The following is a 55063-nucleotide window of genomic DNA, read 5'->3' on the forward strand; positions in this document are numbered from 1 at the left end:
CTCACACCTACTTCTTTCCCCCCGCCGCGGCGGGGGGCCCCCCCCGGGGCCCCCCGCCGACGGAGACCCCAGCACAGCAGAGGACCAAACTGCACGAAGGGGAAGCCATGACAGCGACGACCGACGGAAGCACCGGGTCCGCGAAACTCCGCGCGGCCCCGGTCTGCGATCCGACCGAATCGACCAGTGCCGCGGACGACGCGTTCGCCGTCGCGCGGCAGGCCGCGGAACGCTCGGTGGAGCACCTCCTCGGCAGACAGGACGCGCAGGGCTGGTGGAAGGGCGACCTCGCCACCAACGTCACCATGGACGCGGAGGACCTGCTGCTCCGTCAGTTCCTGGGAATCCAGGACCCCGACACCGTCAAGGCCGCGGCCCGCTTCATCCGGGGCGAACAGCTCGGTGACGGCACCTGGAACACCTTCTACGAAGGACCGTCCGACCTCTCCGCCACCATCGAGGCGTACGTGGCCCTGAGGCTGGCCGGGGACCGGCCGGACGACCCCCACATGAGACGCGCGGCGCGCTGGGTCAGGGAACAGGGCGGCATCGCCGAGTCCCGGGTCTTCACCCGCATCTGGCTGGCGCTCTTCGGCTGGTGGAAATGGGACGACCTGCCGGAACTCCCGCCCGAGCTGATGTTCTTCCCGAAGTGGATTCCGCTCAACATCTACGATTTCGGCTGCTGGGCCCGCCAGACCATCGTGCCGCTCACGATCGTGTCCGCGAAGCGGCCCGTACGGCCCGCGCCGTTCACCCTGGACGAACTGCACACCGACCCGGCACGCCCCAACCCGCCCAAGAGCGCTGCCTCCGCCGCCAGTTGGGACGGCCTCTTCCAGCGCCTCGACAGGGCGCTGCACCTCTACCACAAGGTCGCCCCGCGCCGACTGCGGCGCATCGCCATGAACGCCGCCGCCCGGTGGATCGTCGAACGCCAGGAGAACGACGGCTGCTGGGGCGGCATCCAGCCGCCCGCGGTGTACTCCGTCATCGCCCTGCACCTGCTCGGGTACGACCTCGGCCATCCGGTCATGCGGGCGGGGCTCGACTCGCTGGACCGGTTCACCGTGTGGCGGGAGGACGGCGCCCGCATGGTCGAGGCCTGCCAGTCACCTGTCTGGGACACCTGTCTCGCGACCATCGCGCTCGCCGACGCGGGGGTGAGCCCTGACCATCCGGCGCTGGTACGAGCAGCCGACTGGATGCTCGGCGAGGAGATCGTACGGCCCGGCGACTGGTCCGTACGCAAGCCCGGACTGGCCCCGGGCGGCTGGGCGTTCGAATTCCACAACAACAACTACCCGGACATCGACGACACCGCCGAAGTCGTGCTGGCGCTGCGCCGTGTCCGCCACCCCGACCCCGCCAGGGTCGAGGCCGCCATCGAACGCGGCGTGCGCTGGAACCTCGGCATGCAGTCACGGAACGGTGCCTGGGGAGCCTTCGATGCGGACAACACCAGCCCCTTCCCCAACAGGTTGCCCTTCTGCGACTTCGGCGAGGTCATCGACCCGCCGTCCGCGGACGTCACCGGGCATGTGGTGGAGATGCTGGCCGTCGAGGGAATGGCACAGCATCCCCGCACCCGCCGGGGCATCGAGTGGCTGCTCGCCGAACAGGAGGCGTGCGGTGCGTGGTTCGGCCGGTGGGGCGTCAACTACATCTACGGGACGGGCTCCGTGGTGCCCGCACTGATCGCTGCGGGGCTGCCGGCGGCGCACCCCTCGGTGCGGCGGGCCGTCGACTGGCTGAAATCCGTCCAGAACGACGACGGAGGCTGGGGCGAGGACCTGCGCTCCTACCGCGAGGAGAAGTGGATCGGCCACGGCAGCTCCACCGCCTCCCAGACCGCGTGGGCGCTGCTCGCCCTCCTGGCCGCGGGGGAGCGGGAGAGCCGGTCCGTGGAGCGAGGGGTCGCCTGGCTCGCCGGGACCCAGCAGGCCGACGGGTCCTGGGACGAACCGCACTTCACCGGGACCGGCTTTCCCTGGGACTTCTCCATCAACTACCACCTGTACCGGCAGGTCTTCCCCCTCACCGCACTCGGCCGGTACGTGTACGGAGATCCCTTCGCCACCCCTGCCCGAACCGGCAAGGGTGCCTGAGCCGATGGGTGGTGCACAGGAGCCGCCCGGTCCCACCACACCGCTGCTGATCGCGTGCGCTCTCGGCATCGAGCGCCTCGCCCTCCGCACCGGCAGGAGGGGCGACGGGGTCCCCGGCCCCGGCCCGGTGAGCATCATCAGGTCGGGGATGGGCCCCCGGGCGGCGGAGAACGCCGTCCGGGTGGCGCTGGGACAGCAGGGGGCCGGAGGCACGGCGGTCATCGCCTCCGGCTTCTGCGCCGGGCTGGAACCCGGCATGCACCCGGGTGACCTCGTGGTGGCCGAGGAGACCCGGGACTCCGCGGGCACCACGGCCTGCACGGGTACCGGCCTGCTGGTCGACGCCCTGGTCAGAGCGGTGCCCGGCCGCACGGTCCACACCGGCCCGCTGAACGGCTCGGGGCACGTCGTCCGGGGCCCGGAGCGGGCCGGGCTCCGGGCCACGGGTGCCATCGCGGTGGACATGGAGTCCGCTGCCACGCTCCGCACCGCCGTGCGGACGGGGCCACGCCCCGTTGCCGCCGTACGGGTGGTCGTGGACGCTCCAGAGCATGAGCTCGTCCGTATCAGCACGGTCCGCGGTGGAATATCGGCATTCCGTGTTCTCCGTGCCGTCCTGCCGGCTTTCCATGAATGGCACCGATCTTTGCTGCTCCCCAGGAGGTGAGCCCAGATGGCCATGCCGCTCCGTCAGTCCATCAAGGTCGCGACGTATCTCTTCGAACAGAAGCTCCGCAAGCGGGAGAAATTCCCGCTGATCGTCGAGCTGGAGCCCTTGTTCGCCTGCAACCTGGCGTGCGAGGGCTGTGGCAAGATCCAGCACCCGGCCGGAGTGCTCAAGCAGCGCATGCCGGTCGCGCAGGCGGTCGGGGCGGTGCTGGAATCGGGTGCCCCGATGGTCTCCATCGCCGGCGGCGAGCCGCTGATGCACCCTCAGATCGACGAGATCGTGCGCCAGCTGGTGGCCAAGAGGAAGTACGTCTTCCTCTGCACCAACGCCATGCTGATGCGCAAGAAGCTCGACAAGTTCACCCCGTCGCCCTATTTCGCCTTCGCCGTGCACATCGACGGGCTGCGGGAACGGCACGACGAGTCGGTCGCCAAGGAAGGCGTCTTCGACGAAGCGGTGGAGGCGATGAAGGAGGCCAAGCGACGCGGCTTCCGGGTGACGACCAACTCCACCTTCTTCAACACCGACACCCCGCAGACGGTCATCGAGGTGCTGAACTTCCTCAATGACGAGATGAAGGTCGACGAGATGATGATCTCGCCCGCCTACGCCTACGAGAAGGCACCCGACCAGGAGCACTTCCTGGGTGTCGAGCAGACCCGCGAACTCTTCAAGAAGGCCTTCGCGGGAGGCAACCGGAGCCGCTGGAGGCTCAACCACTCCCCGCTCTTCCTGGACTTCCTGGAGGGCAAGGCCGACTTCCCGTGCACGGCCTGGGCGATCCCCAACTACTCGCTCTTCGGCTGGCAGCGGCCCTGCTACCTGATGAGCGACGGGTACGTGCCCACCTACCGGGAACTCATCGAGGACACCGACTGGGACAAGTACGGCCGTGGCAAGGACCCCCGCTGCGCCAACTGCATGGCGCACTGCGGATACGAGCCCACCGCGGTACTCGCCACCATGGGGTCGCTCAAGGAGTCCCTGCGAGCGGCCAGGGAGACCATCGGAGGGAACCGCTGACGCCATGAGCCCTGGTCCGGGAGGCAGGAGGAGGCCGGAGCCCCAGCGGGGTTCCGGCCGCGGCCGTGGGCCGGGTGCAGGACCAGGGTGTGGAGATCACCGGACGCGTCGGTGCGGTGCCGGAGCGCCGCACGCCGGTGGGAGAGCGGACCGTGCCGAAGGAGAACGGGCATGAAGGACGAACAGCCGGGCTTCGACCTGGCGCGGCTCCTCGCGGAACGAGGCGCCGAACGCTACGAGCTGCACACCAGGCACCTCAACCACCAGCTGCCGCGGATGCTCCACACCCTCGGTTTCGACAAGGTCTACGAGCGGGCGGAGGGCGCCCACTTCTGGGACGCCGAGGGCAACGACTACCTCGACATGCTCGCCGGCTTCGGCGTCATGGGGCTCGGCAGGCACCACCCCGTCGTACGACAGGCGCTCCACGACGTCCTCGACGCCTCGCTCGCGGACCTCACCCGCTTCGACTGCCAGCCGCTGCCCGGACTGCTGGCCGAGAAGCTGCTGGCGCACAGCCCGCACCTGGACCGGGTGTTCTTCGGAAACAGCGGTACGGAAGCGGTCGAGACCGCCCTGAAGTTCGCCCGGTACGCCACCGGCAAGCCGCGCGTCCTCTACTGTGACCACGCCTTCCACGGGCTGACGACCGGATCGCTGTCCGTCAACGGGGAGAGGGGCTTCCGGGACGGCTTCGCACCCCTGCTGCCCGACACGGCCATCGCGCTCGGCGACCTCGACGCGCTGCGGCGTGAACTGAGGCGCGGTGACGTGGCCGGGCTGGTCGTGGAGCCGATCCAGGGCAAGGGCGTCCACGCCTCACCGCCGGGCTTCCTGCGCGAGGCGCAGGAGCTGCTGCACCGGCACAAGGCCGTGCTCATCGCGGACGAGGTGCAGACCGGGCTCGGGAGGACAGGTGACTTCTACGCCTACCAGCACGAGGAGGGGGTCGAACCCGATCTGCTCTGCGTGGCCAAGGCCCTCTCCGGAGGCTACGTGCCGGTCGGCGCGACGCTCGGCAAGGACTGGATCTTCAAGCGCGTCTACTCGTCGATGGACCGGGTCCTCGTCCACTCCGCGAGCTTCGGATCCAACGCCCAGGCCATGGCGGCCGGGCTCGCCGTCCTCGCCGTCATGGAGCAGGAGGAGACCGTTGCGAACGCCCGTCGCACGGGGGATCTGCTGCGCGAACGGCTGACCGCGCTCATCGACCGCTACGAGCTGCTGCACGAGGTGCGCGGCCGGGGTCTGATGATCGGCATCGAGTTCGGCCGGCCGACGTCCCTCAAGCTCCGTGGCCGCTGGACGATGCTGCAGGCCGCCCGTAAGGGGCTCTTCGCGCAGATGGTGGTGGTGCCGCTGCTGCAGAAGCACCGGATCCTCACCCAGGTCTCCGGCGACCATCTGGAGGTGATCAAGCTGATCCCGCCTCTGGTCATCGGGGAACCGGAGGTCGATCGCTTCGTGACCGCCTTCACCGCCGTGATGGACGACGCGCACAGCGGGGGCGGGCTGATGTGGGACTTCGGCAGGACCCTGGTGAAACAGGCGGTCGCCAACCGCTGAGGCCGATCGGAATTTGCCCCTGAGGCAAGTTATTTGCCTCAGGGGAAAGATCCTGGCCCAATGGAGGAATGAATCCTCCTGACGGTGGGGTGGCCGACGAAATCCCTGGGATCGCTCCGCGCCTACGCGATCTGCGCCGTAATCGCGGCCTGACCCTGGAGGCGGCGGCCGGCCGGGCCGCGCTCTCCCCGGCCCACCTCTCCCGTCTCGAGACGGGCCGGAGGCAGCCCTCGCTGCCGATGCTGCTGGGGCTCGCCCGTGTCTACGGTACGACCGTCTCGGAGCTCCTGGGTGAGATGCCCCCCGAACGTGACGCGATCGTCCGCGGCGGCCCGCTCGACGGCACGCCGGGCGGCGCGGGGGCGGGCGGCTGGCTCTACCGGCAGGCGGGCGGATCGGGCCGCGCCATGCAGGCCCTGCGCGTCCGCGTCCCGTACGGCACCGAGGGTGATCTCGTACGCGTGCACCCCGGGGAGGAGTGGCTGTACGTCCTCGACGGCCGGCTGCGGGTCGTACTCGGGGAGACCGTGCACGACCTCGATCCGGGTGACAGCGCGCACTTCGACTCGCTGACCCCGCACCGGATCGCGGCCCTCGACACCGGTGGGGCACGCCTGCTCTTCGTCCACACCCTGCTGCAGAGCCCCGCCGCCGAGCTGTGCCTGGGCAGCGGGGTCCACCGGGTCTGATCCCGCCGCCCACCCCCTCACCGCGCACCCCTCCCGAACGTCCCACCGGGCGCCCCTCACCGGGCATCCGCCGCCACCCGGCCCGAGCGGCCGGAAGAGAGGACCGTCATGTCCGATTCGGAGTACTACGACCCGCTCACCCCGCGCACGGCGAAGAGTGCGGACAGCCAGGAGCGGCGGATGCCCCGCGGTGTCGTGATCCGGCTCTTCGCCTACCTCGTGGCCGGACACGTCATCGCGGCCTTCCTCTTTCTCCTCTTCACCGTGGCAGGCGAGGGCTGAGCCCCGGCGTCACACGCCCTCGACGAGGCGCTCCCGCAGTTTCGCGCGGGTCCCGTGGCTGATCTTCAGCCCTTCGAGGAGATAGCGGTCCGTGCTGCCCCATATCTCCTCGATGGTGGTGAACGCCGCGTCGAGGTATCCGGCGTGTGCGCCGAAGAGCGGATCGAGCAGCTCCATCACCTCGTCGGACATCCCCGCCGACGAGGTGTCGCTGCGCCGCACCCTGTACCGGCGGTGCGCGTCGTTCGACTTGAGGTAGTCGGCCTCGATGGCCTCCTTCTCGACGCCGACGGCGAGCAGCGAGATCGCGATCGACAGCCCGGCCCGGTCCTTGCCCGCCGCGCAGTGCATCAGCGCCGGAACGCTGTCCTCGGCCAGCGCGTGCAGGACGCGGCTGTGTTCGGCGGTGCGGTCCCTGATGATCGAGCGGTACGAGGAGACCATGCGCTCCGTTCCCTTGCCGTCGGCCAGGATCGAGCGGAGCTGCTGGATGTTCCCGTCGCGCACCAGCCGCCAGAACTCCGCGCCGTCGGCGGGGTCGGAGAGGGGAATGCTGACGTTCCGGACGCCCGGCAGCTCCACGTCGTACCCGTCGAGCTTGTGGTCGGCGGCGTTGCGGAAGTCGAAGACCGTGTGCAGGCCGAGCCCGGCGAGGAAGGCGGTGTCGGTCTCGGTGGCATGGGCGAGGTGGCCGCTGCGGAAGAGGCGCCCGTACCGGACGGTGCGACCGTCCACGGTCGGAAGCCCGCCGACGTCACGGAAGTTGCGGACACCGGTCAGGCCGGCCTCGGTCGGTTCGGGGCCGGTGGGCGGGACCTCTGGCAGCTGCGTCACAAGGGCTCCTGTGAGTGTCGGGCGTCGGCGCCGCTCGCCGACGGGGGCACGTCCGCGACGATACGACACGGCCGCAACGGGCAACCGTTCATGCTCCTGTTACATCGGTCCGGGTGGCCGGTCGACGCCGAAGGCGTGTCCGTATTGGCGCATTTAGCAGAACATGCCCCGCTTATGGGGGAGATGGGTTGCGGTGGGTGAGCGGGATCATATCCGTGACGGTGCGTGGTGAAGGGGCCGGAGGGTATTCCGGACGCCGTGCGGAAAGCCAAGATCCGTAATCCACGGAGTGTGACGGGAATTCCGCACCGGAAATGAAGCGTGGATTCCGGTTGGCGATCAGTGGCTTGTTCACGGCGTCCCGGCTCGCCTACGGTCACCCTCAATCCGGACGGAACGCCTAATCCTGCCGCCGCCCGGAATCCGCACCGACTCACGTGTGGCAGGAACGGGGGAACCAGGTAGGCCGCCGGCCGGAGGGATCCGTACGGCTAGGGGTAAAGCCGCGCACCGCGCGGCCGGGCATCTCCAGTCCGAACCCGACAGCTCACCTCGTAGGCGCCGGAGAGGAATTCCCCATGCCCGCACAAGGCAAGCACCGTCGTCCGAAGTCCGGCCCGATCGCCCGAGGCGTCCTCGCCGCAGGGACCGGCGGCGCCGTTCTCGCCCTCCCGCTGCTCGGCGCCACCGGCGCCCATGCCGCCGAGCAGGCCGCGCCGGCCGTCACGTCCGCCTCGCAGAGCGCCCCCGCCTCGGCGGCGAAGAGCTCCGCGAAGACCTACTCCGTGGTCTCCGGCGACTACCTGGCGAAGATCGCGGCCGACAAGAAGGTCAAGGGCGGCTGGCAGAAGCTGTACCAGGACAACCGTGACGTCGTCGGCGAGAACCCGAGCCTGATCATTCCGGGCATGAAGCTGACCCTCGGCGCCAAGGCGTCCGGATCCGCCGAGAAGTCCACCGAGGCCGCGCCCTCCAAGGCCGCCCCCTCGGCCCCGAAGGCCGCCGCTCCGGTCGAGAAGCAGGCCGCGGCCGAGGAGACGGCCGCGAAGACCACCGACTCCGGTGCGTCGGAGAGCGACAGCTCCGGCTGGGCGACCCCGGTCGAGAACGCCAACGTCACCACCCAGTACCGCGCGTCCGGTGCCAGCTGGTCCAGCGGCTACCACACGGGCTCCGACTTCCAGGCGGCCTCCGGCACCGGTGTCCGGTCCATCGGCCCGGGCACCGTGGTCTCCGCCGGCTGGAGCGGCTCCTACGGCAACGAGGTCGTCGTCCAGCACAGCGACGGCATGTACTCCCAGTACGCCCACCTGTCCTCGCTCGGGGTCTCGGCCGGCCAGAGCGTCACCGGCGGCCAGCAGCTCGGCCTCTCCGGCTCCACCGGCAACTCCACCGGCCCGCACCTCCACTTCGAGGTCCGGACCGGCCCGAGCTACGGCTCGGACGTCGACCCGATCGCCTACCTGCGGTCGCACGGCGTCTCCATCTGAGACACGCCACCCGGGGACGGGAAGAGGGGCGGTGCGCGCGGCGCACCGCCCCTCTTCCTTATTCCGGCTTTACCAAAAACTGACCGGGTGGTCTTTCTCACCCACCGTCAACCCCATATTACGGTCGCGTAGGTCACATTCGAAGGTGCAGGATAAGCACTTGTGGCAGACGATTCGAGAAAAAATCAACGAGGCATCATCGGGTCGTACGCAGCGATTGGCGACAGCTTCACCGAGGGCGTCGGAGACCCCGGCCCCGACGGGAGGCTCGTCGGCTGGGCGGACCGGTTCGCGGTTCTCCTCGCGGACCAGCTCCCGGTACCCGATGCGGTGGTCGGCCCCGCGGACGACCCGCACGGGAATTTCCGGTACGCCAATCTCGCCGTACGCGGACGCCTCCTCGACCAGATAGTCGAGGAACAGGTCCCCCGCGCCAAGGAGCTGGCACCTGACCTGGTGAGCTTCTGCGCGGGCGGCAACGACATCCTCCGTCCCGGGTCCGACCCGGACGACGTGGCGGAACGCTTCGAGCGCGCGGTGGCCGAGCTGACCCGGTCGGTCGGCACCGTCATGGTCACCACCGGCTTCGACACCCGTGGTATCCCCGTGCTCAAGCACCTGCGGGGCAAGATCGCCATGTACACCGCGCACGTCCGGTCCATCGCCGACCGTTACGACTGCCCGGTGCTGGACCTGTGGTCCCTGCGCTCCGTGCAGGACAGGCGGGCCTGGGACAGCGACCGGCTGCACCTCTCGCCGGAGGGACACACCCGGGTCGCGCTGCGCGCGGCCCAGGTCCTCGGTCTCGGCGTGCCGACCGACCCCGACCAGGTGTGGCCCCCGCAGGCGCAGCGTGGAACGCTCGATCTTCGGCGCGACGACATCCAGTGGGCGCGTGAGTACCTCGTCCCGTGGATCGGCCGCCGGCTGCGTGGGGAGTCCTCCGGGGACCACGTCGAGGCCAAGCGCCCGGACCTGCTGCCGCTCTGACCGGCGCTCCGACCGCCGTCCCGGCCGCCTGGGTAGGTCGCGACCGCCCGCACAGCGTCAGCGGCTGACGAGGGGAAGCGGGCGCCGGGCCGGGCCCGGCGTCACGAGCCCGTCCGGAGTGACCGGCCGTGCGGGACCGGCGGGTATCCGCTCCAGCACGCCGCCCGCGAACACGTCGTACAACGGCAACGTCTCCAGATGCACGTAGCCGATGTGACAGTCGCACACATCGAGCGGGCAGCCGCGCGGGACGAGCGAGCTCCGGTAGCTGCCGTCGTAGAGATTGCCCAGCTCGGCACGGACGAAGTGGCAGCGGCGCACCGTCCCGTCCCCGTCCACCGAGATGACGGACTCGCCCGTCCGGCAGGGAAGCCCGCGTGAGCGGTGCGGGTGCCTGCTGTAGGGGAACAGCGGGTCCAGAGCCGTCCAGCGGTCCGCCTGCTCGTCCGTGTAGGTGTGCCCCTCGGCGGCGTTGACCCAGAGGTACACCTCGGGCGGAAGCGCGGAGCGCAGCCGGCGGGCCTCCTCCAGGTGTTCGTCGAGACCGACGATCCCGACGCTGTGACGCACCCCGAGGGCAGCGAGCTCCCGGCACCGGCCGAGGAACCGCTCGTACGGCGTCTGCCCGGGGTGGTAGGTGCACCACAGGGCGACCTTGTCGCGCTCCGCCTCCGCCAGCCAGCCCGTACGGCTGCTGAGGTTGGTCTGGATGGCGACCCGACGGATGTGCGGCAGCCGCGACAGCTCGACGAGCGCCTTCCGGTACCAGGAACGCACCAGACCCTCGCCCCACGGGGTGAACAGTACGGACAGCCCGTCGTCCGTCTGTGCCGCGGCCCACGCGGTGAAGCGCTCCAGGGCGGCACGGTCGGACCGGAGCGCCTCCCCGCTGTCCCGCCGCTTGGCGAACGGGCAGTAGGGGCAGTCGTAGTCGCACGACGCCAGGGGGCCCCGGTAAAGGATTGTCAGGTCCATGGGTGCCATCCCCTCACTTCGCCTCGTACGCGGCCATCGCGGCCCGCACCGCCGGGGAGAACAGCTCAGGCCCCAGCGCGTCGGAGTGGGCCAGGCCCTCCGGGGACAGACGCAGGAACGCGGGGCCCGCCCCCTCGTCCAGCCAGCCGCGCGCGGAGAAGAGCTCCAGCTCGGCGGGGAAGTCCTCGTACGGATCCGTTCCGAAGCGCTCGCGGTACTCCTCGGGCCGCGCGCCTTCGGCCTGGAGGAGCGACTGCAGGAGGTGGCGCCGACGCGCCTCGTCGTCGTCGACGTACCTGCCGACCTCCGCCCTGGAGAAGTCCGTGGTGGTGGTGAAGCCGTCGATGATGCCCCGGATCTCCCGCATCTCCACCGCATAGTCGAAGGAGTAGTGGAGGGAAGAGGTGTACGAGCGGGCGCCGCAGCCCAGCCCGATCATGCCGTCCGTCTGGCAGGCGTAGTCGTCGGGGCCCGTGCGTGGGGCGTCCGCGCGGCGGAACATGCGCATCGACACCTGCTCGTAGCCCTGGGCCAGCAGGTGGTCGCGGCCGGCGCGGTACAACCGCAGCCGCTGTTCGTCCCAGGAGGTGTCCGCCCCCTCGGGTGCCGCCGCACCGGTGCCCAGCCGCCCGAGACCGGTCAGCGGGCGCACGTACAACGGGTAGAGGTACAGCTCCTCCGGACGCCAGGCCAGGGCGGCGTCCAGCGAGGTGCGCCAGGTCGCCTCGGTCTGGCCCTCGATGCCGTAGATCAGGTCGATGTTGAGGACCGGGATACGGGCGTCGCGAATCCTGCCGAGAGCCGCCTCCACCTCGGAGCGGTGCTGGGGGCGGACCGCGGCCCGGGCCTCGGCATCGACGAAGCTCTGCACACCGATGCTGATCCGGGTGGTGCCCCGGTCGGCCAGCACGCCCAGCCGGTCCGCCGTCGCCGTCGACGGCGAGGTCTCGACCGACAGCGGCACCGCTCTCAGATCCGCCCCCATCCGCTTCTCCGCGATGTCGCAGAGACGCTCAAGCTCACCGGCGGTGAGGAAGGTGGGAGTACCGCCCCCGAACGCCGCGGCGGCGAAACGCACCGGCCCGTCGTCGCCCAGAGCGTCCCGGACGGCGGTGGCCTGCCGGTCGAGCGCGTCGAGATAGCGCGTCGTCAGCTCCTCCGGGGCGCCGATGCGGGTGAACAGATTGCAGAAGCCGCAGCGGACCTCGCAGAACGGTATGTGGAGGTAGAGGGAGAGCGCGTCCTTGCGCTCCGCCGCCCAGAGCTCGCGCAGTGGAGGGCGCCCGGCCGGGTGGCCGTCGAGCGGGCGGTACGCGGTCTTGTGCGGGTAGGCGTAGACATAGCTGCGGTACGGGCTGGTGCTGTGCGTGGTGCCGGTCATCGGCGCGCCCCCGGTTCGAGGAAGAAATGGGCATAGGGCACGGTCCACACGGCTTCGTGACCGATGCGGTGGCCGGTGTAACCGTCGTCGCCGTACGCCGTGCCGTGATCGGAGCAGACGATGGCGAAACACCTGCGGCGACTGCTCGCCGCCGCGAAGAGACGCCCGATGTGCCGGTCCACGTACTCCAGGGCCGCGGCGTGGGTCGCCCTGGAGTCACCCGTGTCGGCGGTGGCGCCGGGCAGATGGAACCAGTTGGGCTGGTGCAGCGCCGACACGTTGACGAAGAGGAACAGCCTCTGGTCCGCCGGGAGTTCCGTGACGACCCGTTCGGCGCGCGAGATCTGGGCCTCGAAGGACGTCGGCGAGGTGACACCGAACTCCGGTTCCCAGTGACTCTCCTGGAACATGCCGGGCAGCACCGAGCCGAGCGGAGGACGACGGTTGAAGAACCCCACTCCGCCGACGCACACCGTGCGATAGCCCACGGAGGCGAGGCCGGAGAGCAGATCAGGGGTCTCGTGGACGAACGTACCGTCAGCGGTCGACTCGCTGCCCGCGAAGCGGGCGGCGAACAGCCTCGGGTGCGGACCGGGTGCGGCGGGCGTCGGCAGGAAACCGGCGAAGATCGCCTGGTGGGAGGCGTAGGTGAAGCTGCCCGGTGCATGCCGCTTCTCCCAGACGCCCCCGGGCAGGTGCCGGACGAGGTTCGGGATGCGCCCGGCTGCGGCCAGCTCCTCGGCCACGTCGAAGCGCAGGGTGTCCAGGGTGACGAGCAGCAGGTCGTGGCTGGCCACGACCGCGTTCATGTCGGGGTTCGGGGCCTGCGCGTCGGGGGAGGGGGGATCAGGGGACATCGATGGCACAGTCGTTCCTCGCATGGTCGTCTCTCTTCCGGCCGGGTCCCGTAGCGTCGCCGCCTCGTCGGCCGTCATACGCGGAAGCCGCCAGTACGGCGGCGATCTGCGCCCCGTAACTGTCCAGGCCTTCCGCACCGCTGCCCGGTAGTCCGGCCAGACGCGGCAGGAGGTCACCGAACGCGTTCACCTCGCCGACGGTGAAGCGCCGCCAGCCCGTCGAGGGCAGCAGATCGACGCCCACGCACAGCGTGTCCGGGAAGCAGGCCGCTGCCCGCTCACACACGGCCAGGGCGGCGCTCCAGCTGCCGCCGGCCGCCTCGACCGCCGCCCGCACCTCGTCCAGATCCCCGCGTGCGCCCCCCAGGTGCAGATTGGTCATGGGGGACCGGCTGGTCCGTACGACGGCGTGGGTCGCCCGCCCGGCGACCACCAGGACCCGGAGGTCGGCGACCCGCCCCCGCTGGGACGCCTTGGGCAGCCACCGCTCGATGTGCAGTCCGTCCGGAGCCAGGGCGTCGACGAGCGCCGCCACCTCGCGCTCCGTCGTGCAGCTGCGCACCCGCAGGGAATTGAACAGCCGGCCCTCCTCGTCCCGCTCCACGGAGGTGACCGCCCGGATCCTCGGGCCGGCCGTTTCCAGGGCCACGACCCCTGAGGCGGAAGACCCGTGAGCGGGTTTCAGGAACACCCTCGGCATACGGTGCTCCGCCATCATCCGGCGTACGTCCGCCCACCCCCGCACGGGCTCCGCGTCATGGCCCGAGGTGGGGGAGTCCGGTACCGGTACCCCGGCGGCGTCCAGCACACCGTGACAGAGCCGCTTGTCGAACAGCACCGCGATGTCCCGGGGGTCGTCCAGCAGCACCGCGTCCGCCGCTGCGGCCGCCCGCGCCACCTCCTGAACGGCGGAGACGAAGCGTGCGTACCACAGGGCCGACCCCTCGACCCTGGTCGGATCGTCGCCGCCGCGCAGCAGCCGGTCCACCTCCGGGTCCTCACCCGGCGAATCGACGCGCACGGTTTCCCCCGGGAAGAAGACCGCCTTCCCCCGCAGCACCTCCAGCCAGGACACCGTGCGCGCGGCGGGCAGCCCGGCGGCGCGCACGGCGTCCTGGAAGAGGCCGACCCTGCGGTTGGCGGGAATCCCGACGACCGCGAGGCGCGGCGGGCCGCTACGCGCCGACGGCATGGTGTCCCTCGCAGCCCTCGGGATGCCGGCCGGGCGCCGGGGCCGGTACGACCTCGGCGGCGATCTCGTCCTGCGTCGCACTGTTCCGCGGACCACGGAAGACGGCGGGGCGAGTGAGACCGGTCATCGCGCCCTCACTCCGCGACCGCGGTGTAACGGCCCTCGGGGCCGAGGCCGTCCCACGGCTCGCAGCGCTCGGAGAGATCGACCGACACACCGTGTGGCTCCAGGGCTTCCGAGACGCGTCGCTCCATCGCTTCCGTCAGGAAGTGGTGGTGCAGGTCGAGCGACGTGAGATGGGTGAGCGGCTGACCGTCGAGCAGGGCGGCCGCACCCTCGTCACCCAGCGTGCCGTTCGACAGATCGAGGCTGCGGAGCTGCGCGACGACCGGCGCCGACCCGATGGCGGAGGCGATCTCGTTCTGCAACTCGCTGTTGCGCAGGCCCAGATGGTGAAGCCGGGGAAAGCGGGTCCCGGTGAGCAGAGGGGCCAGATCCGGGACGACCGCATCGCCCCCGTAGGCGGAGACGCCGAGCCAGAGGTCCAGGCGCTCCAGCGCCGGCAGCTCGCTGTCCAGCACCCCGCGCAACGCCTCCGCGGGCAGTCCACCACTCTCGATGGTGAGCGCGCGCAGGGACTCGTGCTTGACGGGCGGGAATATCAGATCCGTGCCACCGCGCACACCGAGGTAGGTCAGGCTCGGGAACGCGGAGAGCAGAGCGGTGACGTCCGACTGCTCGATCCAGGAGATCTCGGCCTCCTCCGCCGTCAGGTCCCCGATGAAGACTGCCTCGAGCGAGGTCAGCCGGTCGGATGCCGCGACGACGAGCCCGATGGGATAGGCAGAGGTCTCTTCGTACGACTCGCCCCACTGCCCGATGATCAGGGCCTTGACACCGGACGGATCGACGGTTCCGAGGAAGGCGTGGAACTCGTCCTCCCAGGTGGCGTCCTCGCCGTCGGAGTCGTACGGGTCGACGCCGATGCGCCAGGCCACCGTACCGGCCGACGGGTGGGCCTCCCCCTCGGGCTCGCGCTGGAAATCGACGGCCGGAAGGCCGGCCAACTCGTGCAGACGGTCTGCGTCGGACATGGCACCGATCTCCTGATACTTGGGGACGCCTGATGTCCGCAAGGTTTATCAAGCGCCACTGACAACGGTGTGACCGGGGACGGCTTTCCGGCTGACCGGAGGCCGGACGGCCGCCGATGTCAGACCCCTCTCGTAGCGTCTTCCCTGTGACCGGCACGGAGGGTGCCGGGACGGAGGGGAGACGTCTGTGTACCGGCAGGGCGATGTACTGATGGTGGCGCTGGAGGAGTCGGACGTGCCCACACACTTCCGCGACGCGCAGGGTGAACTACGGGACGGGCGAGGGCGGTTGGTTCTGGCGCTCGGCGAGGTCACCGGCCACGCACACGCGGTGCAGGGACCGGGCCGGCTGATCCGGGAGGCGGGCCCGTTCGGCCCGATGCTGCTCCACCTTCCCGAAGGCGGACGCGTGGTCCACGAGGAGCACGCCCCGATAGCGCTGCCGAAGGGCTGGTTCCGCGTCGTGCGTCAGCGCGAGTACGCCCCGGGGGCGGTCCGCGTCGTCGCGGACTGACCCTGCCGCCCAGGGCGGAGTGTGGTGCGGACCGGCGGGCGGTCCGGTGATGTGCGGTCAGGAACCAGGAACAGGGGACGGGAACACCGATGCAGTACGTGAACGCATGGCGGGCCGTGGCGGCGGCGACGGGCAGGGCCGACAGGCGCGCGGCCGAGGACGGGGTGAGGCTCGCCTACCGCGGCGCGGGGCTGGCCGAGCCGGAGCGCATCATCTGGGCGGACTCGCCCAGAGCGGCAGCCGAGATGGTGGTCAAGCTCTCCGGCGCGGGCCGCTCGGTGCGCGAGGAGGTCCGCACCCGCCCCTGGGCGGAGGAGCGCCGCCGGATGTACGACGAGCTGGGCCCGGCAGGCTGGTCCGCCTTGTGGTCCGCCACCGGAGCCCAGCTGTGGGAGACCACCGCCGCACTGGCCGAACGGATACGCGCGGGAGTGGTCGCCGAGCTCGCCACACGCCCCGAAGACGAGTCCGGCATCCGCCTCGTGCTGCTCGACGCGGTCCTGGGCCAGCACGACGCGGCTTGGCTCGCGGCCTTCGACGGCCGAGGCGACCGGCTGACCGGCCTTGCGGAGGTCGCCAGGAACGCCGGCTGGTGGTGGCCCTACGAACACGTCGCGGTGATCAGCGAGCGGCCGGAGGCACTCCACCGGGACGAGGCGGGACGGCTCGACCGGGGCGACGGCCCGGCCCTCGCCTACCCCGACGGCTTCGCCCTTAACGCCTGGCGCGGAATGCCCGTGCCGGCCGCGTTCCTCGACAGCCTGGCGAGCCTGACCCCGGACCGTATACGCGCCGAGGAGAACGCGGAGCTGCGCCGCGTGATGCTCGAGTACTACGGCTACGACCGCTACCTCTCCGAATCCGGCGCCGAGCCGAGGCACCGGGACGAGACCGGAATCCTCTGGCGCATAGCGATGGAGGGCGACGAGGACGTCGTGATGGTCGAAGTCGTCAACTCCACCCCCGAACCCGACGGGACACACCGCACGTACTGGCTGCGTGTACCACCCAGGACCCGGACCGCGAAGGAGGGCGTGGCCTGGACCTTCGGACTCGAGGGAGAGGCCTACGCTCCGGTGCGCCAGACCTGACCGGCCGGAGTACCCGGCTGCCCCGGCCGGGTGCGCCCGGGCGTCCTCAGGCGGTGAGAACCTCGTGCTCGATGCCGAGCTCGCGGGCGAGCGCCTCTTCGGTCCACCGCAGCATGGTCGCCCGGGAGAGTGGACCCGCGTACGACGTCATCTGGACGGCCAGCCCGTCCAGGAGGGCGGCTAGCCGCCAGGCCACCGACACCGGATCCTCGCAGCGGAACTCACCCGCCGCCGCGCCCTCCTCGATGACCTCGGCCAGCTCCGCCTTCCACTGCTGGTCGAGATCTCCGGCCACGTCGCGCAGCACCGGATCACGCAGGGCGGACGCCCAGCTCTCGATCCAGAGCCGCCACCCCTTGGCCTGACCGGTCGGCGCGTACCAGCGCACGGCGGAGCGGAGCCGCCGCACCGCGCTGGTGCGGCGCGTCAGCAGCTTGCGGAGGTGGGCGAGATCGGCCTCCGCCGCGTAAGCGAACGCGGCGGCCACCAATTTCTCCTTGGACGAGAAGTGGTAGAGCACCAGGGCGTTGCTCACCCCGAGAACGGCAGCCACATCGGCGATCCGGACCGCGGCCACGCCCCGGACCTCGATCTGCTCGACGGCAGCGCGCAGGAGCTCCTCACGACGCTCCGCCACGCTCAGCCGCACTCTCGCCACGCGGTTACCCTAACCAACGCCCTGGCCCGGCCATCCGCCCACCCGCATCAGGGGAGGGCGGGCACGTGCCATTGCCGCCCCGGACGCGGAATCCTGCGGGGGGTACAGACGTTGGAGTCGGCATGACGGACTTCGAACCCGGGCGCGAGGCGCTGCTCCGCATCTTCGGGGAACACGACGGCGGTGTGCTGGTCACCCTCAAGCCGGACGGCAGGCCCCAGCTGTCCAACGTGAATCACGCCTACTACCCCGCAGAGGGGGTGATCAGGGTGTCCGTCACGGAGGGTCGGGCGAAGACCCGCAACCTCCGCCGGGACCCGAGGGCGAGCTACCACGTCACCAACGACGACCGGTGGGCCTGGACTGTCGCCGATGCCACGGCCGAGCTGACTCCACCCGCCGCCGACCCGGACGACACGACCGTCGAGCAGCTGATCACCCTTTACCGGGACGTCCGGGGGGAGCATCCCGACTGGGACGACTACCGCCGGGTGATGGTCCAGGACCGCAGAGTCGTCCTGACCCTTCGGATCGGTCATGTGTACGGTCAGCCGCTTGCCTGATGCGGCCTGCCCTGCGGCACGTCCGCGACACGGCTCCGCAGGGCGCGTACGTGCTTCGTCCACCGCCCAGCCCTCGCCCGTCGCACCTCCCCACCATAATGAGACGACCGACCCCCTGGAGATGTTGTGACCGGCGCCGACACCAAGCCCTCGCTCCGTGACCGACTCCGCTCGGCACGCCCTGAAGCCTTCGGGGCGGACCCCGCCGGAGCACGGATGGAACGCATCCGCCGCTCACCCAATTTCGCCGATGGGGTGTTCCAGAACCCGGAAGGAGCGCGGACCAGGCCGTCGGGCTCCATGATCGAATTCGCCAAGGGGTACTTCCGCAAGGAGGAACGGGCCCGCAGATCCCCTCTCGGCACCGTACCCGTCCATGCCACGACCCTGGCCGACCTGGCAGTGCCGCCTGTCACGGGCCTGCGGGTGACCTGGCTCGGCCATTCCAGCGTGCTCACCGAGATCGACGGCCGACGGGTGCTGTTCGACCCGGTCTGGGGCGAGCGCTGCTCGCCGTTCGCCTTCGCCGGGCCCAAGCGGCTGCACCCCGTCCCGCTGCCGCTCGCCTCGCTGGGGCCTGTCGACGCCGTCGTGATCTCCCATGACCACTACGACCACCTCGACCTGCCCACGATCAGGGCCCTGGCAGGCACGGACACGGTCTTCGCGGTACCGCTCGGTGTCGGCGCCCACCTGGAGCGGTGGGGCGTGCCGCCGGAACGCATCCACGAGCTCGACTGGAACGAAACCACGCAGATCGGGGGCATCAGCCTGACCGCCACGCCCGCGCGGCACTTCTGCGGTAGAGGTCTGCGCAACCAGCAGCACACGCTCTGGGCCTCCTGGGTCGTCGCCGGCCCGGAGCACCGGGTCTACCACAGCGGGGACACAGGCTATTTCTCCGGCTTCCGGGACATCGGTGCCGAGCACGGCCCCTTCGACGTGACGATGATCCAGGTCGGCGCTTACTCGGAATACTGGCCGGACATCCACATGACACCCGTCGAGGGAGCTCAGGCACACCTGGACCTGCAGGGTGGCCGGCCGCACGGTGCGCTGATGCCGATCCACTGGGGCACCTTCAACCTCGCACCGCATCCGTGGGCGGAGCCGGGGGAGTGGATGCGGGATGCTGCTGAGGAGGTGGGGCAGCAGGTGGCGTTCCCCCGCCCGGGTGAGTCGTTCGAGCCTTCTGGGGAGCTTCCCTCGGATGCGTGGTGGCGTGCGGTGTCGGCGCCGATCGCGCGCCCGTGGCGTCGCCCGAAGGTGACGGATGCGGCACCGGTAGACCGGGAGGAAGTCGACCTCGCGGGCGAGCGGTGACAGGAGACAACAAGTGATGGCGGGGGAGCTCGTTCGGCTGCTGGGTGAGGAACGGGACCGTTCATAGGCGGCCGTCGACGGTCCTTCCGGAGAAGGGCGGCCGGTGGGGGCAGTGGCAGTTCGCACTCTTGTCGCCCGCACAGGGGTTATTGCTTCCTGTCCTTCACGGCCGCCGCGACGGTCACCGCGGAGCCGACAAGGAGCGGCAGAGTCATCGCCGCGAAGAACCACGCGGGTACGTTCGCGTCCGGCGTGGGACGCCAGAGTATTCCGCAGCCTGCGAGGAATGAGACCCCGATGCAGGTGTTGAACAGCAGCAGGGCGCGTGCGGTCCGCTGTGCGGAGAGTCGGTTGCGGGGCCTGTTGAGCAGGGACGATGCCGCCTGCGCTGCGGCAAACGGTGAGGCCTGGGAGTCCGGCAGCTCGTCGTGCGGTGTCACTCGCAGGGTGAGTTCGGCGCAACCGGCCATCAGAATCGTCACTCCCGCGTACACGAAGACCAGCAGGAACGCACTGCCGATCGACCTGTCCGTCCAGGCGTCCACTCCGTCGGCACCGATGTGCTTGGGTATCCGCCCCGGCAAGTGTGGGTAGCGAAGCGTTCCCCAAGTCGCCATCCCGACGAGCAGGACGGCATTGGGGATCAACCACGGCCGCCAGGGAGAGGAGAGGAGCACCATGAAGCCGATCATCCACCGAGCGCCGGGAGATGGAAAGGGTCCGATGTCCGTGCTGAGCGAGCGCGCAGCAGGGACATGACCTGGGCGCGCGTTCTGAGTCCTTTCTCAGCAGTATGTGCGAGGAAGGCTCGTCGCTGCGCGGCTCCTGCGACCGGATCCGTGAGGTTCGCGCCAGGCTCCTGCGCCGTGCCCAGGAAGAGGGTGGCGAACGAGAGAAGCCGACGCGGCGGTCTTCGAACCGGTCGCCGCCGTGGCCTGGGCCGCCGAGCCCTCGGTATCGGGTCGGGCGTTCTGAGGGCTCCGCTCAAAGGGGCTGTGCGGAGGGCCGCTGCGGGGAGCGCAGCACGAGGAGGGTGATCTCGCTGGGGGCGAAGACGCGGAACGGCGGGCCCCAGAAGCCGGTGCCTCGGCTGGTGTAGAGGAGAGTGCGTCTGCCGTGGCGGCTGAGGCCGGCGAGGGCGGGTTGGTCGATGCGGACGAGGTGGTGGAAGGGCCAGATCTGGCCGCCGTGGGTGTGGCCCGAGAGCTGCAGGTCGATGCCGTCCGCTGCGGCCCGGTCGACGAACTTGGGCTGGTGGGCCAGGAGCAGGACGGGCAGGTCGGGATCGGCGCCTTCGAGGGCTCCGGCGAGGTGGGCGCGGTGACCGGCCAGGCCGGAGGACTCGGCGGTGACGTCATCCACTCCGGCGACCACAAGGGTGTCGCCTCCGCGTTCGAGCAGCAGGTGACGGTTGCGCAGCGGCTCCCAGCCCAGCTCGTCCATCAGGTCGACCCAGCCCTGGGCCTCGCTGTAGTACTCGTGGTTTCCGGTGACGTAGACGCGGGCCCGGGTGGCTCGTACGGTGCCGAGGGGAGCGGCCTGGGCGCGCCGGCGTTCGGCTGTGCCGTCCGCGATGTCGCCGGTGTGGCAGACCAGGTCGGCCTCCAGGGTGTTGACCTTCGCGCAGACCCGTGCCGACCAGCGGGCGCGGTCGAGCGGGCCGTAATGGGTGTCGGTGATGAGGGCGACGCGGGTGCCGTCCAACCCGGCTCCCAGGCGCGGAAGTTGCACGTCGAGCCGGCGTACTCGCGGTACTCGGCGGGCCTCGGCGTACCCCCACGCGAGCAGCACGGCGGCTACGCCGAAAATCACCCACGTGACGATCCGGGCCCGGGTCCGACCGTCGCCCACTCCGGTCAGGGTCAGGGCGAGGCGCAGCAGGGCGCCGAGCAGGACGGACCAGGTGAAGAGCACCCAGCCGGCCCCGAGGAGGGTGTCTCCGAGGATCGCCGCCCAGTCCTGCTGTCGTCGGCCGTGGCCGCGCGCCATCGCGAGCGGCATGACGATCAGGCCGAGGGCGAACAGGACGGTGCCGCCCAGCGTCACGGGGAGCGGCCAGTGCTGGCCGGTGTGCAGCAGCACCCAGCAGGGCACGGTCCACAGGAGGACGGGGGCGACCAGAGGGAGGTAGCGCATCAGGAGGCGCAGCCGGCTCTGCTGGGTCGCATGTGCCGAACCGTCCACGGACCGGGTTTCGCCGATGTCGGTCACGCTTTCCCTCCTCGAGTGGCCAGACCGTTGACGCGCGCACTGTACCCGGTCGTTCCGGTGCCGCGAGGGTGAGTTCCGGGACGGCCCTCGACTGCCTCGCGCGGTCGGGCGGGCCCTGGGGATTTAGTTGGAAATGATTACCATCTTGGTTAAGGTGAGGGCGTTGTCGACGGAGATCGCTGACGTCGCGTCGGCTCCGGCCGCCCGGTCCCTGCGAAGGCTCTCCTCTTGAGGCGGCCCGTGTATGGGCCGTCGCAAGAGGGCTGACAGCACCGACAGTTGCTTCTACCCGCACGTAAGGAGGCGATGATGGGCACCCCCTCGTCGGCTGCCGTCCCGGATCGACCCAGACATCGCCGCGCTGCGGACCGCCGGCCTGAAGTGCTGGCAGCCCTGCGGGAGGACGGGGGGTTCCTGAGTGCCCAGGGGCTCCATGAGGCGATGACGCGACGGGGGGTGCGCATCGGCCTCACCACGGTGTACCGGGCGCTGTCCATGGCGGACGCGGAGGGGTGGCTCGAGACGGTCCACGCGCGCAGCGGCGCGAAGGCGTACCGATACCTGCCGCCGGTCCACGAGCACCACTTGCGATGCCGGGTCTGCGGAGCGCGCGTCACGTTCGTCTTCCAGGCGTTGGAGGACTGGGTCGCGCAGCTCGGGCCTCGCCATGGGTTCGAGGACGTGCGGCACGCTGTCGCCGCGACGGGAACCTGTCCGGCCTGCGCGTGAGGTGGAGCGGGGGCCACGGAGGTGGCCTGCGAACGGAGTTCGGTGACGGGCGTCCACCGGCCGGTGAGGTGCTCCGCCGCCTGTGTGTTTCAGCGCCCCACGGGGTCGCCGTCGGCGCCGTCGTCCTGGCCGCGCATGATGCCGTGACCTCCGTGGTGCAGCGGGGTGCCTGTTTTGACGCGGTTCACCTCGTGGCCCGTCCGCGCGTCGAAGAGGTGCACTTCTCCGTGGCCGCCCCGGGTGACGGCCACCCAGTCGGAACCGGGTGAGGCGACCACCGCTCGGCGTTGGACGCCTTCCCACGGGGTGCTGTCGCGACCTGGCGCACCGTCCATGGCGGGCAGGGGGACACGGCGCGGTGTGTCGTCGGTGCCCAGGAGGATCAGCTCGTCACCGTCGGGATGGATGCGGGTGAAGGCCGTGTGGTCACGGGCGAGAGCCAGCCGGAAGACCAGGCCGGGGCCGAGGTCCGAGAGGAGGGTGCGACCCGTCACCAGGTCATGGCGCCAGGCGTGGTTCGTCCAGTCCGGCCATCGCAGCGGATCAGGATCACCGCCACGCAGGGTGGTCCACAGTGCTCGTCGGCGGGTGTCGAGGCGCAGGTACCAGCCTCGGGAGGGAGCCCCCCACGGGATGACCGCTCCGTACGTGAGTCCGTCACCCGTCCTTCGGGCGGTGTGCACTCCCTCGCTCGTGGCGGCGAACGCCTGGCCCGAGTGGGGGTCATGGGCGTCACCGTGACCGTCGTCGGGCAGCGGCAGGACCGCGCCTGGCGTGACCGTGGGGCAGCCGGGTGCGGTCGCGAGGAGATCTGTGAACCGGTGGACGGCCAGTGCGCCGGGCTGTCGGTGGCGCAGTACGACGAGCGGGTCGTCGCCGCCGAGGACTGTCACGCCCGGTTCGCCGACGCGTGTGCGCACCCGGGCGGCCTCTCCGGTCGCGAGGTCGACCACTGTCAGGAGGTCCGACCAGGGCTCGCTGTTCTTGCCCAGGCCGGTCGTGACGACCAGCCGGCGCCCGGTCGGATCGCAGGCCAGATGCTCTGCCGGTACGGCGACCGGGGCGGCGAGTTCTATGAGTTCGTCACCGAAGGGGTTGAGCACCAGCAGTTCGCCCCGGAGTTCGTCGACGCAGGCGACCCGTCCTTCCGGCAGGGCCAGGAACCCGGCGTGCTCGGAGACATGGCGCCCGGTGAGGCGTTCCCTGAGAGATCCGTCCGGCACGGTGAACACGCTGACGGAGCCGTCCACGTGGTCGGAGACGAGTAGCACGGGGGCGGCGGCAGGCATGGGCCCTCCAAGATTCCGGTCGATTGAAAATGATTATCATGTATCTTCAGTGCGTTCCAGGTTCCTGAGGAGAAGCGAGGGCTTCGATGCTGCGCGCACCGTCCAGATCCGTCCGTACGTGGCTCACCGCACTGGTTGCGGGTTCCGTCCTGGTCGGCTGCGGCTCGTCCTCCGACGGGTCCGAGGGCGACAAGGCGAAACCGGCTCCCAGGACCGAGGTCACGGTCGAACCCATCAAGCCGGCCACGGAGTTGACCGACGTGAACGGCGTCAGGATCTCCCTGGAGAAGAAGCCGGAGCGGATCGTCTGCCTGTTCGCGCTGTGCGACGACATCCTGACCGAGCTCGGCATCGTCCCCACGGCCACGAACAGTGCGCTGCTTCCGCACCCCCGCTTCCTCGGTGAGGCCGAGGCCGATGAAGTCGATGTCATCCCCGGTGGTTTCATCGCTCCGGAGGTGGAGGCGATCCTCTCCCACAAGCCGGACCTCGTGATCGGCCTCGGGGACACCCACGGCAAGCTCACCCCAGCCCTGAAGGGCGCCACCACGTTCTGGGCCATGCAGCCCGAGACGTGGGAGGACAGCGTCGGATACCTGCGCGACACCGCCGCCCTCACCGGCCGCACCGTCGAGGGGGAGAAGGCGGAGGGAGCCTTCCGGGCCAAGCTCGCCGAGGCCGAGAAGACGCCGAGCGGCAGGACCGCCCTCATCATCTACGGCAGCGACGAGAATTTCGGCGTCGCGACCCCGGAAGGTGACGTGACCGCCGGCCTCATCGGCAAGATCGCCGACTACCCGTGGAAGTCCCGTGGTGTGGAAGGCAGTTACAGCCTGGAAGAGATCCTCGCCCGGGACGTCGACGTGCTGTTCGTCGAAACGATGAGTTTCGGCGACGCGGACGGCGCTCTGTCGGAGAAGCTGGCGAAGAACCCCCTCTGGAGCAAGATCCCGGCCGTGAGGAACGGTGACGTCCACGAGGTGAACTCCGAGGTGTGGGCCAAGGGGCGCGGTACTCGTTCGATGGGCATCGTCCTCGACGAGGCCACGGCCGCACTGCGGTGAACACGGCCCTCCGCACACCCGCCGCGGCCGGCGGTGGGACGGACGGGGCTGGTCGAGGCGCGCGGGCTGAAGGGCTGTGGCAACCCCTCCTGGTGATCGCGGTGCTGGCCGTCGCCTCGGTCTGCGCACTCTGTCTCGGCACCCCTCGCGTCCCACCGCACCGGCTCGTCGGTGTGCTGATGGACGGAGACACCACGCTGGCCGGGACCGTCGTCAACGAACTCCGTGTCCCACGGCTGGTACTGGCGCTGACAGCCGGAGCCTGCCTGGGGGCGGCGGGGCTCGTACTCCAGGAGGCGCTCCGCAACCCCCTGGCCGTGCCGGAAATGCTGGGCGTCTCGTCCGGAGCGGCACTGGGCGTGGCCGCGCCGCTGGTGCTCGCCCTGTCACTGCCCGTCGCGGTCCAGCCCTTCCTCGCCCTCGGCGGAGCCGTGCTCGGTGGCGGGCTGACCCTGCTGGCCGCCGGACTGGGGCGCAGCCCGTCCGCGGTGCTGTTGACCGGCGCCGCGGTGGCTGCCGCGTTGCAGGCAGCACTGCTCGTCCTGATGGTCATGGCGGACCAGTTGGACCTTCAGCTCATCTACCGGTACCTGCTGGGTTCCCTCTCCGCCCGGACCTGGGAGGACGTCACGGGGCTGTGGCCGTGGCTCCTCGTCTCGGCTCCCGCCCTCGTCCTCTGCGCGCCTGTGCTCTCGGTCATGCGACTGGGGGACGAGGACGCCGAGGCGCTGGGTGTGCGTGCCCAGCGGGCACGGCTGGCCGCGCTGGCCATCGCCGTCGTGCTGATCGCTCCCGTCACGGCCGTATGCGGACCCGTCGCGTGGGTGGGGTTCCTCGCCCCGCATCTGGCGAGGTGGTTCAACCCGTCCGGGGGCGCGGTGCGTTGGCTTCCGTGGTCCGCCGCGTGGGGTGCTGTGGTCGTGACCGTCGCAGACGTCCCTGCCCGGCTGGCACTGGCGCCCGTGGAGACGCCGGCCGGCGCCTGGACGGCCCTGCTGGGAGTGCCGGCCGGGATCGCGCTGATGCGTTCCCGGCGCCGCGCCCGTACGACGACCGGAACGGAGGGCACGCGATGAGGTGGCGTTTCCTGGGGCTGTCGGCAGTGGCCGTCGTGTGCGCCGGACTTGAACTGGTGGCCGGACGCGGCATGACCCCCGGTGCGGTCTGGGATGTGCTGGGCGGTGGCGGCGACGCGACGGAACGTCACATCTTCCTCCAGCTGCGGCTTCCCAGAATGCTCGTGGCACTCGGTGCGGGTGCGTCCCTCGCCGTGGCAGGGCTGATCCTGCAGTCCGCGCTCCGCAACCCTTTGGCCGGCCCGGAAGTGACAGGTGTGACACCGGGCGCGGTCCTCGGTGCCGTCACCGCCACGGCGCTCGGACTCGCAGGGTGGGACTCGCCCCTGGCCGTCGTGCTCGCCGCGTGCGCGGGCGGATGTGCCGGAGGGCTGCTGCTGTGGCTCCTCGTGGGCCGGGGAGGCGGCGACCCCGCCCGGACCGCCGTGCACGGGGTGCTGGTCTCCGCGGTGCTCGGCGGACTCACCGCCATGGTGCTGCTCGTGGAGCCCGGTGAACTCGGGAGCGTCGTGCAGTGGCTGGTGGGAACCACGGAGGGCAGGGTGTGGGAGCACTGGCACCTGCTGTGGCCGTGGGCACTGGTCTGGGGGGTCGCGGCATGGCTGCTGACCGGACCGCTGACCCTGTTGCGCTGCGGTGACGACATCGCTCTGTCGGCAGGTCTCTCGGTCCGGCGGGCGAGGAGTCTCGCACTGCTGTGCGCCGTGGCCCTGACGGCGGGTGCCGTGGCCGCGGTCGGAGCGCTGGGCTTCGTGGGGCTGCTCGTGCCGCACCTGGCTGTCGCCGTCTTCGGAGCGGACCTGCGGGCGGGGCTGCCCGGTGCCGCCTTGCTAGGTGCGGTCGTGGTGTGCGGAGCGGACGCCGCGGCGCAGTTGTCCTCGCGGCTGCTCGCGGCGACGCTGGACTCCGATCGGCTCACGCTTCCCGTCGGGGCGCTCACGGCGTGCTTCGGCGCCGCACTGCTGATGGTCGTCGTGCGCCGTACGCCGAGCCGAACCTTCTGACACCGACGGAGGACCGAGCATGACCAAGTCCATGGGCATCCAGATCGAGGACGTCCACTTCGGCTACCCCGCACGACCCGTGCTGCAGGGCGTCGACGTGACCGTGAGGCCGGGCGAACTGACGGCCCTCATCGGCCTCAACGGCTGCGGCAAATCGACCCTCCTGCGCCTGGCCGCCGGGTTGCTGCGGCCCGACCAGGGGCGCGTCCTGCTCGGCGGGGACGACCTGGCCGGACTCTCCCGGCGGGCCACGGCGGCCAGGGTGGCGCTGCTGCACCAGTCCGCGCCCGCCGTACCGGGTATGACGGTCCGTCACCTGGTGCGGCAGGGGCGGTACGCGGCACGTGGCCCGCTGGGCATGCTGCGCGAGGGCGACGACCCCGTCGTGCGTCGAGCGCTGCGTGACGTCGGTGTGGAGCAGTGGGCCGACCGTGACGTCGACGCGCTGTCCGGGGGTGAGCGGCAGCGGGTACGACTCGCCATGGCGCTCGCCCAGGACACCCGTGTCCTGCTGCTCGACGAGCCGACCACCTATCTGGACCTGCACCATCAGCTGGACGTGATGCAGACGGTGGTCCGGCTGCGGGAGGAGCGCGAGCTCACCGTGGTCATGGTGCTGCACGACCTGGCCCATGCCGCGAGGTTCGCCGAACGCATAGTCGCCCTGCGCGACGGCCGTGTGGCGGCCGACGGGACCCCGAAGGAAGTCGTCACACCGGGATTCCTGGCGGACGTGCTGAACGTGGCCGGCCGGGTCGGCCGGGACCCCGAGGGTGGCTGGCCGGTGTGTTATCCAGATCACCCCCTCCCCGCTCTAGAATATGAAAATCACTTCCATTAGTGTCTCCGTTGCGACGTTCACCCGAACGGCGTATCTCCCTTACGAGCAAGGAGAGTTCATGGAAAACGAGCAGATCTTCGCGCCGATCGCCGACCCGGGCCAGCTGGCCCACGACTCGGCTTCCCACTCCAACGCGCTCGTCGAGAACCCCTTCGAGGACACCGAGGAGTAGTCGAGGCCGACCATCCTCGACAGTGGGCCCGCCCGTTGCCTTCAGGGCGGGCCCACGCCCCTTCCCACGCCCCGTCGCCAGGAGGAACATCGTGTCCCGCCACCAGCTCGCACCCGGTGTCGAGGTCGTCGCCGTGCCCGGGCGGAACCTCGCCGTGCGCACCGCTGATGGGGAGTTCCTCAGCGTCCGGACACGTGACGCGGACCAGGAAGCCCTGCTCTCCATGCTCTCCGGCACCGGCGGGGCGTCGGATGGCGACGAACTCGGACCCGTCGTCCGCGCCTTCGCGGATGCCGGGTACCTCGTGGCCGAGCCCGAACGCCCGGAGTGGCCCGCCGCACGTCGTCCTGTGCGGCTGCTGGGCGATGCGGCGCTGACCGAACCGCTGGCCGGACACCTCGCCGCCCTGGGGGCCGAGCCGCGGACAACCGCCTCGGCCCTGGGCGACGTGACGCCTACGACCGTCGAGGACCTGCTCGAAGGAAACCCCGCAGCCGTGGTGTGGTGTCTCGACGGTCCCGTACCCGACGGGCTGTGGGACGCCGCCGACCGGCTGCCCGAGCACGATGTGGCCTGGCTGCGCTGCCACCACGAGGGCTGGCAGGCGTACGTCGAGCCCCTCGCCGTCGCTCCCGGAGACGTCACGGCTGCCCACATCCGTGCCCGCCGCCTTGCCGCCACCCCTGCCCACCGCGAGCTGTCCGCCTACTGGAGCGGCCCCCGCACCACCGGCGTGCCGGTCCGGCTGACCGTACCCGCCGCCGCGCTGCTCGCGGCCCTGCTCGCCGACGACCTCGGCCGTTGGGCCACCGGCGCCCCTGACACAGCCGGCCTCCCGGCCCGGCGTCGACTCCGGCAGGTGGACCTGCGCACACTGACCGTCACCGAACACCCCGTCCTGCCGGTGCCCGCCGTCGCCCGCATGCCGAAGAAGGACGGATGAGGGTCCTCCGCCCGACTGTCGAAGGCCTCGCCACCGACGTGTGCCTTCCCGACGGCGCCGGTCCTTTCCCCACCGTCCTCATCCGCACTCCGTACGACCGTTCCCGGCACCTGGCCGAGGCGCGGGGCTGGGCCCGCAGAGGATTCGGCGCCGTCGTCCAGGACGTGCGGGGCCGGTTCGCCTCACCGGGGGAGTGGCACCCGTACGAGAACGAGGCCGCCGACGGGGCGGCGGCGGCCCGGTGGATCCGCCGACAGCCGTGGAGCGACGGGCGGTACGTCGCCGTCGGCGCCTCGTACGCCGCCTACTGCGCCCTGTCCCTCGCCCTCGAAGGCCCCTGGGAAGACCGCCCCGGTGCTGTCATCGCCGCCGTTCCCGCACTCGGCGCCACCGAGACGGCGCGCGAACCCTCCGGTGTGGAACGGCTGCTGGCCCGCGCCGGGTGGTGGGCCGCCCACGGAGACCGGCGGGACTCCGACGAGCACGCGTTGACGGAGGCACTGGCAGCGGACCCCGGTCTGCTCGGCCACCTCCCGCTCACCGGACTCCCCGCGCGGCTGGGCCGGGCCCTGCCTTCCTGGGCGGGGCTGTGGAGACGTGACGATCGCGGGCATCTCACCTCACGGGCCGCCCGTGCCGACACGCCTCTGCTCGCGGTCGGAGGCCATCACGACCACTTCGCGGAGGACACCTTCGCGCTGTGGCGCGCCTGGGGCGGCCCCTCGGCCCGCCTGCTGCTGGGCCCGTGGGGGCACGGTCTCGTCACCGCGCCCGGACCTGACGCGGGCCCCGCGCACCGGGTGGCCCTCGGTGAGCTGTACGTGCGTTGGGCCGGCCGCGCCCTGAGCGGCGGCCTCGCTCCCGGGCACCACGGCGCGCTGGCGCTGGGCGGCGGAGACCTCTGGCTGCCCGCCGGCAGCGACGGCGAGCCGTCCACGCGGCGGTTGCGGCCGCTGCACGGCTCCGTCTTCACCGCCGACCCCGAACGACCCGTCCGCTCCGACGATCTCACCGTGCCCACCGGGGAACTCCCCGACCGTTGTGTGCTGGTCGCACCGCCCCTGCCGCGCCCGCTCGACGCCGTCGGACCCGTGCGTCTGCGCATGCGGGCCACTGCCGACACCCCCTCCGCCGACTGGGCCGCCCGCCTCGTCGCCCTCGCACCGGAAGGCACCGCTGAACCCCTCGCCGTCGGCATTCTGCGACATGCGGAGAAGCGGGGCCACAGCAGCGAGTTCACCATCGAGCTCGGTCGTCTCGCGCGGCGTCTCCCGGCCGGTACGCGGCTTCGCCTCGAGATCGCGGGACACCACTTCCCCGCCCATGCGCGTAACCCCCACACCGGGGGCGACCCGATCACGGCCGTCAGGCTGTGCGCCTCCCGGCGCGAGGTCGACCCGGAGAGCGTGACGCTGAGCCTGCACACCCTCTCGTCCCGTCCCACTTCCACCGATCCCATCGAGGAGATCCTGCGATGACGGCGCTGCCGCTGGAAGCACTCGTCGACCCCGTCTGCGGCATCGTCCGCAAGGTCAAGCCCGTTGAGCACCCGGTGGGAGCCCCGCCCCGCTACACGGCTCTCACGGCCGAGATATCCGACGCCCGGAAACTGGGACTGTGGCCCGCCGACCGCGTCTCCCTCGGGACCACCTTCGGAGACCCCGAGCAGGCCAGAATCGCCGCGATCGCCGAAGGGATCGAGCGGTACTGCGGCAACCGGGTACCGCCGCCCGGCCACCCCGACGCCCCCGTGCGCGCCACCGCCGCCGAACTCGTCCGGCAGGGCCTGCGGCTCTACGGCCCCGATGAACTGCCCGCGTACGCGCCGTGGCAGTACACGAGGGCGAAGTTCCCCTACCGCCGCCTCGACGAGGACACGCCGTCGCTCTGGACCCGCGGCACCGAGCGGCTGCCGGACGGACGGACGACGGAGGTCTGGGCGCCGGTCGCCCTCACCCACCTCAACTGGCGCCAGGGCGACCTCCGGGACCTGCCGCGTACCCACCACCTCAACTACGCGGGCATAGCCACCGGGCAGGGATTCGACGACGCCGTCGAGCGCGGACTGCTGGAGGTCGTCGAACGCGACGCCCTGGAACTGTGGTGGCACCTCGACGGGCCGGCCCACGGCATCGACCCGGCCGGCGTGCCCGGCCTCATGGACGATCTGGCCGGATCCGCACTGGACGTCCATCTCGTCGAGATGCCTTCGGAGTTCGCGCCGTGCGTCGCGGCACTCGTCCACGACCCCGCTCTCGGCCTGTACGCGGCGGGGTTCGCCTGCAAGTACGACCCCGCCGAGGCGGCGCGCAAAGCGGTACTGGAAGCGGTGCACACCTGGGTCTTCACCCAGGGTCTGACCGACCCCGACGGCTGGGTGTTCCAGGCCGTCGAGGCGGGCCTGCTCGCCCGTGGGCTCTACCTGGAGCACCGTGCCGACGGCCGCTACCTCGACGCGTGCGGCGACCAGTTCGCCCACGTGCGGGACCTGGGGGCACACGTACAGGTCTGGCTGGACGAACGGATGACGACCGAGGTCCGGCGGTTCACCGAACCCGCCCACCGAGCCGTGTCCATCGACGCGATCGAGCCCGGTAGCCGCGAGCGGCTGGAGAGGGCACTGCACGCGGGCGGCCACCGCGTCATGACCTTCGACCTGACCACCGAGGACGTCGCCGAGACCTCGCTGAGGGTGGCCCGGGTCCTCGTGTCCGGGCTCCTCCCCAACGCCCCGGCGGCCTTCGGCTACTTCGGCTCCCCGAGGCTCGCCGAAGCAGCCGTGCGACGGGGCTGGCGGACCAACGCGCCGACCGCACCGGAGGACTTCACGCTGGCGCCTCCGCCCCACATGTGAGGAACCCCGTGCAACACCGCGATCGCAACCGTCCGGAGGGCCTCGCAGCCGCCCTCGCACTCGCCCGCTCCCCGCAGCGACCCCGCCCCGACACACTCGCGGGTCCTGTCGTCCAGGCCTGGCCGGGACGGCCGTGCGCGATTCCGGAGGCAGGGCCCGCCGAACAAGACCTGCGGGCCCTGCTCCACCTCTCCCTGCACGCCTCCGACGCCTCCGGAAGGCTGCGGCCCGCGCCCTCCGCCGGCGCACTGCACCCAGTGGACACCGAACTCGTCCTGGGCACCGGATGTCCCCTCCCACCCGGGCGCTACGGCTACGACCCGCTGCGCCACCAGGTGCACCGCCTCGGCCCGGTGCCCGCCGACACGCCCCAGGGCATCACCGCCGAACTCTCCGTCACCGCACGTCGCACGGCCTCCCACTACGGCCATCGCGCCCGGCCGCTGCTGCTCCTCGACACCGGGCACGCCGCCGCCGCACTGTTCCTCGCGGCCCGTGCCCTGGGCACGGGCACGCCCGAGCTCCACCTGCAGGGACACGCCGAGACACCCCTGGCCCTCGTGCGTGTCCCCCCGCACCTCCCTGACCACGGGCCCGACGGCTCACCGCTTTCCCGGCCGTCGGCGAGGACACCCACCCCCGAGGAGCTGCTGGCCCGTCGCAGCGCACCACCACCGCTGCCGGGCACACCCGACCCGGAAACGCTGCGGGCGGTCCTCACCACCGCCACCCGCGCCGGCGGCAGCGACCTCCGCTGGTGCGTGGCCGTCGGCCCGCCCCGGCCCGGCCTGTTGGAGCTGGGCACCGACGGCACGACACTGCGACGCCTCGCCGCAGGGGAGACCCTGCCGACGCTCGCGGCCTGGGCCGCCGGTCAGGCGTGGATCGCCGACGCGGGTGCCGTGCTGCTCGCCCGCGGTTGTCCCGAGGACGCCGACGAGCCGCACATCCGCCGCACCCACCTACGGGCCGGCTTCGCCGTCCAGTTGGCCCACGTCACCGCCCGGTACCACGGCGCGGCCGCCAGGCCCGTCGGCTCCTGGCAGCAGGCGGACCTCGGAGCCGCGCTCGGCGCCGCACCCGGCCAGGACTGGATCGTCCACGGACTGGCCCTCGGCACCCTCCACGCAGACGAGGAGAACACCTCATGACCGTCCATCCCGAACTGCGCCGTGCCGCCCGCCACGTACGGCGGCCGCTGCTCACCGCCGCTCTCCTTCAAGGTGCCGTCACCCTCACCCACCTGGCACAGGCCGTGCTGCTGGCCGTCGCTCTGGCCGGCCTGGCCGACGGCCGTACGGACCGGCTGCCGTGGCTGCTCACCGCCGTGCTGGTCGTGGTGGCAGCCCGAGCCGGGCTCGGCACGTGGCAGCGGCGCACCGCCACCCGCGCCGGAGCGGAGGCGAGGGTGGCGGTGCGGGACGAACTCCTCGCCCACCTGGGCCGGCTGGGTTCCGCGCACATGACCACCGCGCGCGCCGGCGCCGTCCGCACCACCCTCGTCGACGGCGTGGAGGGCGTCGACGCCTATGTCTCCCGCTACCTGCCCCAGCTCCTGATCACCCTGACCGTGCCGCCCCTGATCCTCGCCGTACTGGCCGTGGTGGAACCGATGGCGTTGCTCGGTCTCGTACCGGCCCTGCTGCTCGCACTGTTCGGCCCGCGCGCCTGGGACCGGCTCCTGGCCACTCGCGGTAAGGAGCACTGGGACACGTACGAAGGACTGGGCGCCGACTACCTGGAAGCACTGCAGGGCATGCCGGCCCTCCGTGCCGCAGGCGCGGTCGGCCGCACCCGTGAACGCCTGGAGAAGCGCTCGGCGGCGCTGCACAGGGCGACCGTCGCGAAACTGCGCGTCTCCCTCGTCGACACCGGCATCACCGATCTCGCCATTCAGGGCGGAACCGCCGCCGCGGCACTCCTCGCGTGCTGGTCGGCCGTCAGCGGATCCACCACGGCAACCGGCACCTACCTGGTGCTGCTGCTGGCCTCCGAGTGCTTCCGGCCGGTCCGCGACCTCGCTCGCGAATGGCACGCCGGATATCTGGGCGCCTCGGCCGCCGACGGGATCGCGGCCCTGCGCACCGCCGAACCAGCGGTCCGGGACACCGGAACGGCCTCCGCGCACTGGCCCGCACCCCCGGAAGTGCGCTTCGAGGACGTCCGCTTCACCTACGACGGCGCGCCGGAACCCTCCCTCCACGGCGTCTCGTTCACCGCACCGGCGGGACGCACCACCGCGATCGTCGGCCCGTCCGGAGCGGGCAAGTCCACCCTCCTCGCCCTGCTCCTGCGTCACCACGACCCCGGCGAAGGGCGGATCACCCTCGACGGACGCAGCACCACCCAGTACTCCCTCCAAGCACTCCGGCAGGGCATCGCAGTGGTGTCGCAGGAGACGTACCTCTTCCATGCCACCATCGCCGACAACCTTCGCCTGGCCCGGCCGGAGGCCACCGACGACGAGGTGACGGCGGTGGCGCGTGCCGCGGGCATCCACGACGAGATCACGGCCCTTCCCGGCGGCTACGCCACCGTGCTCGGCGAACGCGGCGCGACCCTCTCCGGCGGACAGCGACAGCGGCTCGCGCTCGCCCGTGCCCTGCTGACGGACGCCCAAGTGCTCGTCCTCGACGAGGCGACCAGCTCGGTCGACGAACGCCGCGAAGCGGAGATCGTCCGCGAACTGACGAACGCCGCCACCGATCGGACCGTCCTCGTGATCGCCCACCGGCTGGCCGCCGTGCAACACGCCGACCACATCGTCGTCCTCGACGCGGGACGCGTCGAAGCCGTCGGCGAACACACCGGGCTCGCCGAGGCCGGCGGCGTGTACGCGCGACTCGTCGAGGCCGGTCACACCCACTCCAAGGAACTCGCCGCATGAGCAACGCCACGGGCACCCCGATCACCGGCACGCGCCTGCCCGAGCGCGGTTCGCTCCGCGCACTGCTTCCCGCCCTCGCCCGGCACCGGGCCATGACGGTCCGCACGTGCGCCGCCGCTCTCCTCGAACAGGGCTCCCTCGTCACGCTGCTGACGCTGGCGGCCCACACGGTGGGGACAGCCGTGATCGAGCACAGCCCTCCGTCCTCCGGCACCATCGGGGTCATCGTGGCCCTGGTCCTCGTACGGACCCTGATGACCTGGCGCGAGATGGACCTCTCGCACGACCTCGCCTACCGGGTTCTCGCCGCCCTGCGCGTACGCGTCTTCGACGGGCTCGCCCGCAGCGCGCCCGCCCGGGTCGCGGGCCGGCGCAGCGGGGATCTCGCCGCCACCGCCATGGCCGATGTGGAGGCGCTGGAGTTCTTCTACGCCCACACGACTGCCCAGCTCATCGCCTCCGGCACGGTCTTCACCGCCGGTACGGCGGTCCTCGCCACCACTGAGCCATGGCTGACGGCCGCCGTGCTGCCGCTCGCGGTGCTGCTCGCCGCAGCTCCCTTCGCCGAGGCACGCGGGCGCGCGCGACGTGGTGCGCGCACGCGGCAGGCCGGCGCCGAGCTGTCGGCCGATGCCGTCGAGACCGTCGACGGACTGCGTGAACTGCTCGCCTTCGGCGCCCTCGACGGCCGACGACGCCGGCTGGCGGAACGCGGACGGCGGGTGGGCGACGCCCAACGCGACGAAGCCACCTGGGAAGCCCTGGCCGCGGCGGTCCGTGACCTTCTCATCGTGGTGGCCGTCCTCGGCGTGGTGGCCGTGGTGGCGCAGTCCGTCACCTCGGGGCGGCTGCACGGAGCGTGGGCGCCGGCGGCGACCACCCTCGCCCTCGCCGTCCTGGGCCCCGTCGCGGAGTCGGCGCGTTCCCTGAGCCAGGCGGTCTCCCTGCGCTCCGCCGCCTCGCGGGTGGGCGCCGCGGTCAACGCTCCCGCTCTCGCCCCGCCGCCGGTCTCGCCCCGTTCCCTTCCCCCCGGCCCCCTGTCCGTCCGGCTGCACGGGGTGCGGTTCGACTACGGCGGCGGCCCCGTGCTGGACGGCCTCGAGCTGACCGTTCCAGCCGGGCGGACACTCGCCCTGGTCGGCGCCTCGGGCGCCGGGAAGTCGACGTGTGCCCATATCCTGGCGCGCTTCTGGGACCCCGCCGCCGGAGCGGTACAGCTGATACCGGCAGACGGGGCGCCCGTCGACGTACGTGAGGTGGACGACACCGAACTCCGGCGGTCCGTGGCGCTGGTGGGACAGGAGACGCCTCTCTTCCACGGCACCCTCGCCGACAACCTCCGCCTCACCGCTCCGGACGCCGACGACGACCTCCTCGCCGAAACGGCCCGTCTGTGCGGAGTCGACCGGATCGGTCCCATGGACACCCTGGTCGGAGAGCGCGGCGCCACCCTCTCCGGAGGCCAGCGGGCCCGGATCGCCCTCGCCCGCGCGCTGCTGACACAACCCAGAGTCCTGATACTGGACGAGTCCACCGCCCACCTGGACAACGCGAGTGACGCGCAGCTCGCCACGGCACTGCACCGGGAGGGGCGTACGACCCTGGTCATCGCACACCGTCGCGCAACCATCCGCCGGTGCGACCGCATAGCTGTCCTGGAAGCCGGACGCGTCACCGAGGAAGGCACGTGGGAGGAACTGACCGGGCGCCCCGACAGCGCGCTCAACCGCAGCCTCGCCCACATCCCGGCCTGACCACCGGGCGGCGCGCGGTGGAGCTTCCGTGAACCACGTGAGAAGTCTCAGTGGGGGAAGCGGCGGGGTGGGCGGGTGACCACGGAGTCACGGAACTCCGCTATGCGCGAGTGGACTTGGCGCATCAAGTGGGTGTCCTCGATCCGATCGAGGTAGAGACAGCGGGCTGCCAGCCCCGGAAGGTCGAAGGCGAAGCACAGGGACATCAGGGGGTTCACGAAAAGCTCGCTGCCCCGGGTGCGATCAGTGAACCGGACATCTCCGAACGAGCCACGCACCGCTGCCGCGATCGAACCGTTCACGATGCTGGGGTGCTGTGGAGTGTGGTCCTGGGCATGCGTCACCGCGTCGAGATAGAGAGAGCCCTCGCGGGTGGCGCGCGGTATCGAGAACGCGCCGAGGTACGCACCGTCGCGCTCCAGTGCGGCGATATTCTCCAACACCTGTGTGTGGTTGACGCCGTGGTACGCGTCCACACCGAAACCGACCGATACGACGAGACGGGTGGGTACACCGTCCAGCCCGGCCAGCGCCGCCACGCTGGTCAGGTCCTCCTCCGGAGTGCCGAGGCCGGCTTCGTCACCGCGCATGAGGATGTCCGTACCGCCGTCGACCAGCACCACGGCGTCTATCCGATGCCGCTCGATCAGCGCTCGATAGGCGGTGCGCAGCGGGCGTACCCCGGTCTGGGGGAAGGCGTACACGGTGGACGGGTATCCGTGGCGGTGCAGCCACTGGGCAAGGGTCCGCTCCGGGAAGTAACTCTGATGCGGAGCGGATTCGGGAGTGACGGCGGCCAGGTCGGAGGCGACCCAGTCGTCGAGCGGCAGACCGCCGAGCGCGCTGAAGGAGAGGTTCGCGAGAAACACCTGCTTGCCCTGGTGCAGGAGCGAAAGAGCCACCGGCAGCCCGGAGTAGATGTCGAAGCCGCCGCCGGCACCGGCTACGAGGATGCGCTCGGCATCGGCGAGTCTGGTGAAGAGCGGGTTGGAGTGGAGGGACGTCATGCCGGTCATTGTCCGGGATCCGGCACTCCGTCGGTCCGATTTCTCACCACGCCGACGGAGCCGAGGAGAGGGGGAGCCGAGCGGAGGCGTACACCCGGAACCTCACGGGGGTGCATCCAGGTCCGATCGGCCCCTGGGCTGAGTACGATCACCTGCGGTGTGAACACGCGCGAGCGGTCGCCCGCCGCTCGCGGCGTGTCGGCAAGGGGGGGCATATGTGCCAACTGCTGTTGCTCGCACCGCTGTTGCTGTTCACCGCTGCGTGCGGTGCAGTGCAGTCCTCCGAGGACGAGGCGATGGATGCCGCACGTGAGGCGGCCACGAGGGCGGGCGAGCCCGAGGTGCGCCGTGCGCTCGCGGCCCTGGACCTGCATCCGGCGATCCGCACCGAGGTGCGGACCAGTGGTGGCCGGGTCGGTGTCCTGCTGTCGCTGAAGGGCAACGGCTTCGACGCGCAGGACTGCCTGCTTGCCCGCGTGGGCCCCGGCGCCACCGAGGCGTGGGTGCCGTCCCGGATCCAGCGGATGCCCGGAGAGGGGGGCTGCACCATCGACAACGCCCTGGACCCCCTGCCGCCACCGCACTGATCGGAGGTCTCAGTGCGACGCCAGCCACTCCGCGTAACGCGTGGGGGCCGGCGAGGCGTCGCCCGTGCCCGTGAGGACGTCACCGCGGACGGCGGCAAACATGCCGGCGGTGTCGTCCGTGATGACGGTACGGCTGTCCGACCGGGCCGCGAGAGTGATCCTTCCGAGTTCGTCGAGAGGGAAGACCTCGGGTCCCACGACGTCGTGGATTCCCTGCACGGGGGTGCCGACGGCAACAGCGGCGACCGCGTCGGCGACGTCCTCGGCGGCGGTCGGCCGGATCGGAGTGGTGGGCAGCCGGACGGTGTCGCCGTCCGACGTCCAGCTCAGGATCGCGTCGACGAACTCCATGAACTGTGTGGCGCGGACGATGGAGTACGGGACCGTCCCCGCCGCGAGAATCTCTTCCTGGAGGGTCTTGGCGCGGTAGTAGTCCAGCTCGGGCACCTGGTCCACGCCGACGATGGAGAGGACGACGAAGTGGCGTACCGCGGCCTTCCGGGCCGTGTCCAGGAGGTTGTTCATCGACTGCTGGAAGAAGGCCGGTGCCTCCTCGTCGAAGGTCGGGGAGTTCGTCAGGTTCACGATCACGTCGGAGTCGGCGACCGCCTTGTCCAGTCCCTCGCCGGTGACGACGTCCACGCCTGTCGACTTCGAGTGCGGCACTGCTCGATGTCCCTCGGCGTTCAGCTTCCTGACGACCTTCGATCCGATCAGCCCCGTACCACCGAGCACCGCGCATTCCATGGCAGATCCTTCCTCCGGGAGACCCGCATCGGTCCCGTCGCGGGTCACCGGTCCACTGAAGCACGCACCCTGCCGACCCGCACCCTCCGTCTCCGCGGCGCGGGCGACGGCGGCAGGGCGATGCTGCTCCGGTCGCCTCACGATCCGCCGGTCGACCTTCGGGCGGTCACCCGTCCGCCGCAGTACCCGGCCTCCCCGGAGGGCGGCGGATCCCTGTCGGTTCCGGACCTCCTCATCGACGCGAGTGGCCCTCCAGTCATGTGGGGAGGGGGACCGGGGAAGCGGATCGGCGTGAGTGCGCTGCCGATCAAGGGGTACTCGGCAGCGCAAGGCGAAACCGATCGAAAGAAGGGTTGTTTCCTCATGTCCTCCTCCCTCGTGGAAACCGTCGACATCAAGGCACCGGTCGGTGTCACCTGGGCTCTGTGGAGCGATGTGACGCAGTGGCCGAAGTTTCTGAGCCATGTGCGCCGGGTCGATGCCATGGACGAGCGCCGGTTCTCCTGGCAGTTGTCCCTCCCGGGCGCGGACAAGAGCTTCGTGGCAGAGCTCACCGAAGTCGTCCCGCAGGACCGGATCGCCTGGAAGACGATCGAGGGCGTACATCACGCGGGGGTGGTCACCTTCCACCGGCTGGACGACACCTCCAGCAGGGTCGCCCTGCAGATCGAGTACGACCCCACCGGGTTCGTGGAGCACCTCGGCGCCCTGACCAACCTCGACTCCGCCCTGGCCGACTACGACCTGGGGGAGTTCCGGAAGCTGGCCGAGTCCACCGCGTCGGGTGACGGCCCTCGGGGGCTGTGACCAGGACGCCCGGCGGAGTCAGGCTGACCGGCGGCGGCCGATGCGTCGGCCGCCGCGTCCTGCCTGTGCGGTGCCTCGTCCGCCGAGCGGTGTGCCGCCGGCTCGCGCGCCATGCGCAACGGTGACTGGGTCCATTCGGCGAACCACCAGACCCCGGCCACCAGGCACGACCAGAGGAGCCCGCCCAGCGCCGCGCGTGGCCACGGGGTCTGCTCACCCCACCGCTCCACGGCGGTCAGTACCACCCAGCCGCTGAGCAGCACAGTCATCACTCGTACACGCCTATGCCTGAACAACATCCAGGCCCCGTACCCGGTCCGTGCAAAATTACGCAGCGTGATTCCACGACGGTGACCGAGGGCCTTCACGGTGCCTGCGGCGGGTGGTCACCGGTTCCCTCGGGGCCGAGGACGCATCCGACCCCCTCGCCACCGGCCGGCGGCCGAGCGGACCTCTGCTTCTCCGAGTACGTGCCCCGGGTTACGACAGCGTGGCCCCTGTCATCGCACTCGCTACCCGGCGGAGAGGCTGGACCGCATCCGGTCGCCGAACCCCGGCTGCCCGCAGACGTCCGAAGTGGCCGCACATCACCTCCGGTACGCCGGGCGGGGCGGTCTCTGTCCGTGGAAGGGGGGTTGTAGCCGAGGGAGGGGGCAGGTGGGATGACCGCATGCAGAAAGCGCTTTCGCCCCTCCCCGTCGAACCCCTGACACCTTTTGACCATCTCGATCACCGCTACCGCGGCGAGAACCCGGTCCGCACCCTGGGCCATCTCTTCCGTCCCGACCGCGGCCGGCTGGCCCTCGCGGTAGCCATCTTCGTCGTGAAACACAGCCCCATCTGGCTGCTGCCCCTGATCACCGCCACCGTCCTCGACGTCGTCGTCCAGCACGGTCCCGAGTCGGGCATCTGGAAGGCGAGCGGTGTCCTGCTGTTCATCCTCGTGATCAACTACCCGCTCCACCAGTGGTACGTACGCTGCCTCGCCGGCAGTATCCGGCGCATGGGCACGACGCTGCGATCAGCTCTCTGCCGCCGGATGCAGCAACTGTCCATCGGCTACCACTCACGCGTGAGTTCGAGTGTGCTGCAGGCCAAGGTGGTACGCGACGTCGAAGCCGTGGAACAGATGGTGCAGCAGAGTTCCGACATGGGTCTCGGCGCGGTGGTCACGTTGATCGGCGGGCTCGTCGTCATCGGAGTGCGCGTGCCCGAGTTCCTGCCCGTCTTCCTCGTCGTGGTGCCGGCCTCCGGATTCCTGGTGATGAAGCTGCGTGGGCGGCTGCGCAGTCACAACGAATCCTTCCGTCGCGAGGTCGAACAGCTCTCCTCCCGAGTCGGCGAGATGACCACGCTCATCCCCATCACCCGCGCCCATGGCCTGGAGCGGACCGCGCTCGGCCGGGTCGACGGATCGCTGCGCCAGGTATTCGCAGCCGGTATGCGCCTGGATGTGATCAACGGCCGCTTCGGGTCCCTGGCCTGGGTCATCCTCAACACGCTCGGCGTCCTGTGCCTGACGGGCTCGGCCCTGGTGGCGTACCACGGGTGGATGGCCGTCACCCCAGGTGACGTGGTGATGCTGAGTTCCTTCTTCACCGTGCTGACGGGTTCCGTGACCACTCTGCTGGGTCTGGCTCCCATCCTCACCAAGGGCCTGGAATCGGTGCGTTCGGCGGGCGAGGTGCTGCAGGCTCCGGATCTGGAGAACAACGCCGGCAAGGCGCGCGTGGACGACGTCGTCGGCCGCATCGACTTCCAGGACGTCGGATTCGCCTACGAGAACGGGGAGCCGGCGGTCGACGGATTCAGCCTGTCCGCGCGGCCGGGGGAGACCATCGCCCTCGTCGGGGCCTCGGGCGCGGGCAAGTCCACGGTGCTCAACCTGCTCATAGGATTCATCAGGCCCACCTCGGGCCGCATCCTGCTCGACGGAACCGACATGGCCGGGCTCGACCTCCGGACCTACCGGCGCTTCCTGTCGGTGGTGCCCCAGGAGTCGATCCTCTTCGAGGGCAGCATCCGCGACAACGTCACGTACGGCATGGGCGACACGGACGAGGAGACGCTGACGCACGCCCTCCGGGACGCCAACGCGCTGGAATTCGTGAACGGCCTGCCGAGTGGCCTGGACACGGTCATAGGGGAGCGCGGCGCGCAGTTGTCGGGTGGTCAGCGGCAACGTCTGGCCATCGCACGGGCGTTGATACGTGATCCGCGCGTGCTGGTGCTCGACGAGGCCACCTCCGCGCTCGACAACCGTTCCGAGTCCCTCGTGCAGGAGGCACTCACCCGGCTCGTGCACGGCCGGACCGTCTTCGTCGTCGCCCACCGCCTCTCCACGATCCAGGGCGCCGACCGCATCGTGGCCATGGAAGGCGGCAGGATCGCGGAAGTCGGCACCCATGAGGAGTTGGTGAGCGCGGGCGGCGTGTACGCGGGGCTCCAGCCCGCCCGTCAGGGCTGAGCAGAGGCAACCCGACGAGGCCGCCGAGGGCGCAGGGCGGGCGCGGTGGTGGCACGCCCTCGGCCGTGACCCGTGACCCGTGCCCCTCCGTGCGCCCGGTCCTCCGTCCCGGCAGACGGCGCGATTCGTTCACCAGACCGATGTCCGTCAGTCCGTGCAGAACCGGAGGGGAACGAAATCGGGTGCCCGTGCGAACCCTCATACCAGAGCGGGACGCTTGTCGGGCAACTTCGACAACAGCACTCCGGGCACGGGCCATCGGCGACTACCGTGTGTTGCCGGTGATCAACGATGGGCTCATATCGGTCGAGCCTTCCGCAACCGTTGACCCGGGCCTGACCGACCACCGTAGGTGTCACCACACGAATGCCGATTCCTGGTGCCCCACGTACCGAGGACGATGATGTCTCAACTTCGCGCACCCAACGCGCGACCCGAACGCCGCGAAGGCGGACGGCACGGCCGCCCGGGGGGCCGTTCGCACTCGGCCGCCGGTCGGCCGCGCGCGACGCAGCCCGCTTCCGACAGCCGTCTGCGACCACAACTGCTGCGTACCGCCGTCCTGCCTGCCGTGGCCGCGGTGCTCAGCGGAGCCGCGGCCGTCATCTTCACCATCCGGGCCTCCGGGGTGCGCCCGTCCGGCAGTCTCCTGGCGGCACTCGGCGGATCCGGGGCACTCGCCGTGGCGGCTGTGGCGGCGGCCTTCCTCGGCGCCGGCCGGGTCGCCACCGGCGTGCTCGACCGCGCTCTCGCACTCCGACGCACCACGGCCCAGCACCACGCCGAGCTCCAGCGGGTCCTGGAACGACTCCGCGACGGTGAGCCCCTGCCGGCCCGCAGGACCACGCCCGCCGCCGCCCCTGACGCCGACGCCTTCGACCTACTCGCCCAGGAATTGAACCGCTCGCAGGACGATGCGGTAGCGACCGTCGTCCAGGCGGCGGAGCTGCACCGGAGCAACGGGAACGAACAGAAGGTCGAGGTCTTCGTCAACCTCGCCCGGCGACTTCAGTCCCTGGTGCACCGTGAGATCCAGATCCTCGACGAACTGGAGCAAGAGGTCGAGGACCCCGACCTGCTCAAGGGCCTCTTCCACGTGGACCACCTCGCCACCCGCATCCGCAGGCACGCCGAGAACCTCGCAGTCCTCGGCGGCGCGGTCTCACGGCGGCAGTGGAGCAATCCCGTGACCGTGACCGAAGTGCTGCGCTCGGCGATCGCCGAGGTCGAGCAGTACCTGCGGGTCAAGCTGGTCCCGCCGATCGACGGCACCCTGCGCGGACACGCGGTCGCCGACGTGATCCACCTCCTCGCCGAACTCGTCGAGAACGCCACGGTGTTCTCAGCCCCGCACACCCAGGTCCTGCTGCGCGCCCAACGTGTCACCGCCGGGCTCGCGTTGGAGGTGGAGGACCGCGGGCTCGGCATGCCCGAAGCCGAGCAGAAGCGGATGAACACCCTGCTCGCGGACCCCGATCAGGTCAATGTCGCGCATCTGCTGCAGGACGGGCGCATCGGGCTGTTCGTGGTGGCCTCCCTGGCCCGCAGACACGGCATCGCCGTCCGCCTGCAGAGCAACATCTACGGGGGCACCCAGGCCGTACTCGTCCTGCCCGAGGTCCTCCTGGGCATCGACATCGAAGCCACGACGGCTCCGGGCGCCGCAGCGGTACCCCCGCCCGGAGCCGTACACCGGCCACCCGCCCAGGACGTACCGCCCGAAGCCACGGCGCAGCCGCCGCTGCGGCTCGACCGGACACCCCGCCGGGAGCGGCGTAAAGGCGAGGGGCCGCCGCTGCCGCTGCGTGCCGAGCGCGTCGTCGACCGCCCGAACCCCGCCGCGTCCCAGCCCGGCTCCCGGCCCGTCGAGACCACCCCGCTCACGGGACCCGGCCCGTCGGCCGGCTCCGCCCCGGCTCCCGGTCCTGTCGCATCCGTCCCGACCGCCGCGGACCCCGGTGCACCCGCCGAAGCGCCGCAGGCCGCCGCGGCCGAGTCCGCCCGCCCGCAGCTCCCCAGGCGCAGCAACCAGGAGCATCTGGTCCCGCAGCTCAGGGAGGCCCCGGTGCCGCGCACGGGGGACGGGAACGCCCTGCTCGACCCCGGTCTGATGGCGGCCTTCCGGCGTGGGGTCGACCTCGCCGAGGCCCAGACCGCCGAGGCGCCGGAGACGACGGACGCGTACACCGCACCGGATGCCGCGCCCGTAGCCCCCGGCCCCGTCCCGGTCATCGGGTCGCAACGGCCCCACGGCCTGGCCCCGCTGCCCTTCCGGGGCTCCGCCACCACCCCGCCCGGTACGGAGCGAGTCGCCCCGGGGCGCTCGGCGCCGCACGCGCCCGAACCGGATCCACGACCAGAGAACATGTTCAAGGAGTAGATGCACCATGACGACGAGCGAAATGCCGTCCGGCCAGGTCTCGGACCTCGACTGGCTGCTGAGCGGCCTGGTCCAACGCGTGCCCTACACGCGCAGCGCAGTCCTCCTCTCGGCGGACGGTCTGGTGAAATCCGTGCACGGCATGGACGCCGACAGCGCCGATCACATGGCCGCGCTGGCCGCCGGCCTGTACTCACTCGGCCGGAGCGCAGGCGCCCGGTTCGGTGACAACGGTGATGTGAGACAGGTCGTGGTCGAGCTCGACTCGACGCTCCTGTTCGTCTCGACCGCCGGTGCCGGCACCTGTCTCGCCGTCCTCGCGGGCCGCGAGGCGGATGCCGCCGTACTGGGGTACGAGATGGCGATGCTGGTCAAGAGCGTCCGCCCCTATCTGATGACGCCGCTCCGACAGCCGGCCGGAGCGCCGTTCACCCCGGGGCTGTGAGGATGTCGGCCCCGCAGGACGGGCCGTTGCTCGACGACGCGGCAGGCCGGCTCATCCGCCCGTACACCGTGAGCAACGGCCGGACGCGGCCGACCACCGTGTTCGATCTGCTCTCCCTGGTGATGGCCACGGGGAGCGAGCCCGAGGTCCACCTCGGCCCCGAACACACCGTTGCCCTGGAACTCTGCGGCGGACCCACGTCCGTGGCGGAGATCGCCGCCCATCTCCGGCTGCCCGCCGTCATCACCAAGGTCCTTCTGTCCGACCTGGTCGACTGCGGGGCGGTCACCGCACACGCCCCCGCGTTCCATGACATGCCAACCGACCGATCCCTGCTGGAGGCAGTGCTCGATGGTCTACGACGACAGCTCTGACAGCTCCGGAAGCTCCGGATTCTTCCCCGTGGCCCTCAAGGTCCTGGTGGCGGGCGGCTTCGGCGTCGGCAAAACGACGTTCGTGGGCGCCGTCAGCGAGATCGCGCCGCTGAGCACCGAGGAGCTCCTGACGCAAGTCAGTGTGGCGACCGACAGTCTGGAAGGCATCGAGTCCAAATCGGCGACCACCGTCGCCATGGACTTCGGCCGGATCACGCTGTCCGAACAGCATGTGCTCTACCTCTTCGGCACCCCGGGGCAGGAACGCTTCTGGTTCATGTGGGACGAGCTGTCGAAGGGCGCACTCGGGGCCGTCGTGCTGGCGGACACGCGACGGCTGGCCGAGTGCTTCCCCGCCGTCGACTTCTTCGAGCGGCGCGGCATCGGATTCGTCGTCGCGGTCAACGAGTTCGACGGCGCCTACCGTTACGAACCGGAAGAGGTGCGGGGGGCTCTCGATCTCGGTCCCGAAGTGCCCGTCGTCCTCTGCGACGCCAGGATCGCCAGCTCGGGCACCGGGGCACTGGTCACGCTCGTCCAGCACCTCATCAACGCCACGGCGCCCGCGCCGCTTTCCGGCTTCGGGGCCCATCCGTGAACCCGTACGGGACGGACCGGCCGCCGCTGGGTCGGACGGCTGACCGCTGACCGAGGAACGGAGACGCTGCGGGTGCGGCTCGCCGCCCCCGACGACGTGACCGAACTGACCGCGGTCCTCACCGACGCCTGGCGGCAGGCCGTCCCACACCGGCTCCTGACCGCCCACCCTGAGCCGAGCCGGCCGCCGACGGACGGCTGAGAAGGTCTCAGCGGGTCAGGAAGTCGGTGATTCGCTGCCGCAGCGAGCGTGCGTCGAGCTCATGTGCCACGAGGTGGTCCGCCATCTGCCCGTACCTGCGCAGTTCGTTCCGACCCACCCCCAGTCCCAGCACCCGGTGGGGCAGGTCGGCGAGGGCGTCGTTGGCCACTGCCGTCGATGTACCCGCCAGATACGGTTCGACGATCACGACGTCGGCCGCGCCGCCCGCACCGGCCGCGTCGCGGAGCCCCACCGCGTCGAAGGGGCGCACGGTCGTCGCGTACAGCACGGTCGTGTCCAGGCCTTCTGTCGCCGCGAGGACGTTGTCGAGCATCGGCCCGACGGCGATCACCACACCACCGGTTCCCCGGCGCACGGTACTGAAGCCCGGGCCCATGACGGTGCGGCCCTCGCTGTTCGACTGGAGGGAGAGCCGGACGTAGACACGGCCGTCCCCCGTGACGGCCTGCCGCAGCAGCGCCTCGGCCTCGTCGGGGTGCCCGGGCACGTGCACGGTCCAGCCGTCGAGTGTGTCAAGGAGCGCGACATCACCCGGTGACATGTGGGTGAAGCCCCCGGCCGGCCAGTCGTATGAGCCTCCGGCGCTGACGAGGACGCCGCCCATACCCTGATGCCCCAGGTCCAGCTTCACCTGCTCGAAGGGGCGCTCCACGAGGAAGCTCGCGAAGGTGTGCATGATCGGCCGCAGCCCGGTCAGGGCCATCCCGGCGCCCGCCCCGATGAGCAGCTGCTCCCTGATCCCGACGTTGACGACCCGGTCGGGATGGGCCCGTGCCGCCCGGTCGAAGCCGTCGCGGCTGATCTCCGCGAGTACCACGGCGAGGCGGGGGTCCTCGTCCAGCAGCCGGGTGGTGGTGGAGATGAAGCGGTCACGCATGGTGTCCATGGTGGTCTCCTTCCGTCCTTTACGTCCGTTCGGTGCGGATGATCAGCGGCCCGGTGCCACACGGGCGATCACGGCGTGGGGCCGGCCGGGGTGCGGTGCGGTGAAGGCGTCGTACAGCGCCTCGTGGTCCCGGCCGTCCACGGTTCCGGCCGACCAGCCGGCGGCCTCGAACCTGGCCGCGATGCCGCCGGGCAGGGAGTACGTCGCCGAGGCGTTGTCGATCACCACGGTGTGCAGCTGTTCGAGTCCGGCCGGGCCCGCGTAGGCGATCGCCTCGTGGTTGCTGCCCTCGTCCAGCTCGGCGTCGCCGGTCAGCACCCAGACGCGGGGTTCCACCAGCCCCTGCGCCCGCAGTCCCAGCACACTGCCCACGGCGAGCGGCAGCCCGTGCCCGAGGGACCCGCTGCCGATCTCGGCACCGGGTACCAGCAACCGGTCGGGGTGGTGCCCCAGCGGTGAGTCGAAGGAGCCGAAACCGGTCAGCAGTTCCTCGCCGAAGAAGCCCCGGGCGACCAGCACGGCGTAGTACGCCATGGGGCCGTGACCCTTGGAGAGCAGGAACCGGTCGCGGCCGGGGGAGTCCGCGGTGCCGGGCGAGACCCGCAGTACCCGGTCGTAGAGCACCCAAAGGGCGTCCAGGGTGGAGGTCGCGGCGGGGCTGTGCTTCTCGTCACCGGTCATGAGGCTCATCAGCCGGTCCAGATCGTCGTAGTCGTGGAGGGGCGGAGAGGGAATGTTCGTCGGGTGGCTCGTCATGAGCTCAGCGTTCGACATCAAGCATGGTTGAGGTCAAGCGGCGGAAACGGGTTCGTGAGCACCGGTGCAAGTGCGGTATTGTTCTCTTGCGCGTTCGGCCAGGGGAAACCCCAGGTCAGACGGACAGCGGGACGTGGCGCAGCTTGGTAGCGCACTTGACTGGGGGTCAAGGGGTCGCAGGTTCAAATCCTGTCGTCCCGACTGGTGACAGTCGCAGGTCAGGGCCGGTTTCGGGGCAATCCGAAACCGGCCCTTGATCACTTTTGGGGACCAGTTGGGGACCAGCTGGAGGTCCGGCGTCCTTGACCGGGTCAGCGAGTCATGACGATGGGGCTCGGCAGTGAGCGTGGTGCGCGCAGCACGTTGAAGTGGGCCGAGAGCGCCGCCCCGGCGGCCGTGATCTTGTGGACGTCCGGGTGTAGATAGCGCTGGGTGGTGGTCAGTGAACCGTGGCCGGCGATTCTGCGGAGGACGTGCACTTGGACCCCGGCGTCGGCGAACCAGGTCAGTCCCGTGTGTCGGAGGTCGTGGCGGCGCAGATGCTCGTAGCCGAGCTTGGTGACGACGTCGTCCCAGTGAGTGGCGTCGCGCAGGACGGCGGTGGAGATACGTCCGCCGCGCGGGCCCGTGAACAGGCGCGCGTCCGGATTGGGGCCTGCGGACAGGATGCGCTGGGCGACGAGGGGGCGGATCTCCTCGACGATAGGAACCTTGCGGGCCCGCTTGCCCTTGGTGCCCTTGTCGGTCAGCCCGCCGGGCGCGGGTGTGGTCTGACGCCGCACGGTCCAGATCCACTGGGTCGAGCACGCCCAGGGCCTCGGTGGCTCTTCCCGGGCATGGTCCCGGGCAAGCCGATCTCGACGCACGGCATGACCCAGCAACTCGGCCGCCACGGCATCCCGGTTCGCATCGCGCGCAACGGGGCGCTGGCCGCCCTCGCCGCTGATCTCCTCAGCCCGATCCTCGCCGACGTGACTGGGATGCACCGCCACACCGCGCTCCGCTGGGTCGCTTACGCCCGACGTGACTGGGCCGAATATCTCGCTGCACGGATCGAAGACCAACAGGAGGACAAACGATGACAGACACAACCGGCGACAACGGTGGGCGCACAGTGCAAGAAGTGCGCGATTACCTACTCTCGCAGTTGAACGCTGCGCTGCGTCGGCCAGGGATGTATGGCGGCGAGACGGCAATCAGGCTATACCTCGACGCGGTGGCGTTCGCCCACGCCGCTGAGCAGGTATGGCAGGAGGAACTGGAGGAGCTCCAAAGGAGAATGTTCTTCTCCACTGGAGTGCGCGGAGCCTTCCAAGATCTCTGGGGCGATCCACACGAGGGCGATGTGGCGTCGGTATATGCCGAGAGTGCGCACCGCCTGGGATGGCTGAGACTCGACAGGACTCTTACCTCGAGCGAGTACGACGAGATCCGTCACACAAACAAGACCTGGTGCCGAAAGGACCGGTTCCTTAGCGACGTCACCGCGGCGTTTGGTCCGCCCTCGGTGATTTTCGGAGGGAATAATCCCAACTACCCCAAGACGCTTGTCTATGTGACGGGCCGACGAGACGACACCCTTCTCTGCTTCCACCTCTGGAACAGATTTGCCGCGAGTGCAAGCCCGTCGTCGGCCGCCGTCCACGCCGAGCCCATCCTCTGGGCGTTCCGAGTCGGCGCCCCCCTGTTCGAAGATGGCTTCACCTTCACACCTGCGGGAACGGCCCGCCACTCACTGAGCCGCACTGAACCTGGGACCAGTCGAGGGAATAGTGCACGGTCGGAATAGCCCCCTCCCGCCAGTAGTACTCAACCTGCGCCGTGGCTGCCGCACCCACGATGAGGAGACAGGTGAACTGCAGGTCAACGGGCATCGCGGCAAGGGCTTCGACCGTGCACCAGACAGCCCGGACCTCACGGAGCCCTTGAGACCGTGGGTCGTGGTGGACGTCGTTCACGCGGCCATCGCACTTGCCGAGAGCCTGCATGACCTACCCCTGCTCTTCCCGTCCAGCCTCGTCTCCGCCCACCACGAGCGTCCGTCCAGCGCCAACGCCCGCAAGGGCACGACCATGAACGACGACATCCAGGACCTGATCTCCTGGATCAATTTTTCCTCCCGACAGGGACAGGCGGAGCTTCGTAGCCGGATCGAACCAGCGGACTCGCGCGCGGTAGGGGTTGAGGCGATCAGACCGGTACTCGATATCGGTGGTGAGTCGGACACCGACCGGCACAGCGTTTTTTCGGCTCTCACTGCGAGCCGGGGTACGTGACGCAGACGGCCGCGATGCAGGTGGGCCGCACCCCTGGAGAGAGTGCGGCCCACCGACCACGTCACCTACGGTGTCGTTGCTTCGTCGACAGCCCTGACGATGCTCAACGCCATCGCGTCGAAGTTCTCTCTGAAGAAGCTTGTCTTGTTGTAGAACCCCTCTTCGGAGAACCCGCCACTAGAGATGAACGTCGTGGCCACCGCAGTCAGCGCCGAGTGGATGACGTGCAGTTCGCGCGCGGTCAGGGTGAAGTCGCGGGTGGTCTTGTGATCACCCTTGAGCCTTTCGGCCAGACGGTCGACCTCCTCCTGATTCGCGTTCAGCTGTACGGCGAGGGCCTCGTCGGAGTATCCCCACCCCTGGAGCGTCCGCAGCGCCTCGAGCATCAGGGCGGTCTGGGCCGCCGTGAGGCGTGTCCTGAACAACCCCTCGGCCTCGGTCATCTTGATCAGCGTTCTCATACCGGTCTGTCCTACTCAGCTGGACGGAAGTGGATCGAACTTCTCGAGGAACTTCTGCTTGGCCATTCGGTACCCGTGGATGTACCTGTCCTTGATGATGACGAGCACCCCCTTCGCCTCGTCGAAGGCGACGGGGTTCTTGGTGGTGGGGTCGATGTGGGTGGCCTTGCCCCGCCACTTGGCCCAGTACTTGGCAAGTTCTTCGATGTTCGTGCCGATGCCGGGGATGGCGTGGTCGATGGCGTTCTTCGTCGGCTTTCCATCCGGCCCCTTCTCCTGCATCTTGCCCCAGTTGTACTCGACGCCGTCGGTGACGTCGCTGCCGTATCTTTTGTCGAGGTCCTCCAGCTTCTCGAAGGGAAGGTCTCCGATATCCCAGTCGAGGTCACAGACGTCGTCGGCAGCTGCACGGGCGAGGGACTTGCCCGCGCAGGGCGGCAGGTCGGGGTCCTTCCTGGCCCTCTCGATGAGGTCCCGGAGCTTCGTCAGCGTCCGCTTGCCCTTCGCGGACGCCTCGAGGAACTTGGTGATCCCCGCGGTGACCCTGGCGACTGCGACGGTGAGAGCTGGGAGCTTGAGCACCACGACGGCAACACTGGCGGCGTTGATCAGCGTCCACAGGCATGCTTCGATGTCGCCCTTGGTGAAGCAGGTCTTCGCATCGGTGTAGCCGACGACATCGAGGATGATCTCGCCGCCGTTGGCCTTGATCCAGTCGAGCACGTCCTGAGCCGTGGCGTCCTTGGCGACCCGCCACTCATCAACACAGCTCTGGCCGCAGAGGCGCAGCAGGATGGCCTCTTCTTCGCTCGACAACTCGGCACCGGTGTCGACGGCTCCTTCCGTCCGCTCGGCGCGTGCGGCCTCGATCCGTTGTCTCAGGGCCTCCTCGGCGCGCGTTGCCGCCTCGTCGGCCTCGACGGCACTGGCCTGCGCGTTCGCGGCTGCCGCCTCTGCTCTGACGGCGGCCTCCTCCGCGTACTGGGCGATGCTGTCGGCGCTGTCGGCATCGCTCTGGGTGGCATCTGCCGCGCTGTGAGCGCCCTCGGCGTCCAGCCTTGATGGACAGTTTCTGGCCGCAGGTCAGGGGGCGGCTCCGGGCTGCCTTGCGGCCGACGATCACCGCCAGCTCGGCGTCGGTCTCGCTGCTGGCGAGGCCGACCAACCCCAGGTCGGCAGTGGCTCCGAGGCCCGCCGCCGCAGCTTGGCGGTGAGGAGGTCGTGGCGGCAGGCGGTGATCTCCGAGGTCCGTCCGGGCCGGGCTGCGGAGACTCACAGCAGTCGGCCACGGTCGTCGGTGAGCGCGATCACGGGCAGGTCGTCGCATTTATCCGTGAGCTCAGACGCAAGGCTGCCAGGTCTCATGCCGTGACAGGCCACGGCGAGCCGGCCTCTTGGCCCGGCGGCGATCCTTGGACGTGCGTGTCACGGAGCGCCCCATGGGGACCAGTTGGGGACCAGACGGTGTCCGCGCACCTGAACGGCGCGCACGACACCACACGCTGCGCCCCTGATTTCTGGACTTATGTGCAGACAAAAGGGATGACCCCTACTCCTGGGGGTCAAGGGGTCGCAGGTTCAAATCCTGTCGTCCCGACTCGAGAGAGTCGTGGTTCAGGGCCGGTTCCGGAGAAATCCGAGACCGGCCCTTGATCATTACCGGGGGTCATGAGCGATCATCCGGACGCGGACGCATAGGTGTCAGCCATCGAGCTGACTGCCGCTGTCCTGGGAGTGGCTGGGGCATCGGTCCGGCGAGCCCCGGTCGTCGTCCCGTGGCTCGGCGAATTCTTGTGATGCCCGGTCTGTGATCATGGGGCCCCCGGAAGGTGAGGGGCGCCGGACGTCTATGAGCTGGCGTGCTGGTAGTTTCGCGCCCGTGATCGTGTACCCGCTGTGGCATGTCGGCCACCAGAACGAGGCCGGCGACGACGGCTCGACCGTGCACGTCGACGAGAGTGGTGTGTTCTGTGACGAGTCGGATGGCGACGACGTGAAACTGCTCGGTATCTACTCAACGCTTGAAGGCGTTGAGGACCGTATGCATCAGGCTCGACTGCTACCGGGCTTCCGCGATGAACCGGAGTGTTTCCACTCCGACCCCTATGAGCTCGATCAGGATGATTGGATCGAGGGCTTCGTTCGAGTTCCGCCGGGCGACCAGGACCGTGGGCAGAGCCTCGGAGGGCCGCCGTTGCGTGGTGGCTCCGGTGTTGCGGATGACTCAGGCTTCCGGACGGACAGACGGATCGGGCGGTGAGAAGCCGAGCCGCTCGGCCACCTTCACCGACTGGTAGTTGCCCGGCCTCATGAGGGCGGTGAAGTATGCAGCCTCAAGGTTGGCAAAGCCCCAGTCCAAGCAGGCTTGGGCTGCCTCGGTTGCGTATCCGCGTCCCCACCGCTCCGCCTTGAGGGGCCACCCCAACTCGATTTCGTCAAACTGCTGCCAGTACTGCAGGCCACTTCGGCCGATGAACTCACCGCTGGACCGAAGCTCCACGGCGCACAGGCCGTGACCCCGCGCTGCCCACTGCTGCTCAACTTCGGCGAGCCGTTCCGGTGCCTGCTGTTGAGAGAACCTTCCAACGAATCGATTGACCCTCGGATCTGCATGGAGCCCGACGAACGCGTGGACGTCCGAGGTCTCAAGGGGTCGCAGATAGAGCCGCTCCGTCTCGATCACGCCTCAGAGGATAGATCTCGCCACCACCCGGACCGAAGAGGTTCAGACACGTCACGCAGGTGGCATCGCCACAGCATGTGTGTCAGAACCCGAGTAGTGACGTCGGGCGGTGAGCCTGAGTGTTTGACTGGCCTGTATGACATCGACTCTGGGTGTGTCTCGGCCCGACCAGGCTGCCTACATGCTGCGGGCTGCTGCCGGTGAAGCCGGACGGTCGTACAAGCGGCAGATGCTGGACTTGTTGGATGTCCAGGCGGGCCAGACCGTTCTGGACGTGGGGTGTGGCCCTGGCACCGATCTGCCGGTGTTGGCAGATCGTGTCGGGGGCAGCGGCAGAGTAATCGGCGTGGACCGGGACCCGGTCATGCTCACCCAGGCCCGCGCACGCACGCACGGCCTGCAGCAGGTGGAGATTCGCGAAGGTGACGTGCACGCCCTTCCCGTCGAGCCGAACACGGTGGACCGGGCCAAGATCGACCGTGTGTTGATGCATGTCGCCGACCCCGCAGACGCTCTTGCGCAGCTCCATCGTGCGACTCGCCCACTTGCCCGCATCGGCCTTGCCGAGCCCGACTGGGACACCCTGATCGTCGATGCCGAGGACCTCGAGACAAGTCGGGCCTTCACCCGCTACACCACTGCAGAAGTGGTCCGCCACGCAACCATCGGACGCAGCCTCGCGCGCCTTGCCGAACTGGCAGGCTTCCAGGTCGAAGCGGTACTCGCCACAACACCGGTCTTCCGTGACTTCCAGGAGGCGGACCACATCCTGGGCCTTGGCCGCAATATGCAGAAAGCTATCGACGACGGCCACATCGATCGAGACCGCGGCCATGGCTGGTTCGCCGGCCTTCCCCGGGGGCCGTTCTACGCCTCGTTCACTCTCGTCAGCGTGATCTGTTCCCGATGATGCAACCGGGCTGAGGGGGGACGGGTGACTCGTGACTTCCTGCGGATGACTGGGACGGCCGCTTGTCTGCCCACAAGAGGAGTCGAAGTCCGTACGGGCATGATCCCGAACGGATCTGTCAATGAGCGACGAAGGGCCATCCGGTTGGCGAATGGGGCTGTCGTCGGCCGCTGTCGGACGGCCAGGTGCCAAACCCGCACTCTCACTACGCATGTCGGAGTCTCGGTGGCGGCTCGGTTCTCTGTGAGGGGGGATTCCTTGCGGCGCCCGTCTCACCTCACGTCGGCCGTCACGGATGGGTCGGCGCTGCGGGGGTGACGTCAGACGGGCCAGGGGTGGAGTTCTGGGACGGTGACCGGCTCGTCTTCAGTGGACGGGGCGGAAACTCGGCGTGCAACAGGGGTGTTGCGCAACCCGCCCTGCGTCACTCCATGACGTCGGATCGCCAATGATGACGTCATATTACTTGTGGTGACGTCAGATCTGACGCTATGGTGACGTCATGGATCTGGCGCCGTTTGTTGCGAGCCTCAACCGTGCAGTCGCCGCTGCCGGTACAGCGGGAGGAGAGGAGGCGGAGGCCTTTCTGGAACGATTCGCCATCCCCCTGGAGTCGGCGATCCGGCTCACCCTGCTGGAGGTGGTGTCAGCCGCGGCCGACGAGATCGCCGGGGGCATGAAGCCGGGCACGGTGGACGTGGTTCTCCGGGGGACCGACCCCGGTTTCAGTGTCACGCTCCCGGTGGACGAAACCACCCACTCCACCGCGGTCGGTCCGGCTCCGGCCGCGTCCGCGCCCACCCCACCCGTGGGGGACGGTGCGATGGCGCGGGTCACCCTTCGGATTCCCGAGTCCGTCAAGCTTCAGGTCGACGAAGTCGCGGGCCTGGAAGGGCTGTCGGCGAACGCATGGCTCGCCCGTGTCGTCACTGCTGCTGTGGGCGGTGCCGCAACCGGCCCCGGAGGTGGCATACGGATCGGCCAGGGATACTCCGGCTGGTCCCGCTGAGAGCCGGATTCGATGTAGCGGACGGGCTCGCCGCGCGGCCCCTGGGCAGTCGCCCGAAGCGCACTTTTGGACAGCTCAGAAAGGCATGTGGCATGCCCACTTTCGACACACCCGACCCGATCTCCGTTCAACTCAGCATCGCCGCCGGAGACGTCGAGTTCCGGGCCGGTGACCGCACGGACACCGTGGTGGAGGTCCGGCCGAGCAACAGCAATGAGGCCAGTGCCCGGGCCGCCGAGGAAACCGAGGTCGACTACAGCGGCGGTAAGTTGCAGATCCGCGGCCCCAGGCCGCGGCGCAGACTCTTCGGTAAGCAGAGGCACG

The 55063-nt window shown here is 70.3% G+C and carries 58 protein-coding genes, 1 tRNA gene, 1 pseudogene and 1 riboswitch (1 of these 61 cut by a window edge); of the genes and pseudogenes, 41 read left to right on the plus strand and 19 right to left on the minus strand.

All coding sequences use genetic code 11. The features are described 5' to 3' along the window. Positions 1 to 107 precede the first annotated feature (107 nt). The 6 genes from shc to ABT001_RS27400 all read left to right on the plus strand — a co-directional run bounded on the left by shc (position 108) and on the right by ABT001_RS27400 (position 6338). A complete protein-coding gene (gene shc / locus ABT001_RS27375) occupies positions 108 to 2108 on the plus strand; it encodes a squalene--hopene cyclase (RefSeq protein WP_351282640.1) in 2001 nt (666 codons plus the stop codon). 4 nt (positions 2109 to 2112) lie between these two features. Beyond that, a complete protein-coding gene (locus ABT001_RS27380; protein ID WP_351282642.1) occupies positions 2113 to 2775 on the plus strand; it encodes a phosphorylase family protein in 663 nt (220 codons plus the stop codon). Positions 2776 to 2781: 6 nt separating this feature from the next. After that, positions 2782 to 3801, plus strand: a complete 1020-nt coding sequence (hpnH, locus tag ABT001_RS27385; protein WP_351282645.1) for an adenosyl-hopene transferase HpnH — start codon at positions 2782 to 2784, stop codon at positions 3799 to 3801. A gap of 171 nt (positions 3802 to 3972) precedes the next feature. Then, positions 3973 to 5367, plus strand: coding sequence for an aspartate aminotransferase family protein (locus ABT001_RS27390; protein ID WP_351282648.1), 1395 nt, complete (start codon positions 3973 to 3975; stop codon positions 5365 to 5367). A gap of 68 nt (positions 5368 to 5435) precedes the next feature. Next, entirely contained in the window at positions 5436 to 6056 is a 621-nt protein-coding gene (locus tag ABT001_RS27395) for a helix-turn-helix domain-containing protein (RefSeq protein ID WP_351282650.1), read from the plus strand. 108 nt (positions 6057 to 6164) lie between these two features. Continuing rightward, positions 6165 to 6338 carry a DUF6126 family protein gene (locus tag ABT001_RS27400; protein WP_351282653.1) on the plus strand — a complete coding sequence of 58 codons (174 nt, stop codon included), beginning with the start codon at positions 6165 to 6167 and terminating at the stop codon, positions 6336 to 6338. Positions 6339 to 6347: 9 nt separating this feature from the next. Here the strand turns inward: ABT001_RS27400 and ABT001_RS27405 are convergent, their stop codons facing one another. Then, positions 6348 to 7172 (minus strand): tyrosine-protein phosphatase, encoded by an 825-nt coding sequence (locus tag ABT001_RS27405; RefSeq protein WP_351282656.1) that lies wholly within the window; start codon positions 7170 to 7172, stop codon positions 6348 to 6350. Positions 7173 to 7588: 416 nt separating this feature from the next. Then, a riboswitch (cyclic di-AMP (ydaO/yuaA leader) is annotated at positions 7589 to 7746 on the plus strand. Between the two features lie 4 nt (positions 7747 to 7750). Here ABT001_RS27405 and ABT001_RS27410 point away from each other — a divergent pair. Together ABT001_RS27410 and ABT001_RS27415 are read left to right on the plus strand one after the other, a co-directional pair. Then, positions 7751 to 8662, plus strand: coding sequence for a M23 family metallopeptidase (locus ABT001_RS27410; protein ID WP_351282659.1), 912 nt, complete (start codon positions 7751 to 7753; stop codon positions 8660 to 8662). Positions 8663 to 8824: 162 nt separating this feature from the next. Beyond that, a complete protein-coding gene (locus ABT001_RS27415) occupies positions 8825 to 9652 on the plus strand; it encodes an SGNH/GDSL hydrolase family protein (RefSeq protein ID WP_351282661.1) in 828 nt (275 codons plus the stop codon). 57 nt (positions 9653 to 9709) lie between these two features. On the opposite strand, the gene ABT001_RS27420 is transcribed toward ABT001_RS27415, so the two are convergent. From ABT001_RS27420 to ABT001_RS27445, 6 genes are read right to left on the minus strand one after another with little or no spacing between them, the layout of a single operon-like run. Beyond that, positions 9710 to 10627, minus strand: coding sequence for an STM4011 family radical SAM protein (locus tag ABT001_RS27420; protein WP_351282664.1), 918 nt, complete (start codon positions 10625 to 10627; stop codon positions 9710 to 9712). Between the two features lie 13 nt (positions 10628 to 10640). Continuing rightward, positions 10641 to 12008 carry an STM4012 family radical SAM protein gene (locus ABT001_RS27425; RefSeq protein ID WP_351282666.1) on the minus strand — a complete coding sequence of 456 codons (1368 nt, stop codon included), beginning with the start codon at positions 12006 to 12008 and terminating at the stop codon, positions 10641 to 10643. Further along, positions 12005 to 12817, minus strand: a complete 813-nt coding sequence (locus ABT001_RS27430; RefSeq protein ID WP_351282797.1) for an STM4013/SEN3800 family hydrolase — start codon at positions 12815 to 12817, stop codon at positions 12005 to 12007. Before ABT001_RS27430 ends, ABT001_RS27425 begins: the two co-directional genes overlap by 4 nt. A gap of 37 nt (positions 12818 to 12854) precedes the next feature. Next, the gene (locus ABT001_RS27435; protein ID WP_351282669.1) at positions 12855 to 14057 is read right to left on the minus strand and encodes an STM4014 family protein; all 1203 of its coding nucleotides are present in this window, start codon (positions 14055 to 14057) and stop codon (positions 12855 to 12857) included. Further along, complete coding sequence (locus ABT001_RS27440; protein WP_351282672.1) at positions 14041 to 14184, minus strand: hypothetical protein; 144 nt, start codon at positions 14182 to 14184, stop codon at positions 14041 to 14043. Before ABT001_RS27440 ends, ABT001_RS27435 begins: the two co-directional genes overlap by 17 nt. A 7-nt stretch (positions 14185 to 14191) precedes the next feature. Next, complete coding sequence (locus ABT001_RS27445) at positions 14192 to 15151, minus strand: STM4015 family protein (RefSeq protein ID WP_351282674.1); 960 nt, start codon at positions 15149 to 15151, stop codon at positions 14192 to 14194. A gap of 187 nt (positions 15152 to 15338) precedes the next feature. On the opposite strand from ABT001_RS27445, the gene ABT001_RS27450 reads away from it, so the two are divergent. Continuing rightward, on the plus strand, positions 15339 to 15665 hold the full coding sequence (locus ABT001_RS27450) for a DUF8820 family protein (RefSeq protein ID WP_351282676.1): 327 nt from the start codon (positions 15339 to 15341) through the stop codon (positions 15663 to 15665). 89 nt (positions 15666 to 15754) lie between these two features. Next, positions 15755 to 16756: a DUF6745 domain-containing protein gene (locus ABT001_RS27455; protein WP_351282679.1), complete on the plus strand. Its 1002-nt coding sequence runs from the start codon at positions 15755 to 15757 to the stop codon at positions 16754 to 16756. 46 nt (positions 16757 to 16802) lie between these two features. Here ABT001_RS27455 and ABT001_RS27460 read toward each other — a convergent pair whose 3' ends face one another. Next, positions 16803 to 17393: a TetR/AcrR family transcriptional regulator gene (locus ABT001_RS27460; RefSeq protein ID WP_502967534.1), complete on the minus strand. Its 591-nt coding sequence runs from the start codon at positions 17391 to 17393 to the stop codon at positions 16803 to 16805. Positions 17394 to 17536: 143 nt separating this feature from the next. Here ABT001_RS27460 and ABT001_RS27465 point away from each other — a divergent pair, with 143 nt between their 5' ends. Together ABT001_RS27465 and ABT001_RS27470 are read left to right on the plus strand one after the other, a co-directional pair. Further along, positions 17537 to 17977, plus strand: coding sequence for a PPOX class F420-dependent oxidoreductase (locus tag ABT001_RS27465; protein ID WP_351282685.1), 441 nt, complete (start codon positions 17537 to 17539; stop codon positions 17975 to 17977). 126 nt (positions 17978 to 18103) lie between these two features. After that, positions 18104 to 19300 (plus strand): MBL fold metallo-hydrolase, encoded by a 1197-nt coding sequence (locus ABT001_RS27470; RefSeq protein WP_351282687.1) that lies wholly within the window; start codon positions 18104 to 18106, stop codon positions 19298 to 19300. 146 nt (positions 19301 to 19446) lie between these two features. Here ABT001_RS27470 and ABT001_RS27475 read toward each other — a convergent pair whose 3' ends face one another. Both ABT001_RS27475 and ABT001_RS27480 read right to left on the minus strand, forming a co-directional pair. Then, entirely contained in the window at positions 19447 to 19980 is a 534-nt protein-coding gene (locus ABT001_RS27475) for a DUF1648 domain-containing protein (protein ID WP_502967532.1), read from the minus strand. A 304-nt stretch (positions 19981 to 20284) separates the two neighbouring features. Next, the gene (locus ABT001_RS27480; RefSeq protein ID WP_502967535.1) at positions 20285 to 21436 is read right to left on the minus strand and encodes a metallophosphoesterase; all 1152 of its coding nucleotides are present in this window, start codon (positions 21434 to 21436) and stop codon (positions 20285 to 20287) included. A 384-nt stretch (positions 21437 to 21820) separates the two neighbouring features. On the opposite strand from ABT001_RS27480, the gene ABT001_RS27485 reads away from it, so the two are divergent. After that, entirely contained in the window at positions 21821 to 22240 is a 420-nt protein-coding gene (locus ABT001_RS27485) for a Fur family transcriptional regulator (protein WP_351282693.1), read from the plus strand. An 89-nt stretch (positions 22241 to 22329) separates the two neighbouring features. Here the strand turns inward: ABT001_RS27485 and ABT001_RS27490 are convergent, their stop codons facing one another. Beyond that, the gene (locus ABT001_RS27490) at positions 22330 to 23529 is read right to left on the minus strand and encodes a hypothetical protein (RefSeq protein WP_351282696.1); all 1200 of its coding nucleotides are present in this window, start codon (positions 23527 to 23529) and stop codon (positions 22330 to 22332) included. 86 nt (positions 23530 to 23615) lie between these two features. On the opposite strand from ABT001_RS27490, the gene ABT001_RS27495 reads away from it, so the two are divergent. The 11 genes from ABT001_RS27495 (at position 23616) to ABT001_RS27545 (ending at position 36124) form a co-directional block, all read left to right on the plus strand. After that, positions 23616 to 24593, plus strand: coding sequence for an ABC transporter substrate-binding protein (locus ABT001_RS27495; RefSeq protein WP_351282699.1), 978 nt, complete (start codon positions 23616 to 23618; stop codon positions 24591 to 24593). 104 nt (positions 24594 to 24697) lie between these two features. Further along, positions 24698 to 25669 (plus strand): FecCD family ABC transporter permease, encoded by a 972-nt coding sequence (locus tag ABT001_RS27500; RefSeq protein WP_351282802.1) that lies wholly within the window; start codon positions 24698 to 24700, stop codon positions 25667 to 25669. After that, positions 25666 to 26673: a FecCD family ABC transporter permease gene (locus ABT001_RS27505; protein ID WP_351282701.1), complete on the plus strand. Its 1008-nt coding sequence runs from the start codon at positions 25666 to 25668 to the stop codon at positions 26671 to 26673. The genes ABT001_RS27500 and ABT001_RS27505 overlap by 4 nt, the downstream gene beginning before the upstream one ends. A gap of 19 nt (positions 26674 to 26692) precedes the next feature. Next, positions 26693 to 27514, plus strand: a complete 822-nt coding sequence (locus ABT001_RS27510; protein ID WP_351282704.1) for an ABC transporter ATP-binding protein — start codon at positions 26693 to 26695, stop codon at positions 27512 to 27514. A 58-nt stretch (positions 27515 to 27572) separates the two neighbouring features. Beyond that, positions 27573 to 27686, plus strand: coding sequence for a streptamidine family RiPP (gene amiA, locus ABT001_RS27515; RefSeq protein ID WP_263654240.1), 114 nt, complete (start codon positions 27573 to 27575; stop codon positions 27684 to 27686). A 91-nt stretch (positions 27687 to 27777) separates the two neighbouring features. After that, entirely contained in the window at positions 27778 to 28629 is an 852-nt protein-coding gene (locus ABT001_RS27520; RefSeq protein ID WP_351282707.1) for a hypothetical protein, read from the plus strand. After that, positions 28626 to 30107, plus strand: a complete 1482-nt coding sequence (locus tag ABT001_RS27525) for a CocE/NonD family hydrolase (RefSeq protein ID WP_351282710.1) — start codon at positions 28626 to 28628, stop codon at positions 30105 to 30107. Before ABT001_RS27520 ends, ABT001_RS27525 begins: the two co-directional genes overlap by 4 nt. Beyond that, entirely contained in the window at positions 30104 to 31483 is a 1380-nt protein-coding gene (locus ABT001_RS27530; protein ID WP_351282713.1) for a YcaO-like family protein, read from the plus strand. Before ABT001_RS27525 ends, ABT001_RS27530 begins: the two co-directional genes overlap by 4 nt. A gap of 8 nt (positions 31484 to 31491) precedes the next feature. Then, positions 31492 to 32634 (plus strand): nitroreductase family protein, encoded by a 1143-nt coding sequence (locus ABT001_RS27535; protein WP_351282716.1) that lies wholly within the window; start codon positions 31492 to 31494, stop codon positions 32632 to 32634. Beyond that, positions 32631 to 34370: an ABC transporter ATP-binding protein/permease gene (locus ABT001_RS27540; protein ID WP_351282718.1), complete on the plus strand. Its 1740-nt coding sequence runs from the start codon at positions 32631 to 32633 to the stop codon at positions 34368 to 34370. Before ABT001_RS27535 ends, ABT001_RS27540 begins: the two co-directional genes overlap by 4 nt. Further along, the gene (locus ABT001_RS27545) at positions 34367 to 36124 is read left to right on the plus strand and encodes an ABC transporter ATP-binding protein (RefSeq protein WP_351282721.1); all 1758 of its coding nucleotides are present in this window, start codon (positions 34367 to 34369) and stop codon (positions 36122 to 36124) included. The genes ABT001_RS27540 and ABT001_RS27545 overlap by 4 nt, the downstream gene beginning before the upstream one ends. Positions 36125 to 36171: 47 nt before the next feature. Here the strand turns inward: ABT001_RS27545 and ABT001_RS27550 are convergent, their stop codons facing one another. Next, positions 36172 to 37131: a DUF1152 domain-containing protein gene (locus ABT001_RS27550; RefSeq protein ID WP_351282723.1), complete on the minus strand. Its 960-nt coding sequence runs from the start codon at positions 37129 to 37131 to the stop codon at positions 36172 to 36174. Between the two features lie 215 nt (positions 37132 to 37346). On the opposite strand from ABT001_RS27550, the gene ABT001_RS27555 reads away from it, so the two are divergent. Continuing rightward, entirely contained in the window at positions 37347 to 37718 is a 372-nt protein-coding gene (locus ABT001_RS27555; protein WP_351282725.1) for a hypothetical protein, read from the plus strand. A 9-nt stretch (positions 37719 to 37727) separates the two neighbouring features. Here the strand turns inward: ABT001_RS27555 and ABT001_RS27560 are convergent, their stop codons facing one another. Next, positions 37728 to 38465, minus strand: a complete 738-nt coding sequence (locus ABT001_RS27560; RefSeq protein WP_351282728.1) for an SDR family oxidoreductase — start codon at positions 38463 to 38465, stop codon at positions 37728 to 37730. Between the two features lie 363 nt (positions 38466 to 38828). Here ABT001_RS27560 and ABT001_RS27565 point away from each other — a divergent pair, with 363 nt between their 5' ends. The 7 genes from ABT001_RS27565 to ABT001_RS27595 all read left to right on the plus strand — a co-directional run bounded on the left by ABT001_RS27565 (position 38829) and on the right by ABT001_RS27595 (position 45737). Next, positions 38829 to 39272: an SRPBCC family protein gene (locus ABT001_RS27565; protein WP_351282730.1), complete on the plus strand. Its 444-nt coding sequence runs from the start codon at positions 38829 to 38831 to the stop codon at positions 39270 to 39272. Positions 39273 to 39942: 670 nt separating this feature from the next. Then, positions 39943 to 41739 (plus strand): ABC transporter ATP-binding protein, encoded by a 1797-nt coding sequence (locus ABT001_RS27570; protein ID WP_351282733.1) that lies wholly within the window; start codon positions 39943 to 39945, stop codon positions 41737 to 41739. Between the two features lie 403 nt (positions 41740 to 42142). Next, complete coding sequence (locus tag ABT001_RS27575; protein WP_351282736.1) at positions 42143 to 44119, plus strand: sensor histidine kinase; 1977 nt, start codon at positions 42143 to 42145, stop codon at positions 44117 to 44119. Between the two features lie 22 nt (positions 44120 to 44141). Next, positions 44142 to 44564, plus strand: a complete 423-nt coding sequence (locus tag ABT001_RS27580; RefSeq protein ID WP_351282805.1) for a roadblock/LC7 domain-containing protein — start codon at positions 44142 to 44144, stop codon at positions 44562 to 44564. Between the two features lie 2 nt (positions 44565 to 44566). Continuing rightward, complete coding sequence (locus ABT001_RS27585) at positions 44567 to 44938, plus strand: DUF742 domain-containing protein (protein WP_351282739.1); 372 nt, start codon at positions 44567 to 44569, stop codon at positions 44936 to 44938. Then, the gene (locus ABT001_RS27590) at positions 44916 to 45536 is read left to right on the plus strand and encodes a GTP-binding protein (RefSeq protein ID WP_351282742.1); all 621 of its coding nucleotides are present in this window, start codon (positions 44916 to 44918) and stop codon (positions 45534 to 45536) included. Before ABT001_RS27585 ends, ABT001_RS27590 begins: the two co-directional genes overlap by 23 nt. A 72-nt stretch (positions 45537 to 45608) precedes the next feature. Next, positions 45609 to 45737, plus strand: coding sequence for a hypothetical protein (locus tag ABT001_RS27595; RefSeq protein ID WP_502967533.1), 129 nt, complete (start codon positions 45609 to 45611; stop codon positions 45735 to 45737). A 7-nt stretch (positions 45738 to 45744) separates the two neighbouring features. Here ABT001_RS27595 and ABT001_RS27600 read toward each other — a convergent pair whose 3' ends face one another. Together ABT001_RS27600 and ABT001_RS27605 are read right to left on the minus strand one after the other, a co-directional pair. Continuing rightward, on the minus strand, positions 45745 to 46644 hold the full coding sequence (locus ABT001_RS27600; protein WP_351282744.1) for a transketolase family protein: 900 nt from the start codon (positions 46642 to 46644) through the stop codon (positions 45745 to 45747). 42 nt (positions 46645 to 46686) lie between these two features. Beyond that, entirely contained in the window at positions 46687 to 47400 is a 714-nt protein-coding gene (locus tag ABT001_RS27605; RefSeq protein ID WP_351282747.1) for a thiamine pyrophosphate-binding protein, read from the minus strand. Positions 47401 to 47527: 127 nt separating this feature from the next. On the opposite strand from ABT001_RS27605, the gene ABT001_RS27610 reads away from it, so the two are divergent. Beyond that, positions 47528 to 47601, plus strand: a tRNA-Pro gene (locus ABT001_RS27610). 110 nt (positions 47602 to 47711) lie between these two features. Here the strand turns inward: ABT001_RS27610 and ABT001_RS27615 are convergent. Then, positions 47712 to 48203: pseudogene (locus tag ABT001_RS27615) on the minus strand (tyrosine-type recombinase/integrase); the annotation flags it as partial. 33 nt (positions 48204 to 48236) lie between these two features. Here ABT001_RS27615 and ABT001_RS27620 point away from each other — a divergent pair. The 3 genes from ABT001_RS27620 to ABT001_RS27630 all read left to right on the plus strand — a co-directional run bounded on the left by ABT001_RS27620 (position 48237) and on the right by ABT001_RS27630 (position 49676). Further along, positions 48237 to 48482, plus strand: a complete 246-nt coding sequence (locus tag ABT001_RS27620) for a hypothetical protein (protein ID WP_351282752.1) — start codon at positions 48237 to 48239, stop codon at positions 48480 to 48482. Continuing rightward, positions 48479 to 49189: a hypothetical protein gene (locus ABT001_RS27625; RefSeq protein WP_351282755.1), complete on the plus strand. Its 711-nt coding sequence runs from the start codon at positions 48479 to 48481 to the stop codon at positions 49187 to 49189. Before ABT001_RS27620 ends, ABT001_RS27625 begins: the two co-directional genes overlap by 4 nt. A 151-nt stretch (positions 49190 to 49340) precedes the next feature. Then, positions 49341 to 49676 (plus strand): hypothetical protein, encoded by a 336-nt coding sequence (locus ABT001_RS27630; protein ID WP_351282757.1) that lies wholly within the window; start codon positions 49341 to 49343, stop codon positions 49674 to 49676. Between the two features lie 65 nt (positions 49677 to 49741). Here ABT001_RS27630 and ABT001_RS27635 read toward each other — a convergent pair whose 3' ends face one another. Together ABT001_RS27635 and ABT001_RS27640 are read right to left on the minus strand one after the other, a co-directional pair. Beyond that, the gene (locus ABT001_RS27635) at positions 49742 to 50119 is read right to left on the minus strand and encodes a hypothetical protein (protein ID WP_351282759.1); all 378 of its coding nucleotides are present in this window, start codon (positions 50117 to 50119) and stop codon (positions 49742 to 49744) included. Positions 50120 to 50152: 33 nt separating this feature from the next. After that, positions 50153 to 50953: a hypothetical protein gene (locus ABT001_RS27640; protein ID WP_351282761.1), complete on the minus strand. Its 801-nt coding sequence runs from the start codon at positions 50951 to 50953 to the stop codon at positions 50153 to 50155. Between ABT001_RS27640 and ABT001_RS27645 the strand changes: the two genes are divergently transcribed. Both ABT001_RS27645 and ABT001_RS27650 read left to right on the plus strand, forming a co-directional pair. Continuing rightward, positions 50931 to 51176, plus strand: a complete 246-nt coding sequence (locus ABT001_RS27645) for a hypothetical protein (RefSeq protein ID WP_351282764.1) — start codon at positions 50931 to 50933, stop codon at positions 51174 to 51176. The two genes, ABT001_RS27640 and ABT001_RS27645, sit on opposite strands and share 23 nt — an antisense overlap. Positions 51177 to 52016: 840 nt before the next feature. After that, positions 52017 to 52397, plus strand: coding sequence for a hypothetical protein (locus ABT001_RS27650; protein ID WP_351282766.1), 381 nt, complete (start codon positions 52017 to 52019; stop codon positions 52395 to 52397). Here ABT001_RS27650 and ABT001_RS27655 read toward each other — a convergent pair. Then, a complete protein-coding gene (locus ABT001_RS27655; RefSeq protein WP_351282769.1) occupies positions 52362 to 52820 on the minus strand; it encodes a GNAT family N-acetyltransferase in 459 nt (152 codons plus the stop codon). The two genes, ABT001_RS27650 and ABT001_RS27655, sit on opposite strands and share 36 nt — an antisense overlap. A 136-nt stretch (positions 52821 to 52956) precedes the next feature. Here ABT001_RS27655 and ABT001_RS27660 point away from each other — a divergent pair, with 136 nt between their 5' ends. The 3 genes from ABT001_RS27660 to ABT001_RS27670 form a co-directional block, all read left to right on the plus strand. Further along, entirely contained in the window at positions 52957 to 53730 is a 774-nt protein-coding gene (locus tag ABT001_RS27660; protein WP_351282771.1) for a methyltransferase domain-containing protein, read from the plus strand. A 502-nt stretch (positions 53731 to 54232) separates the two neighbouring features. After that, entirely contained in the window at positions 54233 to 54739 is a 507-nt protein-coding gene (locus tag ABT001_RS27665; protein ID WP_351282773.1) for a hypothetical protein, read from the plus strand. Positions 54740 to 54831: 92 nt separating this feature from the next. Beyond that, positions 54832 to 55063: the start of a DUF4097 family beta strand repeat-containing protein gene (locus ABT001_RS27670; protein ID WP_351282776.1), read on the plus strand. 632 nt of this gene lie beyond the right edge of the window; 232 of the gene's 864 nt are visible here — the first part of the coding sequence; the start codon lies at positions 54832 to 54834; its stop codon lies beyond the right edge, outside the window.

The sequence above is a fragment of the Streptomyces sp. NPDC002793 genome, assembly GCF_040295485.1.
In the GTDB taxonomy this organism is placed as follows: domain Bacteria; phylum Actinomycetota; class Actinomycetes; order Streptomycetales; family Streptomycetaceae; genus Streptomyces.

Coding starts and splice junctions, on each gene's coding strand:
- shc (WP_351282640.1), top strand. CDS start 108: ATGACAGCGACGACCGACGGAAGCACCGGGTCCGCGAAACTCCGCGCG.
- ABT001_RS27380 (WP_351282642.1), top strand. CDS start 2,113: ATGGGTGGTGCACAGGAGCCGCCCGGTCCCACCACACCGCTGCTGATC.
- hpnH (WP_351282645.1), top strand. CDS start 2,782: ATGGCCATGCCGCTCCGTCAGTCCATCAAGGTCGCGACGTATCTCTTC.
- ABT001_RS27390 (WP_351282648.1), top strand. CDS start 3,973: ATGAAGGACGAACAGCCGGGCTTCGACCTGGCGCGGCTCCTCGCGGAA.
- ABT001_RS27395 (WP_351282650.1), top strand. CDS start 5,436: ATGAATCCTCCTGACGGTGGGGTGGCCGACGAAATCCCTGGGATCGCT.
- ABT001_RS27400 (WP_351282653.1), top strand. CDS start 6,165: ATGTCCGATTCGGAGTACTACGACCCGCTCACCCCGCGCACGGCGAAG.
- ABT001_RS27410 (WP_351282659.1), top strand. CDS start 7,751: ATGCCCGCACAAGGCAAGCACCGTCGTCCGAAGTCCGGCCCGATCGCC.
- ABT001_RS27420 (WP_351282664.1), bottom strand. CDS start 10,627: ATGGACCTGACAATCCTTTACCGGGGCCCCCTGGCGTCGTGCGACTAC.
- ABT001_RS27425 (WP_351282666.1), bottom strand. CDS start 12,008: ATGACCGGCACCACGCACAGCACCAGCCCGTACCGCAGCTATGTCTAC.
- ABT001_RS27430 (WP_351282797.1), bottom strand. CDS start 12,817: ATGAACGCGGTCGTGGCCAGCCACGACCTGCTGCTCGTCACCCTGGAC.
- ABT001_RS27435 (WP_351282669.1), bottom strand. CDS start 14,057: ATGCCGTCGGCGCGTAGCGGCCCGCCGCGCCTCGCGGTCGTCGGGATT.
- ABT001_RS27440 (WP_351282672.1), bottom strand. CDS start 14,184: ATGACCGGTCTCACTCGCCCCGCCGTCTTCCGTGGTCCGCGGAACAGT.
- ABT001_RS27445 (WP_351282674.1), bottom strand. CDS start 15,151: ATGTCCGACGCAGACCGTCTGCACGAGTTGGCCGGCCTTCCGGCCGTC.
- ABT001_RS27455 (WP_351282679.1), top strand. CDS start 15,755: ATGCAGTACGTGAACGCATGGCGGGCCGTGGCGGCGGCGACGGGCAGG.
- ABT001_RS27465 (WP_351282685.1), top strand. CDS start 17,537: ATGACGGACTTCGAACCCGGGCGCGAGGCGCTGCTCCGCATCTTCGGG.
- ABT001_RS27475 (WP_502967532.1), bottom strand. CDS start 19,980: ATGGTGCTCCTCTCCTCTCCCTGGCGGCCGTGGTTGATCCCCAATGCC.
- ABT001_RS27480 (WP_502967535.1), bottom strand. CDS start 21,436: ATGCGCTACCTCCCTCTGGTCGCCCCCGTCCTCCTGTGGACCGTGCCC.
- ABT001_RS27485 (WP_351282693.1), top strand. CDS start 21,821: ATGGGCACCCCCTCGTCGGCTGCCGTCCCGGATCGACCCAGACATCGC.
- ABT001_RS27490 (WP_351282696.1), bottom strand. CDS start 23,529: ATGCCTGCCGCCGCCCCCGTGCTACTCGTCTCCGACCACGTGGACGGC.
- ABT001_RS27495 (WP_351282699.1), top strand. CDS start 23,616: ATGCTGCGCGCACCGTCCAGATCCGTCCGTACGTGGCTCACCGCACTG.
- ABT001_RS27505 (WP_351282701.1), top strand. CDS start 25,666: ATGAGGTGGCGTTTCCTGGGGCTGTCGGCAGTGGCCGTCGTGTGCGCC.
- ABT001_RS27510 (WP_351282704.1), top strand. CDS start 26,693: ATGACCAAGTCCATGGGCATCCAGATCGAGGACGTCCACTTCGGCTAC.
- amiA (WP_263654240.1), top strand. CDS start 27,573: ATGGAAAACGAGCAGATCTTCGCGCCGATCGCCGACCCGGGCCAGCTG.
- ABT001_RS27525 (WP_351282710.1), top strand. CDS start 28,626: ATGAGGGTCCTCCGCCCGACTGTCGAAGGCCTCGCCACCGACGTGTGC.
- ABT001_RS27530 (WP_351282713.1), top strand. CDS start 30,104: ATGACGGCGCTGCCGCTGGAAGCACTCGTCGACCCCGTCTGCGGCATC.
- ABT001_RS27540 (WP_351282718.1), top strand. CDS start 32,631: ATGACCGTCCATCCCGAACTGCGCCGTGCCGCCCGCCACGTACGGCGG.
- ABT001_RS27545 (WP_351282721.1), top strand. CDS start 34,367: ATGAGCAACGCCACGGGCACCCCGATCACCGGCACGCGCCTGCCCGAG.
- ABT001_RS27550 (WP_351282723.1), bottom strand. CDS start 37,131: ATGACGTCCCTCCACTCCAACCCGCTCTTCACCAGACTCGCCGATGCC.
- ABT001_RS27555 (WP_351282725.1), top strand. CDS start 37,347: ATGTGCCAACTGCTGTTGCTCGCACCGCTGTTGCTGTTCACCGCTGCG.
- ABT001_RS27560 (WP_351282728.1), bottom strand. CDS start 38,465: ATGGAATGCGCGGTGCTCGGTGGTACGGGGCTGATCGGATCGAAGGTC.
- ABT001_RS27565 (WP_351282730.1), top strand. CDS start 38,829: ATGTCCTCCTCCCTCGTGGAAACCGTCGACATCAAGGCACCGGTCGGT.
- ABT001_RS27570 (WP_351282733.1), top strand. CDS start 39,943: ATGCAGAAAGCGCTTTCGCCCCTCCCCGTCGAACCCCTGACACCTTTT.
- ABT001_RS27575 (WP_351282736.1), top strand. CDS start 42,143: ATGTCTCAACTTCGCGCACCCAACGCGCGACCCGAACGCCGCGAAGGC.
- ABT001_RS27580 (WP_351282805.1), top strand. CDS start 44,142: ATGCCGTCCGGCCAGGTCTCGGACCTCGACTGGCTGCTGAGCGGCCTG.
- ABT001_RS27585 (WP_351282739.1), top strand. CDS start 44,567: ATGTCGGCCCCGCAGGACGGGCCGTTGCTCGACGACGCGGCAGGCCGG.
- ABT001_RS27590 (WP_351282742.1), top strand. CDS start 44,916: ATGGTCTACGACGACAGCTCTGACAGCTCCGGAAGCTCCGGATTCTTC.
- ABT001_RS27600 (WP_351282744.1), bottom strand. CDS start 46,644: ATGGACACCATGCGTGACCGCTTCATCTCCACCACCACCCGGCTGCTG.
- ABT001_RS27605 (WP_351282747.1), bottom strand. CDS start 47,400: ATGACGAGCCACCCGACGAACATTCCCTCTCCGCCCCTCCACGACTAC.
- ABT001_RS27620 (WP_351282752.1), top strand. CDS start 48,237: ATGGTCCCGGGCAAGCCGATCTCGACGCACGGCATGACCCAGCAACTC.
- ABT001_RS27625 (WP_351282755.1), top strand. CDS start 48,479: ATGACAGACACAACCGGCGACAACGGTGGGCGCACAGTGCAAGAAGTG.
- ABT001_RS27635 (WP_351282759.1), bottom strand. CDS start 50,119: ATGACCGAGGCCGAGGGGTTGTTCAGGACACGCCTCACGGCGGCCCAG.
- ABT001_RS27645 (WP_351282764.1), top strand. CDS start 50,931: ATGGCCTCTTCTTCGCTCGACAACTCGGCACCGGTGTCGACGGCTCCT.
- ABT001_RS27660 (WP_351282771.1), top strand. CDS start 52,957: ATGACATCGACTCTGGGTGTGTCTCGGCCCGACCAGGCTGCCTACATG.
- ABT001_RS27665 (WP_351282773.1), top strand. CDS start 54,233: ATGGATCTGGCGCCGTTTGTTGCGAGCCTCAACCGTGCAGTCGCCGCT.